Source organism: Dyella monticola (assembly GCF_003363155.1).
In the GTDB taxonomy this organism is placed as follows: domain Bacteria; phylum Pseudomonadota; class Gammaproteobacteria; order Xanthomonadales; family Rhodanobacteraceae; genus Dyella_B; species Dyella_B monticola.
Genome location: NZ_QRBE01000006.1, coordinates 57,672 through 115,011, shown reverse-complemented (window position 1 = coordinate 115,011; position 57,340 = coordinate 57,672). Strand labels below are relative to the sequence as shown.

Genomic DNA, 57,340 nt, shown 5'->3' with positions numbered 1-57,340 from the left:
TGAGCACAAACGGCGATTGATCGAGCGAATCGCGGTCGTCCGTCACTTCCATCTGTGTGGGCAGCGCATTGGGCACCACGGCTCCGCTGTTGTCGTAGCGCGCGCTGCCCGTACCAAGCTGCACCGCACTGGCGGCGAGCTCCATCGGTACGATGAGGGTGAACGTCGAGCCTTCGCCAGGGGTCGAGCGAACCTGAAGTTCGCCGCCCAGCAGCCGCGCGATTTCGCGGCTGATCGACAAGCCAAGACCGGTGCCGCCGTATTTGCGGCTGGTGGTGCCGTCGGCCTGCTGGAAGGCTTCGAAGATCAGCTTCTGCTTGTCCTTGGGAATGCCAATGCCGGTATCAGTAACGGCGATTTCGATGGCGCATTCCGCGTCGCGCAGCACGGGGTGATTGCTGCCCCAGCCGCTTTCGACGCGATTCACAGCCAAGGTGACGCCACCTTGTGATGTGAACTTGAACGCATTGGACAGCAAGTTGAGCACGATCTGCTGCAAACGCTTTTCATCGGTGCGAATCGATGTCGGCAGCAAGGCACCGAAGTCGACCTTGAAATCCAGATTCTTGTCCGCGGCAAGCTGACGGAACGTGCGCTCCATATGCTGCTTGAGGCTGTCCATGGACATCTCGCCGATTTCGATCGAAACCGTGCCCGATTCGATCTTGGACAGATCGAGAATGTCGTTGATCAAGTTGAGCAGGTCCGATCCCGCCGAATGGATGGTACGCGCGAATTCGGTCTGCTTGTCGTTGAGGTTGCCTTGCGGATTATCGGCCAGCAGTCGAGAGAGGATGAGCAGCGAATTGAGCGGCGTGCGCAACTCGTGGCTCATGTTGGCGAGGAATTCGGATTTGTATTTGGAGGTAAGCGCCAACTGCTCGGCTTTTTCTTCGACCGCGCGTCGGGCCAGATCGATCTCGAAATTCTTAGCTTCGACCTGCTTTTTCTCGTTTTCCAACAATTGCGCTTTTTCCTGCAGCTCCTCGTTGGTGGTATGCAACTCCTTCTGCTTGGTGGTGAGTTCGGTTTGGCGCGCCTGCAATTCCTGCGTGAGCAATTGCGATTGCTTGAGCAGGCCTTCCGTACGCATGGTGGCGGCAATCGTATTGAGCACGATGCCGACCGATTCCATGAGCTGATCGAGGAAGCTTTGGTGTGTTTCGTTGAACCGGCTGAACGAGGCCAGCTCGATCACCGCCTTCACATCGTTTTCGAACAAGGCGGGAAGCACGGCGATGGTGACGGGTGCCGCGTGGCCAAGGCCTGAGCCGATGCGTATGAATTCACCGGGCACATCCGAAAGCAGGATGGCGCGTTTATCGGCGGCACATTGCCCAACCAGGCCTTCGCGCGATTTGAACCTTGGCTTGAGCGTATCGCGATCTTCCGCGCCATAGCTGGCGACGAGATCGAGTACGGTTTCGCTTTCTTCGCGGCGTGTGACGTAGAACACGCCGTATTGTGCATTCACCAGCGGCGCGAGTTCGGACATGATGAGGTTGGACACGGTCGCCAGATCGCGTTCACCCTGCAGCATGCGCGAGAAGCGGGCGAGGTTGGTCTTCAACCAGTCCTGCTCTGCATTTTTCAGCGTCTGATCCTTGAGGTTGCGGATCATCTCGTTGATGTTGTCTTTCAACGAAGCCATTTCGCCGGAGGCTTCCACCGCGATCGAACGCGACAAGTCGCCTTTGGTCACGGCAGTGGCCACGTCGGCGATCGAACGCACCTGGTTGGTGAGGTTGGCCGCGAGCTGGTTCACGTTGTCGGTGAGGTCGCGCCACAGACCGGCGGCGCCGGGTACGCGCGCCTGTCCGCCCAGCTTGCCTTCGATACCGACCTCGCGCGCCATGTTGGTGACCTGGTCGGCGAAGGTGGCCAGGGTTTCGATCATGCCATTGATGGTATCGGCCAGTGCGGCGATTTCGCCCTTGGCATGCACCGTCAGTTTGCGCTTGAGATTGCCTTGCGCCACCGCAGTGACCACTTCGGCGATGCCGCGCACCTGATTGGTGAGGTTGGTCGCCATCAGGTTGACGTTGTCGGTGAGGTCTTTCCACGTGCCACCGACGCCAGGCACCTGCGCCTGGCCGCCGAGCTTGCCCTCGGTACCCACTTCGCGCGCCACGCGCGTTACTTCCGAGGCGAAGGAGTTGAGCTGGACCACCATCGTATTGATGGTGTTCTTCAACTCCAGGATTTCGCCCTTTACGTCCACCGTGATCTTCTTGGACAAGTCGCCGCGCGCCACGGCGGTGGTGACATCGGCGATGTTGCGCACCTGGCCGGTGAGATTGTCGGCCATCAGGTTGACGTTGTCGGTGAGGTCTTTCCAGGTGCCGGCGATGCCGCGCACTTGCGCCTGACCGCCGAGCTTGCCTTCGGTGCCCACTTCGCGCGCCACGCGGGTGACTTCCGAAGCGAAGGAGTTGAGCTGGTCCACCATCGTGTTGATGGTGTTTTTGAGCTCCAGGATTTCACCCTTCACGTCCACCGTGATCTTCTTGGAAAGATCGCCCAGCGCCACCGCTGTTGTTACGTCGGCGATGTTGCGCACCTGACCGGTCAAGTTGGCGGCCATGGCGTTGACGTTGTCGGTAAGATCCTTCCACGTGCCGCCGACACCGATCACCTGCGCCTGTCCACCGAGCTTGCCTTCGGAGCCCACCTCGCGCGCCACACGGCTTACTTCCGAGGCAAAGGAATTGAGCTGATCCACCATTGTGTTGATGGTGTTTTTCAGCTCCAGGATTTCGCCCTTTACGTCCACGGTGATCTTCTTGGACAGATCGCCGCGCGCCACCGCCGTCGTCACTTCCGCGATGTTGCGCACCTGGCCGGTGAGGTTGCCGGCCATCAGGTTGACGTTGTCGGTGAGATCCTTCCAGGTGCCGCCGACACCTTCCACGCGCGCCTGTCCACCCAGCTTGCCTTCGGAACCTACTTCGCGTGCTACGCGTGTCACTTCCGAGGCAAACGAATTGAGCTGGTCCACCATCGTGTTGATGGTGTTTTTCAGCTCCAGGATTTCGCCTTTCACGTCCACGGTGATCTTTTTGGAAAGATCGCCGCGCGCCACCGCGGTGGTGACCTCGGCGATGTTGCGCACCTGGCCGGTAAGGTTGTCGGCCATCAGATTGACGTTGTCGGTGAGGTCTTTCCAGGTGCCGGCCACGCCCGGTACTTGCGCCTGACCGCCGAGCTTGCCTTCGGTGCCCACTTCGCGCGCCACGCGCGTCACTTCGGAGGCGAAACCGTTGAGCTGATCCACCATCACGTTGATGGTGTTTTTCAGCTCCAGGATTTCGCCTTTGACGTCCACCGTGATCTTCTTGGACAAATCGCCCGAGGCCACGGCGGTGGTCACCTCGGCGATGTTGCGCACCTGGCCGGTGAGGTTGTCGGCCATCAGGTTGACGTTGTCGGTAAGGTCTTTCCAGGTGCCGGCGACGCCAGGCACCTGCGCCTGGCCACCGAGCTTGCCTTCGGTCCCTACTTCGCGCGCCACGCGCGTCACTTCCGACGCGAACGCGTTGAGCTGGTCCACCATCACGTTGATGGTGTTTTTCAGCTCCAGGATTTCGCCTTTGACGTCCACCGTGATCTTCTTGGACAAATCGCCCGAGGCCACGGCGGTGGTGACCTCGGCGATGTTACGCACCTGGCCGGTGAGGTTGTCGGCCATCAAATTGACGTTATCGGTGAGATCTTTCCAGGTGCCAGCAACGCCTTCCACGCGCGCTTGGCCACCGAGTTTGCCCTCGGTCCCCACTTCGCGCGCCACGCGCGTGACTTCCGAGGCGAACGAGTTGAGCTGATCCACCATCGTGTTGATGGTGTTTTTGAGTTCGAGGATTTCGCCTTTCACCTCTACGGTAATTTTCTTGGAAAGGTCGCCCGAGGCCACCGCCGTCGTCACTTCGGCAATGTTGCGCACCTGGCCGGTGAGGTTGGTGGCCATCGCATTGACGTTGTCGGTGAGGTCTTTCCAGGTGCCGGCGACGCCACGCACGGTGGCTTGGCCGCCCAGTTTGCCTTCGGTGCCCACTTCGCGCGCCACGCGCGTCACTTCCGAGGCGAACGAAGCCAGCTGTTCCACCATCGTGTTGACCACTTTGCCGATGCGCAGGAATTCGCCGCGCAGCGGGCGTCCGTCGATTTCCACCGTCATCGATTGCGACAGATCGCCTTTGGCCACCGCGCCGATGACGCGCGCCACTTCGGCGGTGGGCTGCACCATGTCCTCGATCAACTCGTTTACCGCGAGGATGGCGCTTTCCCAGTCGCCGGTCGCTGCGTGGATACGTCCGCGCTGATTGATTTTTCCTTCCTTGCCCACCACGCGCGAAAGGCGCTGGAGTTCCGCCGTCATCTGCTGGTTGAGATCCACGACTTCGTTGAACGTTTTCGCCAACTCGCCGTCGGAGCCCTCCATGTCTTCAGGCAAGCGCACAGTGAAATCGCCGCGGCGAAAACTACGCAGCGCGGCGATGACTTGACGGCGTTCAAGAACTTCCCAGGTGTCGGCGTTCATGCAAGCCTCGTAGTAGCTAGCTTGGTAAATGGAAACTGTTGGTTAGGACTGTCAGTGATGACAATCCCGGCTTTGCCGTTTATCCGAAAGGCGGCAATAGGACAGCGCGCAAGTCCATCATGCTAAGAGCTCTTGATGAGCGTTGCTATCGCCATTGGCCCCAAAAGCATTGGAAACCGCTTTTCCCCTTGTTACGCACGATCCCCCGGTCAGCCAGATTTCATGTCCGCACTGCGTCAGCGTGTAGAACACGTGAAGGCATCGCGCGACGGGCCTCTTAAATCGAAAACGAGGCGCTCAACTAAAAGCTGCGCCGGTAAACGACAAGGGCAGGTGAAGACGTTTCAGGGGAGCCGGTCGGGGCCGTGCTTATGCGCTACGGAAGACGAGTTGGGCTATGGATGAGTCACGTCGAACACGTCGCACGCATGCGAAGGGGATCGTGTTGCCGCCAGGAGATGCTTTGCTGCGCGCTTGGACGATCGGGTGTCATGAGCCTCCACTTTTCCTGCGCAAGCGGAGATTGAATGCATGTCCTGGATCGTGCGTGGGCGTCCATGCGCGCTGGAGAAAATGGCGCGCTTTAGCTGAAAGCTTCGCGCGATTTTTCTTTTTATTCCTGGAATTTTTCAGCCATGGATTTTTTCGGCTCCCCCTTATTTTCTGCCGTGACGGCGGCCGTGTAATGCGCCGTCCTGAAGCCCAAGCTCCGCTAAAAAAGGGAACGGGATGGGTCCAGATTGATGCTGCACTGCGGTTCGATAAATACTCGACCAACACTGTTGCCAGGTATCGTCATGATCGAACTGCTTTCCCATCAGGTACTTGTCCCGCAGCAGCTCGAGCATGCCGTGACCCTGCCAGCCCGTTTCTATACCGACGCGCGCATGCCGGCACTGGATGCCTCGACGATTTTTGCGCGTAGCTGGCAGCTGGTATGCCATCAATCACAACTGGCTGGGGTGGGTGATCACGTCGTGACGGACATCGCCGGACTACCGTTGCTGATCGTGCGCAGCGATGCGTCGCATATCCGCGCCTTCCACAATGTATGCAGGCATCGCGCCGGTCCCATCGCCAGTTGCAATGGGACCGGCGCGCAAAACCTGCGCTGCCGCTATCACGGCTGGACGTACGGCCTGGACGGGGTGCTGCGCGGTGCGCCGGAAATGGGCCGCACGCCGGATTTCAATCCGTCGGATATCCGTCTTCCCGAGGTGCGGGTGCATGTGTGGCAGGGCTTGGTTTTCGTCGCCGTCGAGGAGGCCCCGCCGTTTGAGGAATTCGTGGCCGGCATCGATGAGCGCCTGGGGCCGCAGCGCGCGCTGGATGGCTATGAATTTCATCATCGCGCCAGCTACGACGTGGCCTGCAACTGGAAGGTTTACGTGGACAACTACCTGGAAGGCTACCACGTGCCGTGTATCCACCCGGGCTTGAACAGTTTGCTCGATTACCGCAGTTACATCACGGAAACGGCCCAGTGGTATTCGTTCCAGTTCAGCCCGCTGGAAAGTGGCGATGATCTGTATGGTAGCGGCGAGGCGCTGTATTACTTCCTGTATCCCAATGCCATGCTCAATATTCTGCCTGGGCGCCTGCAAACCAATCGCGTGTTGCCGATGGGTGTGGATCGTTGCCGCGTGGAGTTCGATTTCTACTACGCGCCCGACAGCGATCCGCACGCACAGGCGAGGCGCGCAAAAGACATCGTCTTCAGCGATGAAGTGCAGGATGAAGATGTCACCATCTGCCAAGACGTGCAACGTGGGCTGGCATGCGGTTCTTACGATACGGGGCGTTTGAATCCATTGCGCGAAAATGCCGTGCATCACTTTCATGAGATGGTGCGCCGCGCGTATCGCGATGCATTGGCGCGCGCATGAGCACGGCTAAGCGGTCGCTTGGCTTGTGGATGCTGATTGCGCTGGTGATCGGCAACATCATCGGATCGGGTGTATTCGTTTTGCCGGCGGCGCTGGCGCCCTACGGTGCCGCGAGTCTGCTTGGGTGGGGCATCAGTCTGGGCGGTGCACTGATGCTGGCGTTGGTGTATGCATGGCTGGCGCAGATCGTTCCCAATTACGGTGGCGCGTATGCGTACGCGCGCCGCGCGTTCGGCGATAGGGTTGGTTTCATTGTGGCGTGGAGTTACTGGGTATGCGTGTGGTCGGCCAATGCCGCCATTGCCGTGGCGTTTGCCGGCAGCCTGGGCGCCGTGTGGCCAGCGGCCTCATCTACGCCCTGGCATGGCGCTTTGTGCGCGCTGGCTGCCTTGTGGTTCTGCACGTTCATCAGCCTTTCGGGCGTTCGTGAAGCCGGTTATGCAGCCATCATCACCACCTCGCTGAAACTGGTGCCCCTGGTGGTCTTTGGCGCCCTGGGGCTGGGGTGGGTCCATGCAAGCGCCTTCCATCCCTTCAATCCCAGCCATCTGCCGCTGGTGAATGTTGCCTCGGCGGTGGCGGCGCTGACGCTGTGGGCCTTTCTTGGATTGGAAACGGCCACTGTGCCGACTGGCGTCGTGCGCGATCCGCAACGCACCGTTCCGCGTGCCACGGTGATCGGCATGGCCATCGCAGGCGTGGCCACCATGCTGGCATGTACTGTGGTGGTCGGCATGCTGCCGGCAGATGTGCTGCATGCATCGGCCGCGCCGATGGCCGAGGCGGCACGACGCACATGGGGCGGCTGGGCGGGCATCGGTATCGGCGTGGTCGCCACCGTTTCGTGCTTTGGTGCGCTCAATGGATGGGTGCTGCTGCAAGCGCAGACAACGCTTGCGCCCGCGCTGGATGGATTGTTTCCCCGCGCCTTCGCGCGCTTGGACAAGCGCGGCACACCATGGTTTGGCCTGGTGCTGAGCAGCGTGCTGGCCAGCGCGTTGATCGTTTCCAATTACAGTCGCACGCTGGTGGCGCTGTTTACCTTCACCATTCTGCTATCCACCGCGGCCACGCTGGTGCCTTATCTGATAACGGTGCTGGCGTGGTGGCGTATCGATCTCACGGGTAGTCGATGGCGTCGGTCGGTGGCGCTGGGTGCGCTCGCCTTCTGTGTGTGGGCGCTGATTGGAACGGGTGCCGAGACGCTGATGTGGGGCGCGGTATTGTTGCTGGCCGGCGTGCCGATGTATCTGTGGCAGCGCCGCGCCCTCGTTGGCCGCACCCGCGTTGCGCGTGGTTGAATAAAAACGGCGCCGGTGTACCCGACGCCGTGATGCGCTGTGCGCGCTTAATTCACCGTAAATGTGTTGTTGCTGCGGTCGACATCCGGAATCGCGTGCTGCGGATCGATCGTGGCCGACTTAACGGCTTTATTGCCCGTCACGCGCACGGCGAAGCTCCGATGTTGCATCCAGGTTTCCACCGGCACCCGGACATCCTGCTTGCTGCCGTCGGTGTAGATCACCTCCAGCGTTGCTGGCATGACAAGGCGGTCGAGGTTTGACACCGTTACAAGCGCACCCTTGCGCCAGTCGCCATCCATCGGAGCGACCTTGTCGATGGCCAGGTCGAGTTTCCAGTTGTGCTCGTACCAGCCGCGCCAGAACCAACTCAAATCCTCGCCGGTTTCGCTTTCCATGAAGCGGAAGAAATCCGAGGGGCTGGGGTGCTTGTAGGCCCAGGTTTGAATGTACGCGCGGAAGGCGGGGTCGAAGCGTTCAGGCCCAAGGATCTGCTCGCGCAGCAGCACCAGGCCGAACGCCGATTTGAAGTAAGTCACCGGGTGGCGGTATTTCTCCTTGATCTGATCGGCACGCGTCAAGAGCGGCGGTGCGTCAGGATCGGTGAGCACCTTTACGATTTCGTCGGCAGGATTGCCATGTCCCGGCGCGTATTCCTCGTCGCGTTTGGGCGCGTATTCGCCGTGGTTGAAATGATCGGCTTCGTAAATATCGATGAAGGTATTGAAGCCTTCATCCATCCACGCATTACGGCGCTCGTCGGTGCCTACGATCATCGGGAACCAGGTGTGACCGATTTCGTGCGCGATCAGTGCGTGCAGGTCGCTACCTTTGGTGTCCTTGTCATCGAAGGTGATACTCGGATACTCCATGCCACCTGCGGTGCCTGCTTCGTTGATCGCCACCGGGTAGGGGTACGGATACCACTGCCTGGAGAAATATTCGGTGGCGGCTTTGACATATTCGGTGGCGCGGCCCCAGGCGTTGTTGCCGGCACTTTCGACGGGGTAGGCCGATTCAGCCAGCGCCGTCTTGCCATTGGGCAGGTTGATGCGCGCCGCGTCCCAGATGTACGCCTTAGAGGCGCCGAACACGGCATCGCGCGCATTGTCGATGCGGAAGTGCCAGGTCAGCGTGCCGCTTTGCGTGGGCCGGCTGCGCGGATCGTTTACCTCATCGGCCGAGCGGATCATGACGGTGCTGTCGCTATGACGCGCCTTGTCCAGGCGCTCCATTTCCGTCTTGGTGAGCACATCCTGTGGATTGAGCAATTCACCCGCACCCACCACGAGCATGTCCCACGGCACCGTGACCGAATAATCGTAATTGCCGTATTCGAGATAGAACTCGTTGTTGAGATACGGGTCGGTCGTCCATCCGCGCAGATCGTCGTACACGCACATGCGCGGATACCACTGCGCGATCTCGAAAATATCGCCGTTCTTGCTCGGGTTGACGTCGGTACGGCCGCCGAACTCGCCGGGCACGGTATAGCTGTAACGGACATGCAGTCGTACGACACCATCGTGCGCTTTCAGCGGCTGCGCAAGACGCACCTGCATACGCGTATCCGATATCACGAAATCGGCGTTTTGCAGCGCGCCGCCGACGCCTTCCACGGCAACGGCAGCGATGTGCTCGCCATCGGTAAATTCAGTCGGAAACGCGTCGTCGCCAAACGCGCCGCGCGCATCCTTGCGATAACGGTTCTGTTCCACCTGCAGCCACAGCACATCCAGGTCGTCCGGGCTGCGATTGGTATAGGTGATCACTTCCTCGCCAGTGAGTGTGCGAGTGGCCGGATCCAGCGCCGCCTTGATCTGGTAATCGGCGCGGTTCTGCCAGAACAAAGGGCCCGGGCGGCCGCTGGCAGTGCGAAACGCATTCGCCGGTTGCGGATAGGCAAACGGCGCAAACGTCTCCAGGGGGTTGTACCGTGTGGACGAAGCGCCCATGGCGGGTAGCGAGCACACCACGAGCGCCACACTGCAAACAAGTCGGAAGCTTTTCATGGAGAACCTTGCAAGCGGGGAAGGGCGCCTCGGCGGCGCGAACGGGCAACCATACTGCAAGGGGGCGATCGCACACTAGTGCGAGTGGACGGATAGACAGCCACATCCGTGTTGAAACATTTTCCAAGCGATGCCTGCTGCTTAAATAGTGTGCACGACTAAAACGGAGAGCCAGTGATGACTGTCGCCAGAAACGTTCGCAATGCCATCGCATGGGCCATCATTGCGCTGATGCCCGTGGTGTCCTGTGCTTCCGCAACGGGGACCGATGAAGCCAAGGTCGTGGACACGATGCGCGCACTGTTCGTCGCGGCGACGCATGACAACATGGACCAGTTCCATCGCATCGCGTGCCCGGATTTCTACGCATTCGACGTAGGCAAGCAATTTTCGGGCGATGAACTGATGAGCCTGATCAAGAAAGATCACGCTGCCGGGGATGTCTTCGTGTGGCAGGTGACCGAACCCAAGGTGCATGTCGATGGAAGCACGGCATGGATCACCTATATCAACCGAGGCTCATTTGCCAACGCATCGGGAAAGCGGGACGTGAGCTGGCTGGAGTCGGCCGTTCTCACTAAACACGCCGGCGGGTGGTGCATACGCTTTCTGCACAGCACGCCGATGCCGGCGCATTAGTCGTTCAAGACTGCGCGCGTCTGGGCAGCTTCCACTCCGGCCGAATGAAGTGGCAGCTGTAACCATTCGGATAGCGCTCCAGATAATCCTGATGCTCCGGCTCGGCTTCCCAAAAGGGGCCCGCCGGTGCGATTTCCGTAACGACTTTGCCAGGCCACAGGCCCGAGGCATCGGCATCGGCAACGGTGTCTTCGGCGATCTGCTTTTGTTCGGCATCACGATAAAAGATGGCAGAGCGATAGCTCGTGCCGCGATCGTTGCCCTGGCGATCCTTGGTGGTGGGGTCGTGGATCTGGAAGAAGAACTCCAGAATCTGCCGATAGCTGATCCGGCTGGGATCGAACACGATCTCGATGGCCTCGGCGTGCGTCCCATGGTTACGGTAGGTCGCATTGGCCACGTCGCCGCCGCTGTAGCCCACGCGCGTGCTCAGCACGCCCGGATAGCGTCGCAATAGATCCTGCATGCCCCAGAAACAGCCGCCAGCGAGGATGGCGGTTTGAGTGGTCGTTGTCATGGCGTTGTGCTTCCTGAAAGGAGTGCCATCGTAAAGGGCGGCGTGTATGCAGCGGAAACGATGGGAACCGAAAAACCCAGACAGTATGTGCGTCCAGCACGGCTGGACTGCAAGGCCTGTGTTCCTGACGGCGCAATGCCGAAAAAGCGGTAATTTTTGGTTATCGCTTGCGCAACAGCACGCTACGGAGCGGCGTGCGAGCCGGCCCGCACGCGCCGCCAACCGGTTTACTCAGTCCGCTTATCGAGTGCGACGATAGGTTCTCACATGTCCGGCATGCGACCGTCTTTCAGCAAGGATAAAAGCCATTGCGCACAGCATGGCGCCTACGCCCGCCGCAACGAGAGCGTGGGACGAAATGCCCCAGGCGCTGATCCACACAGCGCCTGTCGTCGTGGCGCCCAGCGCTGCGCCGCGCACAAAAGCGCCCTGCATTTCCTTCAGGCGAGCGCCGTAGACCACGGCTCCCTGACAGCCCATGCATGCGGGCGCCCCCGGGGAAAGCGGCGTTTTGCAAAGTCCACAGATGCGCTGTTTCATACGATTCCCCAAACCCCTGAGTTTTTTTAGGCATGCAGCAGGCTATCGGCATCTGGCATGGGGGCTTGAGGTCTCGGGCGAGTCGAAAACAGCGGCAGATGGCTATGCGTGCGGCGCGCAAGAACAGTCATCGAACACGGGCGCACTAACGATCTTGGTCGCGTCCGGGCACCTCTTGGTAAAAACTCCTGGCGTGAGGCTGGTAAGGCTGTTCGAGCGTTGCGCATTCATCATCGGACAACGTCACGGCCAGGGCGCCGACGGCATCCTCCAGATGCGCGAGTTTTCCCGCGCCAACGATCGGGCTGCTGACGCCAGGTCGGGAAAGCAGCCACGCCAACGCGACCTGCGCATACGAAACACCGCGATCCGCAGCGACCCGCCCGACAGCTTCGACCACGTGCTGGTCGGCATTGGCGCTCGCCGCGTACAACATCTCGGCCGTTCGGTCGTGACGTACGCGGTCGGAGCTCGATTCGGCTGACCAGGGCCGTGCCAACCGCCCGCGCGCAAGGGGGCTCCACGGCAACACGCCGATGCCTTCGGATCGGCACATCGGCAGCATTTCGCGTTCTTCTTCCCGATTGAGCAGGTTGTAGTGCGGCTGCACGGACACAAAGCGCGTCCAGCCTGCTTGTGCGGCAGTGTGCTGTGCCTTGCACAGTTGCCACGCGAACATGGACGACGCGCCGAGGTAGCGCACTTTGCCGGCCTTGACGATATCGTGCAGCGCTTCCATCGTCTCTTCGATGGGCGTTTCGTCATCCCAGCGATGGATCTGGTAGAGGTCGATGTAATCGGTCTGGAGTCGTCGCAGGCTTGCATCGACCGCGGCAAAGACGGCTTTGCGGGAAAGTCCGCGGCCGTTCGGATCGGGGCGAACGGGGTAAAAGAGTTTGCTGGCGATGACGACTTCGTCGCGTGGCACAACGTCGGCGATGACGCGGCCGAGCACGGTTTCGCTTTCGCCGTTTCCGTACATGTCGGCGGTGTCGAAGAAGTTGATGCCTAATTCCAATGCGCGACGAATCACCGGACGGCTTGCTTCTTCGTCAAGCCGCCATGCACGCGCCTGGACACCGAAGCTCATGCAGCCGAGCGCGATGCGCGACACCTTCAGGCCGCAACGACCTAGATTGACGTATTGCATAGTGTTTCCACCTCTGCATAGTTGAAAATCATTCTTCGTGGCCGTTCAAGTTCGCTGCGGCCGATGCACCGCAATCGCCACGACAATCAGCGCGATGGCAAATACTTCGATGGGTTTTGGAATCTGCCGCAAGACCAGAAAACCGATGATCGCCGCCGTCGCGGGCAGCAGCGCCAGCATCAACGCAAAACTTGCGCGCGGCAGTCGCGCCATCGCCAGTTGATCGGTAACGTAAGGAATCACCGACGAACAGATACCCACGCCTATGCCGGCCAGCAGCAGGGCAGGGCGATGCAAGGCGGGCAACGCATCGCGTAAGCCCAACGGCATGACGGTGACGAAGGCCATCAGCATGGATGCAGCAAGCCGGTCGATACCGCCGCCAGCGACCGACGCGACGCGATGCCCGAGCATCACATACAGCACAAACAACAGGCCGTTGGCGAACGCAAAGGCATAGCCGAGCGGTTCACCGGAAAGCCTGACTTCCGTCAAAAGGTAGACGCCCGTCACCACCAGGATCAGCGCGATTACATTGCGGCGGTTGCGCACACCGACGGCGGCCAAGGCAATGGGTCCGAGGAATTCGATTGCGCCGACGGTGGCTAGCGGAAGTCGTGCGATGGCTAGATAGAAACACACGTTCATCAGTGCCAGCGAAACGCCGAGGCCGGCCATAACCCAGCGATCCGTAGCGGTTGCGCTCAGCAAGCATCGCCATGGTTTACGCCAGCAGGCGAAAACTACGGCGGCTGTCGCGATGCGAAGCCAGGCGACGCCGAGCGGATCGACCAAACGAAATAGCAGCGCAGCACAAGCCGGCCCGAGATAGTGAAACGTTGCGCTCGCTACAAAGTAGGCCTGTGCAGGCACACGGTCCGCAAAGGGAGCGCGGGCTAACGTGGCGCGCGCTTGCGGATGAGGTGCGGGATAGCAACGATGCTTCATGCCTACCACGATACAAAGGCATTTGCCGATGGGGCCATGCTTTGTTAAAAGTGTTAAGCCATAAATTCCTTCAACATGGAGGAAAAGCAAGCCATGTCCCTGCAAAATATAAAACAGCTGCGAGATCCGACCGATGTCGAGATCGTTCGCCAGCTCATCGCCGAGCCGCGACTAACCATTTCGGAGTTGGCGCGACGCGTCGGCATGTCCGCGCCGGCGGTGCGTGAGCGCATTCAGCGGATGGAGGAAACCGGCATCATCACCGGCTATGAAACGCGCATCGATCCCAAGGCATTGGGCTACACCATCACCGTCTTCGTGAGAGTGCGGCCGATGCCAGGGCATTTGAAGCAAATCGCTCAACTGGCCAGCGACATCGAGAACGTCGTCGAATGTCACCGCGTCACGGGCGAGGATTGCTTTATCGTCAAAGCGCACCTTCGATCACTGGAGGAGCTTGATCCCTTGCTCGACAAATTTCTCGTGCACGGACAGACCACCACGTCGATTGCCCAATCATCGCCCGTGCCGCTGCGCCAGCTTCCTCTTCCTGATGTGTGATTGCCGACATCGCGTCAGGCGACAAGGAAGTGCAGGGCGCTCCGCCGGGAATTCTCTCAAACGCAAATAGGGATCGTAACGTTCATGCTCAACAGGAATTCCGCCGCCAGGGTAAACAGCTGCTGCCAGTGCACGTCATTCGCTTTGAGAGCGCTCGCCGTTATCGCAGGTCTGTTACTGACGGCTTCTGTTTCGGCATTCGATGGCCCCAAAACTGAAGCATCGACCTTACGTCTCCAGCGGGCATTGACACGGCTTGCAGCCGAGGCGCGCCCAGGCATGCTTGGCGTCACGGTGCTGGATCTGGATGCGGGCACGGCCGTACGCGTCAACGCCGATCGTGCCTACCCCATGATGAGTGTCTTCAAACCTTCCGTCGCAGCGACCGTCCTTGCGAAGATTGATGCCGAAAGCATCTCGCTCGACCAGACAGTGACCGTCGCTCGCAAAGACGTCGAGGACGGCGCGGCCGTACCATCCATCGGCGCGCACTTCACCGGCGAGCGGATGACGTTCACGGTGCGCCGGCTGCTTGCTGCCGCGATAAGCGAAAGCGACAACACAGCAGCGGATGCATTGGTCAGGCTCGTCGGCGGACCCCGGGTCGTGACTGCGTTTCTGCGTGCCCACGGTATCGACGGTATGCGCGTGGACCTGGATGAGGCAGGCGTCAGCCGGATCTTCCAGCAGACCGAGCACGGTGCATCCATTGCTCCGCACGAAACCGCGCAACAGGAATCGGCACGCTACCGGCGTGGCTACGCGGCTTATCTCAATGATCCACGCAACCGAACCACGCCCGACGCCGCCGCGGATTTTCTCAAGAAGCTCTGGCAGGGCCGGCTGCTCTCACCCGGTTCGACCAGGCGGCTGCTCGATCTCATGTATGGCCAAACCATTCCGGCTCGCTTGAGAAATGGCTTGCCGCCCGGTGTTCGTTTCGCGGACAAATGCGGGACGTCTTATTCGCTGGGCGATGAAACGGCGGCCTACAACGATATCGGCATTATCACGTGGCCCGATGGACATACCGTTATCGTGGCTGCGTTCCTGACGGCTTCCCACGCTGACAAAAAGCATCGAGACGCACTTTTTGCCCAAATCGCCAGAGAGGTTTCACAGCGCAGCAAGTGACTTACGCGACAGAGCTGCCGCAGCGATGCCGGCCTATGCCCTTAGTCATGGTTCCCCCGAACGGCCACCTATCTGACACTCGGGGAACGACACCCCGGGGAAACAACCATGCGCCACTCCCAACTGGCTTGCGCCTTCGCTGCTGCGTTGGCGTCCTTCGGACTATCGTTGCTGGCGGCCGGCCCGGCTGTCGCGCAGCAGAAGCCCGATCCCCAGGCGGAATTGATCGCCAAGCGCAACGTCATCGAGAAAGAGCTCGAGCAGGTGGCGGTCGTCGATCGCAAGGTGATGATCAAGATGCGCGACGGCAAGCTGATGGCGGCGGATATCTATCGTCCCAAGGGCGCCGACAAAGTACCGATCATCTTTGTGCGCACGCCTTATAACTTCAATTTCTGGGACGTGAAACTCGGTGCGCCGCGCGACATGAGTCGTGAACTCGAAGCGGTCAAGCGTGGTTATGCCTATGTCGAGGTCCAGGAACGCGGGCATTTCTTCTCACAGGGCAATTACGACATCCTCGGCATGCCATTGAGCGACGGCAGCGATGAGCTCAAGTGGATGTCCTCGCAACCCTGGTCCAATGGCAAGGTCGGTACCACCGGTTGCTCGTCGACGGCGGAATGGCAATTGGCCGTGGTGGCGCAGAACGATCCATCGCTGGCGGCCTTCAACGTGCAAGGCTTCGGTGCCGGTGTGGGGCATGTCGGCCCTTACTATGAGCAGGGCAACTGGTACCGCGGCGGCGCGTTGCAGATGCTGTTTATCTCGTGGATCTACGACTACGGCATCCAGAATCAAGTGCGGCCGATGTTTGCGTCCGACACCACACAGGCGGAATTGATCAGGGCCTCGCATTACTTCGACCTGGCGCCGCAGATGCCGCCTGTCGATTGGAACAAGGCGTTCTGGTATCTGCCTGAGAAGGACATCATCAAGGCCGTGGGTGGTCCGCCGGGCATCTATGAAACGCATATGCCGGTAGCGACTGGTGGCGACATGATCGCGCGCACGCCTAACGATCCTGCGTGGTACAAGGGTGGGCTATGGCACGAGAACATGAAGGTCAGCAAACCGGGCCTGTGGTTCATGAGCTGGTTCGATGTTTCCGTCTCGCCCAATTTGGCCGCCTATAACCAGGTGCGCAGCACCGCGCCGAAAGCGGTCGCCGATCAGCAATACGCGATCATCGCGCCGGTGTTGCATTGCGCTTATACGCGCGCCACCGAGAACACCATGATCGGTGACCTCGATGTAGGCGATGCGCGGTTCGATTACAACGACCTCGTCTACGGTTGGTTCGATCACTACCTCAAGGGCGAAGACAGCCCCACCCTGGATAAGCAACCGAAGGTCATGTATTACGTGATGGGCGCCAATCGCTGGAAAAACGCCGACACCTGGCCGCCGGCGGGCACCACCACGCAGGATCTCTACTTCACCAGCGAAGGGCAGGCGAACACGCTTTACGGCAATGGTAAGCTCGTCGCCACGCCGGCCGAGGCGGATCATCCGGACCAGTTCGTCTACGATCCGGCCAACCCGGTGCCGACCTTCGGCGGTGGCGGTTGTTGCCAGGGCAGCGCAGTGAAATTCGGCTCTTACGATCAGCGCCCGCAGGAAACGCGCAACGACATCCTGGTCTACGACACTGAACCCTTCAAGCAAGGGGTCGAGGTCAGCGGGCCGGTTACGGTGACGTTGTATGTTTCCTCCAGTGCGAAGGACACCGATTTCACCTTCAAGCTGATTGACGTATATCCCGACGGTCGCGCATTCAATGTCACTGAGAACATTCAGCGCATGCGTTATCGCAACGGCTACGACAAGCCATTGGCGTGGATGTCACCGGGCAAGGTGTACAAGGTCACCTTCCAGCCGATCGATACCGCTTACTACTTCCGGCCCGGCCACACGCTGCGGGTGGATGTTTCCAGCAGCAACTTCCCGCGCTTCGACCGCAACCTCAACACCGGTGGCAACAACTACGACGAAGACAAGGGCGTGATCGCTCACAACGCCGTTCATCACGACAGCCAGTATCCGTCCAAGATCACCATCACGGTGATGCCTAATGCTGAGCCCATGGCCGATGGAGAAATGGGCAAGCCCGATTAGGGCATTCTTGTGCATGCACGCGCTCCCTTGCTTGGCAAGGGAGCGGCACCGCAGGAAAAAAGCTTCCGAAGAGAGTTTTAATTTTTTAGCAAACCGCATGATGTTTTTTGCAAGCCACGCAACGGATGGTTTGATCGCGGCTATGCTGTCCTTCTTCGATAAACCTTCCTGCATCCGCCGTATCAAGGCCTGCGCATGTCGCGTCGCTTTAAGCTTTATGTCGTCTTCGCCCTCGCGATAGCGTTTCGGCCGGGCATTACTCTGGCGCTTGGCGAGCCTTCGTATATAAGCACGGCGCCTGTTCGGAACGGCTTCGCGCTGGTGCAGCACGGCGTCACAACACCGCTACTCGTAAGCGATGCAGACTGGCCCGGCGTAGTGCGCGCAGTGGGCGATTTGAGCCAGGATATTCAGCGTGTAACGGGACGCGCCGCGCCGATCCTGAAAAATGAAAGCGGGCAAGACGAAGTGGTGCTGATCGGCACGATCGGCAAAAGTCCGCTGATCGATGCATTGATAAAGCAGCACAAGCTGGATGTGCATGACATTGCAGGCCGGTGGGAATCGGCGGTCACCACCGTGGTTGAACAGCCGTTGCCGGGAATAAAGCGCGCACTGGTGATCGCCGGCGCGGACAAGCGTGGCACCATCTACGGCATCTACGACCTCTCCGAGCAGATCGGCGTATCGCCATGGTATTGGTGGGCCGACGTGCGTGTACCCCATCAGGATGCGCTCTATGTGTTAGCCGGTCGCTATGTGCAGCCTGTGCCGGCGGTGAAATATCGCGGCATCTTTTTCAACGACGAGGCGCCCGCGCTTTCCGGTTGGACGAAGGAAAAGTTCGGTGGCATGAACCATCAGTTCTACACCAAGGTGTTTGAGCTGCTGCTGCGCCTGAAAGCGAATTTTCTGTGGCCGGCCATGTGGAACAACGCGTTCGCGACCGATGACCCATTGAACGCCAAGTTGGCGGACGAATACGGCATCGTGATGGGCACCTCGCACGAAGAACCGATGATGCGCGCGGAAAAGGAATGGACGTCCGGGCATCATGGGCCGTGGGACTACACCACCAACGCCAAAGAGATCGACGATTTCTGGCGCAAGGGCATGGCGCGCGACAAGAACTACGAAGAAGTAGTGACGCTGGGGATGCGTGGCGAAGGTGACACGCCGATGTCCGCCTCGGCCAATACACAATTGCTGGAACGGATCGTTGCCGATCAGCGCGATATTCTCAAGCAAACAGTCAACCCGGATGTCAGCCGGATTCCCCAGGTGTGGGCGCTCTACAAAGAGGTGCAGGAGTATTACGAAAAAGGCATGCGCGTGCCAGACGATGTGACGCTGCTCTGGTCGGATGATAATTGGGGCAACCTGCGTCGCCTGCCGACGGCACAGGAGCGCAAGCGTTCAGGTGGTGCAGGCATCTATTACCACTTCGATTATGTCGGTGGCCCACGCTCATATAAATGGCTTAACACCAATCCGATCACCAAGGTGCAAGAACAGATGCATCTTGCGCTGGAATACGGTGCGGACCGGTTGTGGGTGGTCAATGTCGGGGATGGAAAACCGATGGAATTTCCCATCGAATTCTTCCTCGACTATGCGCGCATGCCGCAGCGTTGGAACAAAGATCACCTGGACGAATTCACCAAGCTTTGGGCGGCGCGCGATTTTGGTTCCGAACATGCCGACGAAATCGCCGAGGCCATGGAAACCTACAGCAAATATAACGGTCGACGGAAACCGGAGCTGATTGACCCAGGCACCTTCAGTCTGGCGAATTATCACGAAGCAGATCGTGTGGAAGGCGAGTGGAGGGCCCTTGCGCAACGCGTCGACGAACTGGCGATGGAGTTGCCGGAGAACGAGCGCGCCGCTTATTTCGAGCTGATTCAATACCCGGTGGACGCGTGCGCGAATCTGACGGGAATGTACATCACCGCCGCGCGAAATGCGGCGGACGCGCAAGCGGGCAATCCACGCGCAAATCGCGAAGCCGATGAGGTCCGCACGCTTTTTGCGAAAGACGCCGCACTGAGCGATGCATACAACACGCTGCTGGATGGCAAATGGAACCATATGATGGACCAGACGCACATCGGCTATACGTCGTGGCGCGATCCGCCCGTCAATGTCATGCCCGCAGTGAGTTGGATCCAGGTGCCCAAGGAAGGCTCGCTGGGCGTGCGTGCCGAAGACGCAACGCCGGTTGGGAAGTCGCAGGTCACCCTGGGAACGATCGACTCGGTATCCGACGCAACGCGCACGTTGACCTTGTTCGATCGCGGGCTGACGCCGGTGAGGTACAAGATCGTCACGGGTGCGAGTTGGCTCGCCCCTTCAGAAACGGAGGGCACCGTTGGCAGGGCCGAACAGCGCGTCGCGTTACACGTGGATTGGAGCAAGCTACCGGCCGGTGCGGATAGTGCCGACGGCGTCATCACAGTGACGTCGGATGAAGGCAAGCCGATGCAGTACACCCTGCATGCACAGCGATTGCCGATCACACGCGAGACCGCGAAGGGTTTTGTCGAAAGCGATGGGTACGTCGCCATGGAGGCTGCCGATACCTCGGCGCGCACCGCGGATGGCGCGAGCCTGGATGCGATGCATTGGACCGAATTGCCCGATTATGGCGAAACCAAATCGGCCATGACGGTGTTTCCCGTCACTGCGACAGGCAAGCCGGATTCGGCTGCATCCTTGCAGTACGACATGTACCTCTACGACACGGGGGATATGCAATTGCAGCTCACCGTGGCGCCGACGCAGAACTTTGTACCGGGACGTGGGCTGCGCTTTGCGGTATCGGTGGACGATGGTCCGCGCACCGTCGTGGATGCGTTGGAACACAACACCAAAGAAGACTGGGCCAAGGCCGTGACCGATGGTGTGCGACGCGTGACCGTGCCGCTTACGATTGCGGCACCGGGATACCACACACTAAAGATTTGGGCGGTCGATCCGGCGTTGGTGGTGGAGCGACTGGTGGTGAGCCACGGTGCATTACGGCCGAGTTATCTTGGGCCGCCTGAGAGTTTTCACCCGAAGAATGTTGGCGCCATAAAAGAGTAAAAGCACTCAACTTTCCCAGCTGTCATTCCGGCTTTCGCCGGACGGACAGCTGGGCGAGATCGCTTCTTCTGCGCAGAAAGCTGTTACCGCTTAAACAACGAAAGCGGAATCGCCTCACCCATCGCCCGATACCCAACTGGGGATGGATGCAAATGATCACCGCAATCATAGGCAGGCAACAGGCGATCCGGCTGATGTGGATCACGCACCACCGCATCGAAGTCGACCACGGCGTCGAAATGCCCTGGCGTGCGAATCCATGCGTTAATGGTCTGCCTGTCGGCTTCCGTCAAGGGACCGGGGTGATAGTAGTCGGAGCCCGCAAACGGCGTGATCGTGCCGCCGATAACGTCAATGCCGTGCGCATGGGCGCGGTCGATGATCTGCTGATAGGCCGCGATGATCCGATGCACCAGGTCATCGTGATCGGCTTTGGACACATCGCCGGCTCGCGCCATGCCGCCCAGGTCGTTGACACCTTCGAACACAATCAGCCAGCGCACGCCGGAGGGTGCGAGCGCGTCGCGATCGAAACGTGCCAGCGCATTCGGTCCCAGGCCGTCGGTCAGCAAATGGTTTCCGCCAATGCCCTTGTTGACGACACCGATCGTTCGGGTCGCCGGCGATTGCTGCAGACGCTTGGCCAGCACATCCGGCCAGCGATCGTTGCCGTTCGTCGTCGAGGCATGGCCGTCGGTGATCGAGTCGCCCAGCGCGACGATGGAGCCCGTCGCCGGCGATGCTTGCACGTCGACTTCCGTCACCTGATACCAGTGCTCCACTTTTTCGGGCGCCGTGAAACGCGCGGCACCGACGCTGTTTCCATGCACCACATACGTGGTGGCACGCGAACCCGGATGCCCGGTTTCCACGGATGGAGCGTCATCCAGATGGAACGTGACGGCGAGGTTGGACAAGGCGTCGACGGGATAATCGACCGGGTCTGAAAGGTATTCGGCCCCCGCTGGCACGGTGACATCGGGCGCTCCCGCGAAGCTCAGTGCGCGGTCGCTAGCCGGATCGATGGCAGGTGAATTCGCCGCCAACGGCCGTGCGATATGCACCGAGCTGAAATGCAATGCCGTAATGCCAAACGCATTGGAAACCTTCACCCGCAACTTCTTGCCGGCGACCGACAAATGGAAAATCTGACGCACGGTGGCGTCATGAAGATCGTTCGCTGGCAGGGCGTTCTGCGGTTCGGGAATTTGCTGCGCGGAGCCCCACGTCGCGATCCACGCTTGCGATGGAGCGGCAGCTTGAGCCTGGAAACACGCCGTTGCACAAACCAGCGATGCAATGAGAGCAATGTTCTTGAAATCCTTCCGGATAAATTTCATAGGCTACGGCCAATCTCTATCGGTAATGGGTTAACGCTAACAAGAGTACCAGTTCAACTCGCCGCGAGACCGTACGAAGTGGGAGAGTTTTGTCGCACGCTGCGAATTGGCTTTGCGTGTGCTTTTTGTCCGGAGGATCAGGCAGCGTTTTTCAGTAAGTGTGGGCCAAGTCGATGATCCGGGCGAAGGGAAGCGGCAGGTCTGCACGCCTCATCCGGGAGACGCCAAGACGCGTTGTTTGAGGCTCCCATCCAGTCGCAGAAGCCTCCGTTCTCCCAGGCATCCTGGCGATGCTTTTTTTTAACTTTCAGTGTCCTGGAGCAGTGGCCGGCAAGCCTTTGCACATACCCATGAGAGATACCCCTCCAGTTACTTGACAACCCCGATTTTCAGGGAGTAAACCAATCAGGCATTCCCTCCACACATCATTTGCAGGAGTAAGGACTATGAGCCGTGCAAATGTAGTTTTGCTGAGCGTTGCCGTATCGATGCTGCTCGGAGCGAATGCCGCCGCGAACGGAGTTACTTTGGGTAATCCTTCCAGCCCTCATCAGTCGGCCGATAGCGATATGGCCGTCCAAAGTCAGTCCGCTACGAGCATGAACGTGCCGTTGCTGGTGTACGTGGATGCCAGAGGGCAGGTTCGTGGTATCCAGCAGTCACAGCGGTTGCCTGGACCGGTGAATGATCTGCTTTGGAAAAGCGTCAAGCGCTGGACCAAAAGCTCGCCCATCATCAACGGTCGACACGAAGGGGCACAGGTTTTCATGAATGTGACGCTCCATGCCGAACCGCTGCCTGGCGGAAAGACAAACGTCTATTTCACCCTGGCTTCCGAAGGGCCCGTTTTGAGCGGCTATTGGAGAATGGTGGACAATCGCCTGTATGGTCGTTGCTCGCTCGCAACCTCGGATATGACTGGTGGCGTGGGTGGGAAACAGCGCTGGTGTTATTCCGAAGTCATTCCTGGGCCTGCGTCTACCGCGCTTGCGCCACCCGCTAAATGATGGGTGACATCGCCCACGCAATATTATTCTTTAATAGATGAGAGAGCGTTCTTGAATAACGCGCTCCGAATTTCTGTGCGGTTTTTCACCGGCCGTAAAACTATTGACGCCGCCACGTATGCTGCTTGCGGTATTCAGCGGGCGTAACACCGACGTGCTTTTTAAACGCCCGGCGCAGCGTGTCGGCGTTGGCAAAGCCGCATTTGGAAGCAACCAGTTTTGGTGTGTCGTGCCCATTTTCGAGCAGCGTTCGTGCCGCTGCGACACGAGTGGCTTCCACCCATGCCGCCGGTGTTATGCCCACCTCCGCGTGGAATAAACGCGCGAAGTGACGAGGACTCAATCCCGCGCGTTTTGCCATGCTGGCAATGCTGTGATCGACATCCGGCGTGGCGGCGACCCAGCGCTGTACTTCCTGGAGCACGGAACGTCCTGCGGGCCGGGTCTCGCCTTTCTGGCTGAACTGCATTTGTCCGCCCGCACGCTTGAAGTACATGACGAGTTGACTGGCCACACGTTTGGCTATGTCGCGGCCCACATCCTCCTCCACCAAAACCAGCGCAGGATCCAAACCTGCTGTAACACCGGCGGCAGTACGCAGCTTTCCATCGCGGACGTACAGCGCATCCGCGTCGACCTGAAGTCTGGGGAATGCGTGCGCCAACCGCTCGGCCGCCGCCCAATGGGTGGCGACATGACGTCCATCCATCAGTCCTGTTGCAGCGAGCACAAACGCGCCGGTGCAAATGGAACCGTAGCGCCGGCTGCGCATAGCTGTCGTTCGTAGCCACTTCATCAGATGTGGCGGCAGGGCGGCGCTGTCAGCGTTTGGGGCGCCGGCAACCAGCAAGGTATCGATGCACTCGCTCGCTTCTCCGGCAATGGCGTCCGGTAGTACACGCACTCCAGACGAGCTACGGATGGAGCCGCGCCGGCATCCTATGACTTTCAATGCGTAGAACTCCTTGCCCATTTCGATATTGGCCTGGGCAAACACGTCCAGCGGTCCGGAAACATCGAGTAACTGGACGCCGGGCAGAGCAAGAACGGCAACGGTCTTGGCCATTTGTGCGGAATCTCCCACGCGTCCGCATGACGCGCTAAATGGCAGGATATGACGTATAACGCCGGTTGAGGACAGGCGGCGACTCTACTGAAATGAACGGGTCAAATCCATGGAGATCCCCCATGTTCTTTAAAATCGATGACGTTGCCATTCCTGACAGTCAGCTCGCGCGTGAAATCACCGAGGTGGTCCGGGATACGGTTTCCCCGTTGCTTTTTCACCACTCAAGCCGCGTGTATTACTTCGGTGCGCTGGCGGGAAGGCACCGCGGGTTGAAGTTCGATCCGGAATTGCTCTATTGCGGTTGCATGTTCCACGACATGGGGCTCTCGCACCGGTATAGCAGCCCTAACGAGCGCTTCGAGGTGGACGGCGCCAATGCCGCGCGCGACTTCTTGAAGAGCCGCGGCATCAACCAGCAAGACATCGACACCGTATGGACCGCCATTGCCTTGCACACAACGCCTGCCATTCCAAAACACATGCATCCGGTGATTGCGCTGGTGACGGCTGGCGTGGAAATGGATGTGCTTGGCCTGGCCTATGATCAATATAGCAATGTCGAGCGCGATGCCGTCGTGCGCGCGCATCCACGCGGAAACCACTTCAAGGAAGACATCATCCAAACCTTCTATGACGGCATCAAGCACAAGCCCGACACGACCTTCGGCAACGTCAAGGCAGACGTACTCGCGGACAAGGACCCGCATTTTCACGCCGGAAATTTTTGTAGCGTCATTCGTTGTTCGGCTTGGCCCGCATGAGTTCGACGACAGATGGCGTTAACGGCGCTTCGTGTTTGCGGCTCCCTTCGCAAGGAGTATGCTCAGTGAAGGCGCGTTGAAAATAAGGGTTCCTGAGAACGGTCGGGCCGCCCGCGGACGTCGAGAAACGAAGCTATATATGGATGGATTGAATGCGAGCCCCATAGTCGCCTGACACTGTTAGCAGCATTTCGCAAATTGCCGTAGCAGGGAGGGGCGACATGTTGGAAGGTTCGATCCATCGCGCGCGTATCGAGTCCATCGATCTTTTGCGCGGCATCATTATCGTCATCATGGCGCTCGACCACTCGCATGATTTCTTCGGCAGCCTGACTTCGCAGCCGACTGATCTGGCGACCACCACGCCGGCTTTATTTTTTACGCGCTGGATCACGCATTTCTGCGCACCCGTATTCTTTCTGCTCACCGGCACGGGTGCGTCGCTCACATTAAAGCGCATGTCCAAATCCGCGTTGGCGCGATTTTTAGTCAGTCGCGGTCTTTGGCTTATTTTTCTCGATGTCGTGGTGATGCGGTTTGCGCTTCAGTTCAACCTCGATTATCACATCACCATACTTGTCGTGCTGTGGGCGCTCGGGTGGGCGATGATCGTGCTGGCGGCGCTGATCTGGCTGCCGATTTGGTTGATCGCGGCCTTCGGTGTGCTGTGCATTGCCGGCCACAATGCGCTTGATAACATCGATGCGGCACAATTCGGTGCATGGGCGCCGCTATGGAAGCTATTGCACGAGCTGGGCGTTGTCTTCAGCATCCACGGCCATACCGTGGTCGTCGCGTATGTGCTTATTCCGTGGGTCGCCGTTACGGCCATGGGCTATGTGTTAGGAACGGTCTATCAATGGCCGGCACACGTCCGGCGGCCTGTGCTCTTTTGGCTTGGCGTGGGCCTGATGCTTGGATTCGTGGTACTGCGCTATGTCGATATTTATGGCGACCCGGGTCCGTGGAGCGTGCAGAAAACGCCGCTGTTTACGCTCATGTCATTCATCAATTGCAATAAATATCCGCCTTCGTTGCTATTTTTGATGATGACGCTCGGGCCGGCATTATTGCTCTTGTGGGCATTCGATGCGGGTGTTCCACGATGGCTGCGTCCCGCCCACACCATTGGGCGTGTACCGCTGTTTTTCTACGTGGTGCACTTCTACTGGATCCATTTACTCGCCGTCGCTGCGTGCTGGATCTGCTATGGCACGGTCGCCAATATGTTCCAGTCGCCTGACCTGGCACATTTCCCATTTACCGCTCCGCCCGGCTGGAATTTCGGATTGCCGGTGGTCTACCTGGTCTGGGCGTTCGTGGTCATATCGCTCTATCCGCTCTGCGCATGGTATGCCGGTGTTCGCCGGCGCCATGACTGGTGGTGGTTGAGCTATCTCTGATCCATCGCACGTAACGTTTCCCCGCGCGCGCCTTTTAAACGCGAAAAATGGATGCGTCCAAGCAGGCACACAGCCTCTTGTTGCTGAGTTTGCCGATGCGTGTCTTTTTGATGCATGGATCACGCAATTCGAGCAACGCAAGTGCTCTGCGCAATTAGTGTGAGCAAAAGCATCATTTCACATTTGCGCCTTCACGCGGGTCTGACGGATCGTAGCCACGCTTTACACAAACACATAACAGGGGTCTACCTACGTGAACAGCAAGCAAGCGCTGAAAGGCGCTCAGGACAACGTTGTCTCTAAAACGGGCGTGGCCACGCCGCGCGTCTTTACATTCAACCGCAAGCTGCTGACGGCCATCGCCGCCACGCTGGCGCTTTCAGCCACCGCGCTGCCGGCCGCCGCCACCAACTGGTGGACGATGACACCGACCCTCACGATCGGCACCGCCTCCATCAACGTTCTCAACATGGGCGCCACGGGTAACGGCGTTACCGACGACACCGCGGCAATCCAGGCAGCCATCAATGCGCTGCCGGCCAGCGGCGGCACGGTGGTGATTCCCAACGGCACCTACATGATCAATGCGCTCACGGGTCTCAACCTGCGTTCGCACGTGCGTCTGTCGATGTGGGGTGGCGCCTATCTGAAGGCCATTCCCAACAACGCCACGCGCTACAACATCGTCAAGGCGTGGAACGTGAACAACGTTGAGATCGTCGGCGGTAACGTGGTCGGCGAGCGTACGCAGCACCAGGGCACGACGGGCGAATGGGGCTACGGCATCAATATCTCCGGCTCAAGCAATGTGTTCGTGCACGACATCGGCGTTTCCAATAGCTGGGGCGACGGCATTCTGGTCGGTGCCACTGGCTCGGGCAGCACGGCGGTGCTTTCCGCCAACGTCACGTTGCTGCGCGTTACCTCCACCAACAACCGCCGCCAAGGCCTGACTATTTGCCCCGCCACGCAGGTGTACGTGGTGAACAGCACCTTCAGCAACTCCAACGGTACGGCCCCGCAATCGGGTATCGACATTGAACCGCAGACGCAGGGCACCACGCAGCAGATTCGCCTGGAGAACATCACGCTCTCGGGCAACGTGGGCAACGGCCTGGAAATGCATGAGAACGTGTCGAACGTGACGCTGAACAAAGTGACGTCGGAAAACAACCAGGGCTTCGGCGTCTACGCCAATGGCCCGAACGGCCTGACCATTACCAATAGCGACCTGACCGAGAACTACCTGTTCGGCGTGGATATTGCCGGCAACACCACCAACGTGCAGCTCGCCGGCAACACCATCAACTGGAATGGCGATGCCTGGTTTTACGCGAACAATCAGTCGATCTTCACCCCGGGCTGGGTGCCGCGCGACATTACCATCGCCACCTCGGCGACCGATATCACGCAGTCCAACAACGTGGTTTCTCCGCTACGCACGAACTAAATCAGTCGCTTGACGCGGAACATCCAAGCCCCTTTTTCTTGCAGGAGAGGGGCTTTTTTGTAGCTCAGCGCATCATTGCCGCTCAATCCGCCGCAGCAAAATGTGCCATCTGGTCCGCGTATGCCTTCATAAAAGAAGGCCGGCCGGTGGCGCGCGCGACATAGTCGCGACAGGCCGGATGAGCCGTCAATCCGTCAAACCGGTCGACAAGGCGCAGCACGTCTGCCATGGCGATGTCGGCGACAGAAAAACGACCCGCCAACCATTCCCGAGCCGCCAGGATCGGTTCGAGATGCTGGAGGCGGCCCTTGAGGAACGTGTCAAAGCGCTTCCATCCAGGTGTTTCACCCGTGTGGCCGGCAAACACAAAGATCGACCAGGGGAGGCTGGCCATTTCGACGGAATTGAGCGCCGCGAATAGCCACTCCGTGACCTCGCTGCGCGCACGCGGATCAGCGGGCATCAGTGTGTCGCTACGATGACCCAGATGAAGCAGGATCGCGCCACTTTCGAAAATCGAGATGTCTCCATCGGTCAGCCAGGGCACTTGGCCGAACGGCTGCTGTGCAAAATGCTCGGCATTGCGAGCATTGAATGGCACGCTTCTGATGCGATACGGGAGTCCCGCCTCTTCCAGCGCCCAACGCACCCGGATATCGCGCACGTAGCCGTGCGCAACTTCGGGAACCCGATCGAAGGTGGTGAGAATCAACTCGTTCATCCGGCGTCTCCTCCGTTGTCGCCGACTATCGCAGCTTTCAGGCAACGCAGAAAGAGGGCCGGTTTATCGATGTGTTACACGGTTGCGCAGCCACGCTGCGCAACCGCTGACACTACTTTTTAGCGGCTTGCTTTTTTCGGAATTCCGGAACGGGCAGTCCACCCCACCCGAAATTCTCCAGTTCCACTTCGTCGATAACGACGAAGGTCGAATCGAGCGGCTTGTGCAGAACATCCAGCAACAGCTGACTGGCGCCCTTGATCAGGGCAGCCTTCTCTTCGGCCGTGACGGAGCTGCGCCCAGGGCCCGAACCCTCGCGGGTGATTTTGATAGTGATGATAGGCATGATCGTTTTTTCACTGTGGTGGGGCCGAGCATCGCGCTTGCCCATGGTTATCAGTGGCCCGCGCTCTGGCCGCCGTCGACGTGCAGGATCTCGCCCGTCACAAAGCCGGCGGATTCGAGATAGAGCGTGGCCTCGACGACATCGCTGATCTCGCCCATTCGGCCGACCGGATGCAACGCGGCGAGCGCAGCATGTGTTTCCGCCCCATGCATCGGTGTCTTGATCACGCCCGGTGCCACGGCATTCACGCGAATGCCGCGCTTGGCATATTCGATGGCCAGTGACTTGGTCGCCGAATTGAGGCCGCCCTTGGTCAAGGAAGCCAGCACGGAGGGAACACCGTCGATGGCGTACTCAGCGAGCGTGGTGGTGATGTTGACCACATGACCGCTGCCTTGCTTCTCCATCTGCGCGATGGCGAGCTGCGTGATGTGGAAGAAGCCGTTGAGATTGACCGACAGCACGTTGGCGTAATCTTCGGCCGTATAGGCCGTGAACGGCTTGGCGATAAAAATGCCCGCATTATTCACCAGCGTGTCGACGCGGCCGAAACGCGACATCGCTTCGTTGACCAGACGCTCGGCGACGGCGCGGTCGGCAATGTCGCCGGCAATGGCAACGACGTCCGGATCGCTGGAGGGTTTGATGGAACGCGAATTGGCGACGACGCGGTAATCGCGATCGCGATACGCCTTGACCAGGCTGGCGCCGATACCCTGTGAGGCACCGGTGATGATGGCAACTTTGCGTGGGCTGTTCATGATATGTGTCACTCGAAAAATGGAGACGGGTTCAGCGTGATGCTGATCGGGCCGCTGGCACCGATGGCTCTAATTTAGGAGTGCACTCAGGCGATGCGAATCCCTGCTATCCGGCAGACACTCTTCCGCGCCGCGGTGGAATCGGCGGCTCGGGCGGGGTTTTGGCGTCCCTGGCGAAACATGTGAATTGCGCGCGAAGGCGCGGCAGCGCGAAGTCCACGAATGCACGCACCTTGGGGACCGAAAGTCGCCCATAGGGCGACACGATATGCACCGGAAAGGGTGCGGGCTCCGCATTGGCAAGTACGACCTGCAGCAATCCCTGTTTGATTTCCGACGCCACATGATAGGAAAGCAGGCGCGTGATGCCGTGCCCCTCAACCACGGACGCAACCGCGGCGCGCACGTTGTTCACCACCAGGCGTGGCGTCAGGGATACGGAACGCGGTATGGACGAGCCGTTCAGCGGTGGAAACGTCCAGGCATCCTGTCCCATGTGTTGCATGGCAATGATGTGATGCTTGCCCAGGTCGGCCGGTTCGGTGATGCGAGGATGCGTCGCCAGATAGCGCGGCGACGCGACGATAACGCGTCGAACTTCGCCGATAGCGTGCGCGACCAGTGTCGAGTCCGCCAGGTGGGTAATGCGCAGCCCAAGATCCATGCCTTCTTCAATCAGGTTGACCGCGCGTTCCAGTAAATACATGCGAACATTGACGGTCGGATACTGCTCCATGAACGCATCCACGATGGGACGCAGCACCTCTGCACCGGCAAACACGGTTGCAGTAATCGTTAACGTGCCGCGCGGCACGGATCGTTCGCCGGCAGCCTGGCGGTCAGCTTCCTCCAGCTCCGCCAGCACCTTTCTGCACGCGGTTGCATAGCGTTCTCCCGCCTCGCTCAACTTGATGGAACGCGTGGTCCGGTGCAGCAGCGGTACGCCGACATGCGCCTCAAGAAACGCGATGGCTCTGCTTACCGCGGCAGGCGAACGCCCAGTCCTGCGGCTGGCTCCGGCCAAGCTCCCTTCGTCGAGCGCCGCGACGAAGACCTTCATGGCATCAATACGGTCCATAAGCGTTGCCTCGCATATGTGTTTCGGAAGTCACGGCACAGGCAAGTTTGCTATAAGTTTTCGTGGCGTGGATAGGTGCCATCGGCGCTTTTATAGGTATTTCCCGTCCATGGAAACGCTATTCAGTGTGGCGTTGAGGGCATCGGCAAGAGCCGCCGCATCATCATCACTTCGCATCAACACGTGCTGCTGATCAATGTCTCCGAGACTTGGGTCAGATCATTGGCATGCAATGGATGTATCGACATCGACCGTTTTGAAGCGACGTATTCGAGCGCAAGGCCTGGTTTACGTCAGCGACCGTGAACCGGGTATCCGGCGTTTGCGGTGCGGACAAGGCTTCGTGTATCGCCATCGCACGGGTCGCCCCGTTGTTGACCGGCGTATCTTGAATCGCATCCGACGCCTCGCGATACCGCCCGCTTACAAGGATGTGTGGATATGCGTCGACCCACATGGGCACCTTCAGGCCACCGGGCGTGACGATCGTGGTCGCAAGCAATACCGCTATCACCCGGATTGGCGGACATTTCGTGATGCGGGGAAATTCGCCAACCTGGTGGCATTCGGACGGGCGTTGCCGGCCATTCGACGAAAGGTGCGGCATGATCTGGCATTGCCCGGTCTGTCGCACGATAAAGTCATTGCGACCGTCGTTGCGCTACTGGACAAGACCTTGATTCGCGTTGGTAACGAAAGCTACGTGCAGGAGAACGGAAGTTATGGATTGACGACGTTGCGCTCCAGGCATCTCAAGCACGAGCGCGGTCGGCTGCGCTTTGTCTTCAAGGGCAAGAGTGGTGTCGAGCGGGATGTCGAGCTGGACGATAAGCGCCTCATCAAGATCATCCGCAGCATTCACAAGCTTCCGGGACAAAAGCTTTTCCAGTATCTGGACGACGATGGCGTTCGCCAGCCGGTGGACTCCAGCGCGGTCAATCACTACTTGCGTGAGGCGGCAGGTTCCACCGACGAGGAGTGTTTCAGTGCCAAGAATTTCCGCACGTGGGGTGCGACGCTGCTCGCTGCCAAGCTCCTTGGAAAACGTCCACTTCCGGAAAAAGGGGGCTTGCGTGCGCGCAAGCACGTCGTCACGCGGGCAGTCAAAGAGGTGGCGACGACGATGGGCAATACACCCGCCGTATGCCGGTCTTCTTACATCGACCCGTGTGTGATCGAGGATTGGTTGGATGACGGATTGAGCGGACAAGCCTTCACGACTTTGCGCGGCCGCCGCCTGGAAAAAGCGCTGGTAAGGTACCTGGAAAAGCGCCATCGCACGGGATAAGGCAAATCCCGATGGCGGCAATGTACGGCATGTACATCGGTGTCATGCCCATTATGGGCATGACACCAAAGTCCAAACCTTCAGCGTTGTAGACGTGCTTTGTTTTTCTCAGTGACCGGGGGCTGCCGAGCACTGGTCGTTATCGCAAGCGAAATCCACTTCGAATGCCTTGCCGGCATAAAGCGGAACGCCCTGCAGGCTGGCAAGCGTCTTGCCGTCCTTTTCCAGTGACACCAGGTAGGTTCCGGGCGGCAGCGAGGAGAGGTTATAGCGGCCCTTTCCGTTAGGCGTGCCATGACGCGTAAGGCCGGTCTCGCTGTGCACCGTGACGGTGCCGTCGGTAGGAGCCTTGCCCATAATGCTGGAACTGGTCGACTGCGCCTGGACGGCGCTAAATGCCATGGCGCCCAGCGCGCCCACGGCAATCACTGACATGAGCTTGGAAGCGAAGCGGAGTTCGTGTTTCTGGTAACGATTGACTTCGGATTTTTGAACAGTTTTCATGCTCGTGCTCGCGGGGTTTTGGGGAAATTTGGGTGCGTCAAACCGCTCTACCGCTTGCGCAGTGAGTGGTATGACGCCCTGTGTCAAAGCAGCATGACTGGGGTGGGGTGGCTGCTGACGTTCGTGCGTTCCTTGCTGACTGCGGCGTTTCTTCCAGTAGCGCCTGCATCGCCACGCCCAATCCAGATCGGGTACCACAGCCTCTTGGATGATAGGCAGCGGCGATAGGTTTAAATTAGCAGAAAGGAGTCGGGCGACTCATGTGAAGATCGTAATGTGTCTAACCAGAAAGCACGACGCGCAATGTTCTTATCGCTGTAATGCTGGCGACAGATTTCCCGTTCGCGTTAGCTGAAATTTCATCGGCCCAACGCATATCTAGGCCAGAAGTCATGGCGACAAGGTGGGCCCGCATTCACCGCTCATCACTCGATCCAAGGAGATCCCATGAGACGAGTTACCGGAATTGGTGGCGTGTTTTTCAAGGCGAAAGACCCCAAGGTGTTAGCCGATTGGTATCGCGTGCATCTGGGCATGAACGTCGAGGCGTGGGGCGGTGTCGCTTTTCGATGGGCCGACGACAATGCTCATGGTGCTGGTACCACCGCGTGGAATCCTTTCAAGGAAGACACCTCGTACTTTGCCCCGAGCACGGCCAGTTTCATGATCAACTATCGTGTTGAAGACTTGCATGCGCTCCTTGCAGCGTTACGAGCGGAAGGCTGCAAGGTCGAAGACAAGGTCGACGAATCCGAATACGGCAAGTTCGGCTGGGTGATCGACCCCGAAGGCAACAAGGTGGAGCTCTGGCAGCCGCCGTCGGGCAAATGAAATAACAGGATGTTCTCGACGGGTGGTGTGTAGCCCAGGGCCCGCGATTAAATCGAATACTCAGTGAGAGTGCGTTCCTCCTGGCGATGCCATCGCCAGGAGGAAACGCGCCATCCATCATTCACGCGAATACGCCCAGCGATCAGGGCGTCGCACTGCTGGGTCCACCGTATTCACTCTGCGCCAACGGATACAGCGTGGATGCCGCGCTGCCTTGATTCAACGAACCGCCGGCCTGCGATAAACCAGCATCCAGCCATGCCTGGGTGCTGGCAGCCCATGGGTAGCCACCCAGCGACCTGGCAAGCAACGACGCATCGGGCAGGTCACGCGATCGGTCTTTCGCGGTACCGCCCATGACATGTGTTTGGGCGGTAAGCAAGGTGCTCATTTCCGCCTAATTCTCGCTCTCCATACTGTCCTCAACGGCAAGCCAATTGCTCCCGTCTATGGCACTTTCAAAGGAGAAAACACCATGTCTATCTCGCGCTACATGCTTTTCGGCACCTTGCTGGCCGCAGCAACTTTTTCGATCGGAACCGCTTACGCAGCCGACGGCTGCGGCCCCTATGGCTGGCGCGGCCGGTGGGGCCACTGCCACTTTGTGCACGCCTACGTTTACGGTGCGCCCGTTGTCGTGGCGGGGCCGGCCCCTCAGGTGATCTATACCGGACCGGTCGCTACAGCGCCGGGATGCCCTCAAGGCTACTGGCTAGGGCCATGGGGTCACTGCCGTGATACGCCCTATCACGGCCGCCTGCCGAATGGTTTGTACCAATAAGTTCTGGGCGTAAAGCACGCCTTTATCGTTGGCCCGACAGTCAACATCACCGATTTCTATCGATATGCCTTTGAACATTTTCAGCGGCGCGCATAAAGCACGCCGCGAGGGTTCTCACGGTTTCGATCATTCGAGGAAAAGAACATGAAACGCACGTTGATTGCTTTGCTATGCACCGCATTGCTTCCGATCGGAGCGGCCTGGTCATCGCCCAGCCTTGCCATCGCCGATCTTCCGGCAGTGTCCGTCACGGCCTATGGATTGGAACGCCAGCAAGTCACGACGGAAACGACCATCCTGAATGTGGATCCGATTAAAAACACGATCACCATTACCGGGCCCGACCAACACGCGGAAACCGTCGAAGTGCGTGCCGATGCACGCAAGCTGGATCGCCTCAAACCTGGCGACCGCGTCGACACACATTATCTTCGCGCAGTAGCCTTGCAGGTGATGCCGGCCAACAGCGCCAAGCCGGGGGTTGAGTATTCGGGTGGTACGGAAGCCACGAACGAAGGGAACGGCTCGTTCATTCAGACCCATTACACGGAAAACGTGACTGCGACATTGTCCGCCATGGACATGGCCAACGGCACCGTGACGCTGACGGGCGATGATGGATACTCGCGGATCGTTGACGTGGGCAATCTGCATAAGCGCGAGGATGTTTCCAAGCTCAAGGTGGGCGATCTGGTGAGCGTCACGTATGTCGAGGAGCTGGCCATTTCACTCGATCCCAAGCAGGCGCGTTAAGGCATGGCCGAGGCGATGATTGACGGCTCTCATGAATCCACTAAGCTCACGCCATCCGCAGTGTGACCGGGGAGGTCACATCTGCGGCGGCGTTGCGTCGTGCGTGTGGCTTGGCAGGGCGCCGTGAGGCGCAAGAGAACGCTTGGTCTGTGATGTCACCGAATACGGGTTTGACAACATGCCGCTAACGATTCACTCCAAGCACTGGCGTTTCGCGCTGCTGGTTTTTTTGGCAGTATTGTCGGTCGCTGCGCATGCTGCGTCTGCGCGCGAAGAAAAAACGCTGTTATTCATTCCGTATCGTGGCGACGATCATTCTTTTAGCGAAGCGGCGTATCGCGGTTATGAGCGGTTGCGCAAGGACGGCTATGCGGTCGACGTCGTACAGAACGCCGATCAACTGGGTCAGTCGGCCATGCTGGCGATAATCGACCGACACTACGCAGCCGGTGTCCGCAGCTTCATTTTGGCTGGGGCGGAGATGAGTGCGGTTGCCACGACGGCGGCCCGGCGCCACCCGGATGCGTATTTCGCCACGTTGTCCGGTACCGCCCGCGGTACCAACGTCATCAATTATTGCCTGGATTGCCGGGAGCTCGGCGGTTTGCTTGCCGGGCAGCTTGCTGTGCGATTGTCCAAATCGGGTATTGTCGGTTTCGTCGGCGGCGTTATGTCCGTCGAGGCTGCGGAAGCCGAGCGATTCAAGGCGACCGTTCTGCATACAGCGCCTGGCGAGAAGGTGCTCGTCGACTGGACCGGCAACTGGTCAGATGTCGACAAAGCAGCGCAATTGACCGATCACCAGATAGGCGCGGGAGCCGACGTGATCGTGGCCGATGCCAACCATGCGGTGATCGCTGCCGCCGATCGGTATCCGCGCGTCAAAGTCATCGGCTGGATGACCGATACCTCGCGCCAAGACCGCAACGTGGCGGTCAGCGTGATCATCCATACGGACGTGGTTTTTCGTCGCTTCATCGGCGCGGCGGCGTCGGGCCGATTCAAAGGTGGCGATTATGCCGTCGACAGTGCGGATAAGGTTTGGGTGGTTGAGTGGCCAAAGCAGCCGTTTTGAGACTGTTTTGGCTATGGGCTCAGAACCAGCAGGTCCGATGACATGAAATCGTTGAAGACACGAATTATCGTTACGCTAACGATCCTGTGGGTGATCGGTGTCACTATCGATGCCTCTTCGTCGTACTGGCTTGCTCGCAGGCACATCAATGAGCTGCTCGATACGCACTTGCAAGGGGCAGCGGTGTGGTTGTCCGCGGGCAATGTCGGCGCCATCGGTTCGCATGGGCCGCCGCAGCATTCGCTCGACGGATTCGTGGGACAAATATGGAAACGCGGGCTCGTCGAACCGACCGACAACACCGACCCCGAGGTGCTCTTCGATCGCCACGCACCGGATGGCTATTCGGTGGAAAGCATCAACGGGCAGCCATACCGCCTCTACACCTTGCGAAAAAATGCCGGCGAGCTGGTTTATCAGGTTGGCCAACCGATTGCATTTCGTGAGGATACGGCCACGCAAGCGGGGCTCGAAAGCCTCGTTCCCACCTTGGTCCGCCTGGCGTTGATCTGGTTGTTGATTCCGCTGGTCGTGCGTGGTGCCTTCGCGTCGCTATCGCGCGCGGCGGTGCAAGCGGAGAGAGTGGGTGTCGGGCATCTGAAGCCGCTCGATACATCGGATGTCCCTCAGGAAGTGCGGCCATTCACCGACTCGATCAACCGCATGATTGCGCGGCTTCAGGTGGGTATTGAAGCCGAAAAACGCTTCATTGCAGATGCCGCACATGAGCTGCGGACACCGATCGCCGCATTGCAGTTACGCGTGGACAATATGGCCAATGCACCTGATATGGCCTCGCGCGTGGAACGGGAGCGAGAGTTGCGCGAAGCCATCTTACGAAGTGGCGCCATGATCCGGCAGCTGCTCGAACTTGCACGGGCCGATGCAGACCTCGAAGCAGGCGCGACCGAGCCGGTCGATGTTCGTCAACTTATCCAGAACCTGGTGGCGGATCTTTTGCCGGTTGCCGACTCGCGTTCGATTGATCTGGGCGTGAGGCAATTCGACCCCGCGTTCGTGCAGGCTCGTGAGGGGGAACTGCGCATGGCCGTGCGAAATCTGGTCGAAAACGCATTGCGCTACACGCCGGCTGGCGGCAGCGTGGACATCGATGTGTTCCGCCAGAAGAGCGATGTCGTGGTATCGATCACCGATAGCGGGCCGGGTATTCCGGAGGAATCGATCCAGCGCGTTTTTGATCGCTTTTATCGGCTGCAGGCCGATCATGTGGAGGGCAGCGGGCTGGGGCTTTCGATCGTGCGGGCGGTCATCGACAAATATCATGGAGCCGTTACCCTGGCGAACCGTACGGATGGTTTTAACGGGCTCACGGCCACTATCGTTTTGCCCGTCATCGACGCTGAGCAATGGAAAACACCCGCGGCGGCCAGTTAGGGAAAACATGCGCGCGCTCGCCAGGCTCCGCGCTGCATGGCGGGAGCCGCCAGGACAAATGTGGCGTATCCTTTCGATGGCGGCGCGCAGCCGCTGCAGGGCATCGGGTAGGGGAAGCGTGGCATTTGTCGGGAGACGGGACCATGCGGGTGCTATTGGTTGAAGACGACTTGCAGATTGGCCAAAGCCTGTTGCACGCACTGAAAGACGCCCATTACAGCGTGGACTGGGTCCGTGATGGTGCCGCAGGATGGCGCGCGATCTGCGCCGCCGAATATACGGTCGTGCTGCTGGATCTTGGGTTGCCCAAAATGGGCGGCTTCGAACTTCTCAGGCAGGCGCGTATGGCGGGTAATGAGGTACCTGTGCTGATTCTGACTGCGCGCGACGATCTCGATGCAAGGGTGCAGGGGCTCGATATCGGTGCCGACGATTATTTGCTCAAACCCTTCCAGGTCCCTGAACTGCTCGCGCGCATTCGTGCTGTGCTACGGCGCAAGGCAGGACACGCGGTGTCATGTCTGGGCACCGAAGCGGTTAACCTCGACCTGGACAAGCGAACACTGACGTGCAACGGCGTAACCGAGGTGCTGTCCGCGCGCGAATTTGCGCTTATGCATGCATTTCTCGAACGCCCCGGCACGATCCTTTCGCGTGAGCAACTGGAAGACAAACTGTATGGCTGGGGAAGGGAAGTGGAGAGCAATGCTGTCGATGTGCTCATCCATTCGGTGCGCAAGAAATTTGGTACATCGGTGATACGCAATGTGCGCGGCCTGGGCTGGACCGTAACGGCGAGTGAAACTGCGAAGGGGTAAGCCTGAAGCCAGGGTCTCTAAACCCCGTTTATTAGCCGAAAATTAGCGCGTGCCCAACGCGGCTTTCTAAGTGCTTTTTTGCTGAAAAAACCCGCCTTCGTGCAGTTTTAGTTGCAAGGCGCCGAACCGGAAAAAGTGCTCATTCTTCTCTAATTCGCATGCCCGATGATTTCTCCCGTCGCGCAGGTGCACCGCGAGTGCGCCGGCACATTTTCACCTTATCGGGAGGCTTCAAATGGTTAAGCACATTCTTGTCGGGGTCAGTCATGACGCCGATTGCGCGGCACTTCGCTTTGCGATCGGACAGGCGCGCGAACACAATGCTTATATTTCGGTGTTGCACGTGGTCGATTGGATGCCGCAGATGATCGTGGCCGAGTGCCAGGATTTTGGGCCTATGCTTGCCTGCCTGCAGGAGCATGGGCGCGAAATAGTAGGCAACGTCTCGCGCAAGCTTGAGGATTCAGGCTGTCGCGGCGAAGCGAAGATGATTACCTTATCCGTCAAGGATTTCACTGTGGGAAAAGCCATTGCCACCTTTGCCCGTGACATCGGCGCGGACCTGATTGTGTTGGGTAAAGCAAAGTCAGCCTGGTGGCGCTGGTTCGGCGGAAATGTCTATGCCGAAGTGCAGCGCCACTCGGATGCAAACCTGTTTTTCGCCTCAAGCGCCAAGACGCTTGCCCGCACGATCTCAAGGCCGCTTGCTCGCCTCGCCTTATCGCATTGATGCGTTGTCACTCAAGCCCGGCTAAAAGCCAAGCTCGCTCAGGCCGGGGTGATCGTCGGGTCGCCGGCCAAGCGGCCAGTGGTAACGCCGGTCAGCTTCGCGAATCGGCGCGTCATTGATGCAGGCAAGGCGTTTGCGCATGAGCCCGTGCCCATCGAATTCCCAATTCTCATTGCCATACGATCGAAACCAGTTGCCGCTATCGTCGTGCCACTCGTACGCGAAGCGCACGGCAATGCGGTTCTCGCCAAAGGCCCACACTTCCTTGATGAGCCGGTAGTCCAGTTCGCGCTGCCACTTTCGTGTCAGGAACTCAACGATCGCCGCGCGGCCATTCACGAATTCGGCGCGATTGCGCCATTGGCTGTCGACGGTATAAGCCAACGCCACTTTCTCGGGATTGCGGCTGTTCCAGCCATCTTCGGCAAGGCGCACTTTCTCGATGGCCGTTGCGAGCGTGAACGGTGGCAGAGGGGGTCTTGAGCTATCCATCATGGTTCTCCATGGTTTTCGAGCCGGGTGCGCAGCAGGGCATTTTCCGACTCCAACTGGGCAAGACGTTCACGCAGAGGGCGGATCGCCGCAGTGATCTCCTGCTCCGTGAAACGCGGGGTGATGTGCTGCTGGCAGTTCCAATCGAAGGCCTCAAGCCGAAAGCGGAAAATCCGCTCGAGTTTGGCCTTGTATGCCACCTCCGTGACTCGCTCGGTGAGAGCCGGATCGGCGTCGAGCGCCAACGTCTCCACGTGTGCGTAGATCTTCAATCGCGCACGTCGAGGGTAATCCATCAGAAAAAGGCATGCACGTTCGTTGCTCGAAAAATTGCCGGTACTGATGTATTGGCGGTTACCTCGATAGTCGGCGAATGCCAGCGTCTGCGCATCGATAACTTTGAGAAAGCCACGCGGACCGCCGCGATGCTGCACGTAGGGCCAGCCAGTCTCCGACACGGAAGCGATATAGAAGCTATCCCTTTCCGCGATAAATGCCGTCTCGTCGTCGGTGAACCGATCGAACGTCCGGTGCCCCTTGAAATTCGCCCACAGCTTGTCGGCGCCCATTTCGGCCTGCGCGGCCCGGACCCCCGGTGTCACAGCGATATCCAGAAACCCGTACGACATAATCGTCTCCAAGCTGCAAGGCGGGCGCAGGCTCTTGTGCCTGCGCCCGCCTTATTTCAAGCCGCGTCCTTGGCGAGCACGACGGGAAAGTCGATATCGGTCTTGGTGACTTCGTTGAGGTAGTTGGTGAACGTGTTTTCCGCAACCAGCGCGACGATCTCCACGATCTGCGCATCGCTGAAACCCGCGTCGCGCACCATGGCGATATCCGCGTCGTCAACGTGGCCGCGCTGGGCAGTCACCTTAGAGGCAAAGTTGACGGCCGCATTTGCCTTGGCATCGCCCGATGCGCCCTGGCGATTCAGGGCAATTTCTTCGGGACTGATCTTCGCCAGGTTCATGGCCAGATAGCTGTGCGCGGAAAGGCAGTAGTCGCAGCCATTCACTTGCGCGACCGCGAGCGCAATACGCTCACGCGTTTTTACGTCCAGTGCCTTGCCCAGCGCGCCCTGGAAAGCGGTGTACGCGTTCAGCGCAATGGGACTGGTGCCGATCAGCCGAAACAAGTTGGGCACCACGCCCACCTGCTTGCGCACCGTATCGAGGATCGGCTTGGAGGCTTCGGGAACGGCGTCGAGGGTCGGAATGGGAAGGCGGGACATGAGCGATTCCTCAGGTTGAAGGCCGCCGTGGCCTTGTTCGGAACAGATGCTGCGCTTTTCCATTTGATAAGATAATTGGGCAACGTTGGGAAACTTCTTCCCGAAAAATGGAATAATCCATGGACCGCCTCGAAGCCATGTCGATGCTGGTAGCCGTCGCTGATAAGGGCAGCTTTTCCGCGGCCGGACGGGCGTTGAAGATTCCCCTCGCGACGCTCAGTCGCAAGATTTCCGACCTTGAAGCGCATCTGGGAACGCGACTTCTTCTCCGCACGACACGCAAACTCACGTTGACCGAGGCGGGGGCCGCCTACATAGCGGCCGCGCGGCGCATTCTCGATGAGGTGGAGGGTGCCGAGCGCGAGGCAGCGGGCGAATTCATCACACCCAAAGGCGAGCTGGTCGTGACGGCGCCCACTTTTTTTGGCCGTCTATACGTGTTGCCGCTTGTCGCTGATTTTCTTGCGCTCTATCCGCAGATCAATCTTCGTTTGATGCTGATCGATCGCAATGTCGATCTCATCGGTGACCATGTGGATATGGCGGTGCGCATCGGCACGTTGCCCGACAGTGCCATGGTCGCCACGCAAGTGGGCCTGATGCGGACGGTAACGTGCGCAAGCCCTGCGCTGCTGGCGGGACGCGGTGTACCCAAGCAACCGGATGACTTGCTGAAGTACCCCTGCGTGTCGGTGATTGCGCCCACGCCCGTGCCGTCCTGGCGCTTTCGCATGCCAGCCTCACACGCGACGCACGATGTTCCCATCCTTGCGCGACTGGCGGTCACGACGCCGGAAGCAGCGGCCCAGGCAGCGATCCGAGGCGTAGGTATCACGCGCCTGCTGCACTATCAGGTCGCCGACGCGGTGCAAGACGGCGCGCTGCAAATCATCTTGCAACGCTACGAACCTGATCCGGTGCCGGTCCATCTTCTCCACGCTTCCCGCGGTCAAATGCCGCTCAAGCTGCGAAGCTTCATCGACTTCGCCGCGCCACGCTTGCGAAAGGCATTGGCCATTCTCCCGTAGAGAGCAAGCGCCTGGGCCTTTGCAGCCGGTGGCGTGCGTTTCGCATTCGAATTGTCCGCTACTGCCTTTAGACCTTTTATTTACGGCGCAAGGACGAAAATTACACGCGTGTTGCCCTGAACGCTGGCCGCCAGCCAGCTAATGAAAGGTGACTTGATGATTTCAAACGAAATAGCGCCTTTGGAAGACAGCCAGAGCGCAGGCGCATCACCCGCTGCGCAGCTCCGTAACGCCTTGGACGAACTTGGGCGGGCGAAGGGCGCGCTGCATGAAAACGAAGTCGATCTGCGCCTGAAAGATGCGTGCCTGGCTGCCCAGAAGGAAGCTTTTCAGTCGGAAATGAACGGCGCGACACTTGAGACGTCGCTGGGTATTCTGGTTAATGCAGCCGTCCGGTGGGCGAACGATGGCCGCCGATGTGCCTTCTATATTGCCAACCGAAAGGGAGACGCCCTGTCGCACGTCGTTGGGATGTCGCCATCCTATGCGAAGGCCGTGGAAGGTTTCCTGATTTCGCCCGAATCGATTTCATGTGGATTGGCTGTTGCCACGGGTCAACCAGCCGTCACTCCCGATGTGCTTGAGGACGCGCGCTGGCAACCGTGGCGATGGCTAGCCCGTGAACACGATTATCGAGGTTGCTGGTCATTCCCCGTCGAGACCTCTACGGGCAAGCGGGTGGGCTCGTTTGCCCTTTACTTCAGGGAACCCCACACGCCCGATTTACGTGATTACGAATTGGCGTCGGTGATCACCCAGGCCGCAGGCATCATCATTTCCCGCCATCAGGAAAATGAGGAGCGTGTTCGAATCGAGCAACGGCAGATGTTCTTGCTGCAACTGTCTGACGCATTACGTCCTTTATCGGATGCGCTACAGATTCAGACGGCGGCGACGCGGCAACTCGGCGCGTTCCTTGGGGCGGACCGAGTGTTCTATGCCGTGGTCGATCAGCAGGGAATGACTGCAATCGATACGGACTATTGCAGTGACAAGGCTCCCTCGATCATCGGGCGCTACCGTCTGGATGATTTCGGCAAGGCCTCTGGCGATGCGTTGCATGCGGGGCACGCACTCGTCATCGCGGATATCAACGCCGGCATCGAGCTTACGCGTCGAGCGGTGCAGGCCTATGACGCACTCGGTGTCGCAGCCCTGATCGAAGTTCCGCTGGTCAAACACGGCGGATTGGCCGCCTTTCTTGGCGTGCATCAGCGAAAAGCGCGTGATTGGCGCGAAAGCGAGGTGACACTGGTTACGGAGGTTGCCGAGCGCATCTGGGCGACCATCGAGCGCGCTCACGTCGAGATGGCGCTGTCGGCCGAACTGGCCGCGATGCAAGCCTTGCACGAGCTGAGCATCATTACTGCAGGATCTTCAAACATAACGAAACTGCTCAAAGCAGCGCTCGATGTAACGATGGCCCTGCATGGTGCCGACTTTGGCAACGTGCAGGTCTACGAACCGGAAACCCATACGCTTCGCATCGCTGTCCAGTGCGGTTTTGAACCGATGTTTCTTGATCACTTCGCACAAGTCGATGCAGGTGAGCCGTCGGCCTGTGGCTTGGCCCTGGCTGGGCGCAGGCGGAAAATCGTCTCGGACATCGAAACCGATCCGGACTGCATGCCTTGCAGGGATGTTGCACGTGCGGCCGGCTACCGCGCCGTGCAATCGACGCCGCTGTTTTCCGCCACCGGCGAGCCGCTGGGCATGTTGTCCACGCATTTTAGAGCCCCGCGCTGGTTCACGGAGTCGGAGCAACGGCAAACGGACCTCATCGCTCACGAACTCGCACGCGTCATTGAAAGTACACGCGCGCAGGCGGCACTGCGCGAGAGTGAAGAACGCTTGCGCAGTGCATCGGAAGTGGGACGGTTAGGGTTATGGGATTGGAACATCGCCACCGGCGAGGTGTATTGGTCGGACGAGCATTTCCGCATGGAAGGGTATGCCATCGGCGAGGTGAGCCCCAGCTACGAAGCCTGGGCGGCACGCATTCATCCGGATGACCGCGCTTCCGCGGAGGCTGCGGTTTACCGGGCCATGGAAGCAAAGCAGGAATATGTGCAGGAGTTCCGCGTCATCCATCCGGACGGGACGATTCATTGGCTGCAAGGACGTGGCCGATTTTCCTACGACGATGAAGGACGGCCGGTACGAATGATCGGCGCCAACGTCGATACGACCGAGCGGCGCGAATGGGAGGAGCGTCAGAAAGTGCTGATCGCCGAGCTTCAGCACCGTACGCGCAACCTCATGTGCGTGGTTCGCTCGATGGCTGACAAGACCGCGCGCGCCAGCGCCGATCTGTCCGATTTCCACCTTCGTTTCGGCGACCGGCTGGACGCGCTTTCGCGCGTACAGGACCTGCTCTCGCGCCTTAACGACATCAATCGCGTGACGTTCGATGACCTGATCCGGAACGAAATCCAGGCGATGGAGGGTGGTTCCGGGCGCGTGACGCTCAGCGGGCCAACAGGTGTGCGCCTGCGGTCTTCGACCGTGCAGACGCTGGCGATGGTGCTGCACGAATTGGCGACTAACGCAGTGAAATACGGTGCGCTGGGGCAGCCGCAGGGGCATCTGGCCATTACATGGGCGCTCGAGCCTGTGGGCCCGGGAAAACGGCCATGGCTCCACATCCACTGGCGCGAAACCGGTGTGACGATGCCGCCCGAAAATGCGGCGACGCGTCGTAAGGGGCAGGGGCGTGAATTGATCGAAAATGCCCTCGCGTATCAGTTCAACGCCAAGACATCCTATGTCTTTGGTGCCGATGGCGTGGCATGCAGCATTTCGATCCCTGTCTCAAATAGCACGCTTTTCAGCGAGGTGGGCACCGCATGATTTGCAACACTAGCGTCACCGCTCACTCCGGGGCGGTGGCATGCAAAACGGTTGGATTGGCTGGCGCGTGCGCGTACTTTGCGTAGGCATTCGCCAACGTGCCGAAGCACCGAGCCCCGACAGATTTCCCAATGCGCTTTATGCGAAGGTGCGGTAGTCGGGCGTGCCCATCCAGTTAGATGCTTGCGACACGCCCGACATGATGTGAAGTAAACGCGGATCGCCTGAGTAGACGCTCAAACGATCCGCTGGCCACCACCAACTAAAGGAGAGTTGATCATGGTTACGCTCGATCATACGGCACCCGCACGTCCTCGTGCTCCCGCAGCGGTGCATTTCCCTTACTTCACCACCGCGCTGGCGGCGCGGTGTCGAGCCGAAGTGGGCATTCGTCAAAATGGAAGCAGCTGATTCCTACAAAACGAGCAGGATTTTTCCTGTAGCCCTTCACGCCGCGCGCAACACGCGGCGTGACCTAAGCGTGTGGAGAACTTCCATGGAAGACATACCCGACACCCGCAGGGGGCCGCAACTGTATCTGTTGTCCGAAGAAAGCTATTTAGATCTCAAAGAGACCCAGCTGATGCTGAACTTGATGGCGCATATCGCCCGGGGCGACGCGGGTGGTGCAGACGGCACAACCACCGTAACGATAAGCCGAGCAGAGCTACATCGCGTTTTTATTCAGATCAGCGAACAGATTGGCGAGGCACTGGATCAAGTGGGAAACGAGAACTGGTTTGGTGATCGGCATCGGGCGTGGCAGTGATGGGGTGGGACGGATTCTTGCGAGCGCTGGGAGCCTTCGGCTGACTAGAAGAGGTTGGCGCACTGCTGTCGGGCGCCACCATTTATATTCTGAAAGGATCTTCTTTCGACCAAAGCAGACTTAAATGTGGAGGACGTCCGAAAGAATCGTATGAGTAGGCGCACATGAAAATCGATCGGCAAACCATGCAAGAAGCGATTGAGCGGATCGTAGTTCCGGAGATTCGTACGCTAGGCTTTAAGGGCAGCTCACCGCACTTCAGACGACGTGGTGACGGAGAGCATCAATTGTTGATGCTTTTCTACCATAAGCATGGTGGGAGATTTTATGTCGAAGCAGGGCGCGTGTCGGACCAGCGAGTTCGCGAACTGCAGCGGCTCTGGGAGGCAGCGGGCAATTCGCTGGCCGAATCGTCCTTGACCGTCGGTCACTGCAGTCGACGCGCGAGACTTGGTCCGGACGGCTTTTTAGCGGGTCAGGATCGTGGGTATGTATTTGGACCGGACAACACAGGCTCAAGTATCTATCCTCACCAGCCTGACTGCGTCTACAACGATATCGCCATGCAGGTGGCTTCAGGGATCAAACAGCATGCGGCTTCATTCTTTCGCGAGTTGCTCTAGGCAGGGCACTGCGCGACCTTAATTTGAAGTGCCCGCATTCGGCGGCAGTCGAAATCGGACATCTACTGCGATGCAGTTAAAATCCGACCCATTCGCGTAAACAGTCGTAGCGCGCGCTCAAGACGGAGAAGTCGGACCTTCACGGCTCAGATGCGAGTACGCCGCTACATTGCGTCGTCCGGCGCAGTTGGGTGTCGATCAGCATGGTGCGTCGGTAATCCGAGCCAGCGCCATGGCGATTGCCATGGCCAAGGAGAGCGTCATGCAATTTCTTGTGCGCGGTCGCGCTGTAGTGGCGCTTGTCTGTGTGTTCGCCGCGGCATTCGCGGCCTTGCCGTTGACCACTGTCGCGCAAACATCGCCAGGCACGGTTCTTTTCTCGCGTACTACTTATTCGCAAGGCAGCCAAACCAGCTCGTCGATCTTCAGCATCGGCGATGATGGTTCCAATCTGAGGCAGCTCACGCCATACGTGGATAACGAGTACGACATTCCGAGCGTTTCAGCCACTTACAACATGTGGCTGACGAACGCTTTCAATCCGAAGGGAACTTACAGCGTGTTCCTTCGTGCGTCGTATACCTTCCAACGTGGTTACTACGCCGGTAAATATTTCATCGTGAGTGCATACGGTGTACGCACTCCGCAGATGTTTGGGGGTGCCAATGACCTGCAGGACCCCAGCGTAGGCCCGGGCTACGGTTCCGTGAGCTGGGGGCCGACCGGCGATCAAATCGCCTATGCAAACGTCGCGGATCTCCACACCACAGGCGCACACCCATCCTGCGTGCGATTGATGCAGTCGACCGGTGCCAACAATCATGCGCTCTGGTGCGCAGACCGCTGGAACTACTGGGGAATCGAAGGCATCCGGTGGTCGGGCAATGGCGGCAGCCTGATGGTCTATGCGGTGCGTACAAGCAATGCGTTGATGGCGGATCTTTACGTGATCAATGTCGGCACCGGCACCGCAACCCTGGTCGCGACGAATCTCAATTCACCCCACAATGGTGGCGGAGCTGGCGATATCTCATACGACGGTCACGAGGTTATTTATCAGACGACGCGCGACACGAATGATCCCGTCTGCAATCCGTCGGCCGGCTCCATGTGGTGCGCCAAGAACCTCCAGACAGGCCAGCGTGTTGCGCTTGTCGACTCCAGCAATATCGTCAGCTTCAACCCGTACGGAATAGGGCTGATCTCGCCGGACGGTTCCCAGGCTTTCCTGATGGGATCCAACTCTACGGTCGGGCTCTGGGATCAAGAGTTATACGCCGTGAAAACCGACGGATCGACGTTTAGCAAGATAACCTCGCCGTGCGTCGCCGTGGATCCTGCGAAGGACCCGAACGCCTTGTTGTTCTGGCGCCCGGTACGGGTGTCGCCGGATGGCGGGCGGATTCTGGCCAATTGCGATTATTCGGACAACGGGCCGCCTGAGGTACAGATATGGGTTCTCAACCTGACCGGCGGCAGCTCGCACTTCGTGACCAACGGTGTGGCTTACGACTGGCATACGCAGTGATTGCATGAAGGTTGCCTTGTCTTGAACGGCCCCGAAATTTCGGCGGAATTTTTCGGGGCCGATGAGCAGGCCGATTCGATGCGGGTATTCGGATAGGTGAAAAGCTTGAGAAAGACATGATAGCGTTGCCCGTCGGGCCGGATCTCCGCATGGCAGTCGTTGCGTCGCCCGCGTACCTGGCGAAATACGGCACACCCCAAGCGCCTCAAGATCTCAGCACATCGCTGCGTGAATTACCGCATGATGGGAAGTGGTCAAATCTATGCGTGGGAGTTCGAAAAGAACCAACGCCGATTCGATATTCAAGTCACCGGACCTCTTACGTTCAATGAGCCTGAGCTCATGCTTGAAGCGGCGCTTGATGGGCTGGGTATTGCATAGCTTATGCAAGATCACGCACGGGCTTATTTAGCAGACGGCCGCCTGATTCGTTTACTTGAAGCGTGGACGCCGCCGTTTCCGGGATATTTCCTCAACCACCCGTCTCGGCGACAAGTGCCTCCTGTCTTGGCTGCCTTGATTGCTGTGTTACGGGAGCGCCATTAAACAGGTTTCGATTAGTATGAGGCTCGGACGCAACCGAAGGTGCAGGCGGCCCCAACTGCGGACCTTTGGAGATACGAAACCAGTGACTGCTACGCGACAAGGGAAATGCTATGACCCCAGAGGGCTTCATCTCAAAACTCCACGCTGTCGTCGTTGAGGAGAACAACGCGATCTATCGCAACCTTCTCTTGAATACTGACCCAGGCGAAGCATCCGATCCGTACTGGAGGCGTGTTCTAACGGTTTTTAGTGGTCTGAACGCAGATCAGCGGGAAGTTCTCCTGGAGCTGACGCGCCAGGTTACGATCGATGCGACGGCCAATGTGCTTGGCATCATTGATGGAACGTGCGCGTTGGAGGGAATGGACCACGAATTCCGCTTGACCTATGGCGCGCGCAATCTTGCCGGCGAGTTGCAGAGCTTATTTTTAGAGCAGGCTGAGCAACACGCGCCATGACGTCTGCTTTCGACGGCGGCTTCAATAAATAAATTGAACTCTTGAGCATCCTGGAAAAATGTATGGACATAAGCCCACATGAAACGAGTTCAAGCCGGATGCTCTCGGGGGAGTGTTTGTGTGGCGAGGTTCGTTACCGCGTGGAGGACAGCTTCCTCTACGCGCTGAACTGCCACTGCTCTCGATGCCGAAAGGCGACCGGTTCCGCCTTCAAGCCTTTTGCAGGTATCGAGCGAAGCAAATTAAGCGTCATCGGGAGCGACGAGGCGCTTTTGATTTTTGGCGATGAAAATGGGCATGACGCGCGCTGTAAACGGTGCGGAGCGATGCTTTATTCGGTGGTTCGCGATGGACAATACGTGCACGTCACCTTGGGCACGCTGGTCGATACGCCATCGATACAGCCGACCGCGCACATTTTTGTCGACTCAAAGGCGCCGTGGTACACGATCAACGACAACCTTCCACAGCATCAGGAGCTCCCCTGAGGAGCTCTCTAATGAGCGCTGCCCGGCTGAATCCGCCACCTAAAGCTGACGTTACTAACGCTCAAGAACCGAAACGGCTGGAGAATCTACATGACAGTGACCCTGCGACCGTCGCTTTTAGCCTTCTTGCTGACGTTTGTCGTTTGTGGAACTCAGGCGCAGGGGGTGAAACTGCCTCCCTCGCAGGGCCTGCTCATCTCGTCGATCGACTTGTCGCAGTCTTTCGGCGCTAAATCGGGCTGGCGCTTCATGGCTTTGCAAGGCCCCGATACTCCCGAGCTGGAGATGATGGATCCTACACCCGGAAAAATCCTGCTCTGTGTTACTCGTGATGGCGGGGCATCCTGTTTTCCCGATCTCGATCATGTGCTCCGTTTCTCCTCGGGAGACGACGAGTATTCCGATCCGCATTATTTGATCGGCGTTCGGATCGAGCATCCTCGTGCTGGCCGGCCGCTTCTCTTCATGCAGGTCGCCAGTAAGCACTCCCTCGACGGCGACCAGCGTCTAGCAACCGTAGTGCTGGCCTATGACCATGTGCAGGAAAGCTTCACTGTCGTATATGAAAAGCAGACCAACAAGAACAACGACCAGGAAGTCCGCTATATCGCTAATGGCCCGCTGATGGGCGCCATCATCTCTGCTGAACCAACCGGCGACGCCCCCTTCGGTTTCTGGATCACCGTCGACAGGCTTGGGCCCACCGGCGCATACAAGCAGGTTCTGCGCTATCGCAGTGCGACCCGATATGGGGATGGCAACTCTCTACCCGTTATCGATTCCGACATGCCGGGAATCCTGAAGAGGCTGAGCCTGTGGCGTCCCGGCGGGAAGTTGCCCTTGCCTCCTGGGAAATGCGCGAAGCCACGCCTAGTCGGCCAGGAATTGTGGTGCTAACGCTTTATATGAAGTGCCTCTCGGGCCGGTGCCGGTGCCGCGTGCATCGTCATTGGAGGCCGTGCTGGCACCATCTCAGAGGTTTGTCTCGCGTGGCTGCATCATCGACCACTATTACCTCTCGAAGGATGTGGAGGTTGGTCTGATGCACTGCTTCAGAATCCGCCAGGCGAGCGACAAAATTCACCGATCTTGCCCTGGAGCTCCTTGGATGCTCTTGAGAGCCAGCTCAACAAGCTGGGATTGCTCAAGTTCGAGCGTCATTAAATTCACGCATTTAGTGTCTGCTTTCAATGGCGACTTCAGGCAGGCTTAGGTTTTTCAAGCGCATTAACTCCATCTCGTTTTCGAGCTCCCGCGAATCATTTGCGAAGTGCATCGCTTTCGCTGACAATGCCCGGCCCGCGAATTTCCTTGCGGTCGCAAAAGTTTGCGCTGGGGGATCGGTGCAAACGTCAAAGTGGTCGGATCGTTGCATTCATTTGTCGACAGCAACCCACTCTTTTATCAGGGGCTCCAATGAAAATAGGGATTTCAAAGATCGCCATTGGCGTGGCCGTGGCGATTGCGTCCACGTCGGCCATGGCAGCAGTGGATGGCCAGTTCTTCGTTAATGGCGAAGCGGCCGGTCAAGATACTGCCTTCAACAATCTGCGAGACAGGGACCCCACCAGCTGGGCCGGCGCGGTGCGTCTGGGCTATCTGTGGACCCACGACTCGATTACCTGGGGCGTGGAAACCGGCTATGTGGATTTGGGTAGTCGCCGGGACCAACTACAGCCTGGTGCCCAGCATAGGTGGTCCTTATGACCCCGTCCGTATAAGCGCCAGAACCAATGGTGAAATCCTGGGCGGCACGTTCAAGGAACATTTTGGCGACTACGGCTGGTTCTTTTCGTCGCGCGCAGGTTGGTTCCATTCGCAGACCAACGAACATTTTCACGATACGCTCGGTGCGCTATCGGGTACGGCAAGTGCCACGGGGAACGGCTTTTATGTGGGCGCAGGCGTGGGTTATGACTTCAACCAACACCTGGGCATAAGCCTGAATTACGACAACTACCAATCGGAAGCCCCCGGCATCTGGAAGGGCCATTTCGGCACCAGCATCTACGGCGGCACTCTCGAATACCGTTTCTGAGTTCTACGCAACGACCACCATGCAACGCGGCCGCCATCGTGCGGCCGCGATTGTTTGCGCCACGTGTGAGGCATTTCTTTGCCGGGGCGAGGCCGAGACCCGGTGAGGCTCCAACGATCAAGACGGTATGTGTCAAGAGTGCGCATCGTTTTCTCTCGTATCGTCGAGGAAACGTACCTCAGGCTCAGGCGATGAGTTCGCGCAATACCTGTTCCAGCGGCACGCTACCGTATGCGCGCTGCTGAGACTCAAACTCGAAATCGATCCAGCCTTCGTTGAATCCGTCGATCATAAACATGCGAGGCTCTGGATACTGCATGCCCTGCGCACGGCACAGCGATTCCCATGTATCGCGAGGCACCGGCTCTGCACGCACCGCATGGCCAAGGGCAGCGGCGAAGCCGGTGGCGATATCGTTCGCGCTGTAGCGGCGCGGCCCTTCCAGCTCGACCACGCGTGTGTCGTCCCACGATTCCTGCAGCATGGTGGCGAGAACCCGGGCGATGTCGGCCGTTGCAACCATCGGGATGGGGTGATCCAGCGGCTGTAGAAAACTGGGCATGACCCCGCCTTTCGCCGACTCGGTGTCCCAACGGGCGTTCTCCATGAACCACGCAGCGCGCAGAAAACCTACTGGCACACCCAGCGTGCGCAATGCGTGCTCCATCATGCGCGAGTTGTTGAGCAGGGAAAGGCGCTCGACGTGGGCTCCCACGGTCGAGAGGAATACCAACTTACCCGGCTTTGCCGCGCGCACCGCTGCGCGGACGTTTTCGATGATCGTCTGAATCTTGGGGAACCCCGGTGCCGGGTCGTAGTCGGGGGGAATCATCAGAAAGACGCCCTCTGTGCCGGCAAAGGCTTTTGCCAAACCCGCGCGATCCTCGATTGAGGCGACCGTCACATCACAACCCCTTGCCAGCCATTCGGTGGCCTTGGCAGCCTCACGCACCACCACCCTTACCGGTTTGTTCGCGCGCAACAGGTTATGCGCTACCTGGCTGCCCACCTGTCCGGTTACACCCATAACGGTAAACATTGTCTAGCTCCAGGCTGCAGCGATCCAGCATTGCACCGGACGGTATCTTGGTCGTCCTGAGGTTATTTCGCGATAACATAGATGTCATAACATTCATGACGAAATGGCATCTTTATGGCTTTCGACGAACGTCTACTGAACGGTATGAGCGTCCTGGCCGCTATTGTGGACAGCGGCAGCTTCGTCGGTGCCGGTGAAGCGCTAAGCATGTCGCAGCCCGGCGTCAGCCGGGCCATTGCGAGACTGGAAGCGCGACTGGGCATCCGCCTGTTCGACCGTACCACCCGCTCCGTCAGCCTGACTGATGAAGGGCAGCGCTTTTATGCGGACGTAATGCCACTGCTAAGTGGTTTGGAAGAAGCTGCCGCTACCGCCGCGCAGGGCCGCACCGCGGTACGCGGCCGTTTGCGCGTGAACGTGGATCCGTTCTTTTCGCGCGTGGCGCTCGGTCCACCTCTGGGCACGTTTCTGAAGAAACACCCTGATTTGCAATTGGAGCTGGTCACCCACGACAAAATGGGTGACATGGTGGCCGAGGGTTTTGACCTGGCCGTCCGCTTTGGCGAACCCAGACCTTCCAGCCTGATCGCCCGCAAATTGCTGGACACACGCATTCTGACCGTGGCTTCCCCTGCTTATCTAAAACGTCACGGGCGCCCGATTACCCCTACGGACTTGAGCAAGGACGACCATGCGTGCATTCAATACCGCGATCCGGAGACGGGCCGCCCCTTCGAATGGGAGTTCCAACGCGGACGCAAGAAACTCTCCGTCCCCACCCGCGGATCGTTAACCGTCAACGACGTCGGCACCATGCACAGCGTTTGCGCCGCCGGCTATGGCATTGCTCAGGTGATGGCCTTCGGCGTGGAGTCGCTACTCGCTAGCGGCAAACTGGTGGAACTGTTTCCGGATTGGCCCGATGAGCGTTTTCCGCTCTATGCACTGTATCCGTCGCGACTGTACGTGCCCGCCAAGACACGGGCCTTTTTGGATTTTGTGGTTTCGTTGCAGTGCTGATTTTTTTAAAGGCGCCGCCGATGTGGTCCGATACTGGCGATGCCTGTGGTATGGAGACCGTAATCAATTAAGCGGTCGCGTAATTTCGTCAATCAGATCCTCGCCATGGGTGCGTACCAGGTGTGCATATCTCAAACCGCCGTGATAATTGAGTTGTACGGTGCTGAATGCATCGTTGTTCTTGACTAAGAACACCATCGCCGTCGCAGTGAGATGTGCGTCTCTAATGGCATCCAAAAGAACATTGCGGTCAAAGTTTTTTCCATTAACGGCAACAATGCTAAGCCCGGGAACCAAGCCCGCTTTCGCGGCAGCGCTATCCCATTGCACATCACGGATAACTCCGTTATCGGATACGGTGATGCCTAGCGAGTTGGAAAGATTGATGCCCGGGTGGATTTTTTCGATGCTCTTTTCAATGACGTTGGGTACATCGTCATAGACAACATTCCAGCCACCAGCCTGGATGCCATGCTCGGGGAGGTCATTGCCCGTGTAATCAAGCCGTTGACGCAGGAAGGTGTTCCAGTCGTAACGCTGAATGCTGTTCAGCGCGCTTATCAGCTCATCGTAGGTGTACGTTTTCGTGACATAGCTGCCGTTGTCCATGCCAAAAAAGAGTTTGGCGAAATCATCCAGGGAGCGTTTTCCGTGTGACAGGCTCCTTATCTTGGTATCTACGTCGAGCCATAGAAGTTGGCCTTCTGGATAAAAATCCGTCGCGCGCCGGTAGTTGATCCACTCACTTGGACTACTGTAGAGAAGCTGGGCGGAGTCGGCCGTATCTTGCAGCGAGCGCCATGTTCGGCCCGTGCGGTTCGCCATGATGGATGCGACGCTAGCAAGCGACTGGCGATACTCCGTCGGGGTCCAAATGCCTGCGCGAGTGGTCAGAACACCACACCAATACTCGGTTAGCCCCTCATAAACCCACAGAAGATCGTCTTGCATGGGTTCCATAAACGTTGGCGTCCAAAGATCTTCGGGACGCCTGAATTTTCCGTTCCAGGAATGCACGAACTCGTGCGGCATCAGGTCTTCGTCCAGTAAATACCCATCCGGGTCCTTGAAGAAATCTGCCGGCAACCGGTTATCGCTGGACTGGTGATGTTCCAGGCCAAAATGGTGGGCCTGATCAGTGAGGGTTGCCAAAAAGTCGTAGTGTTCGTAGTGGTGAGCATCAAAGAGTCTATTTGCTTGCGTAACGACATTGCGCAATCCAGCAATCTCCTTGGGCGTTATAGCCACATCACTTTGCGAATCGCCTACGATATCGAGCATCACAGGCGTACTCGCCCCGGGAGCAAGGTCAATGCGATTGAAGTATTGGCCAGCGATTACGGGAGAGTCGACTAAATTATTGAAACTCACCGATTCAAACGAAACCGTGTTACCTGTCTGACTTGCAACCTTTAGCGCCGTGGCAAATTTCCAGCCCGAAGGAAATGTCACGCTAGGGGCGACGCGGATATCGCGCGCGAAGAATCCCGCGGGATAAAACGCAACGCCATTGAATTCGAGTACGGCCAATGCGCTTGTAGCGGCCATCTCGATACCGGTCGCTGGCGATAAGAATTGAAAGGATAATTTAAGCGTCTCGACGCCGGGCGGCACAGTCAGATGAATCGCATACATCTCCTTGAGGTCGCGACGCCAGGGAATCGACTTACCATTACCCGTGATGACAAGTCCCGCGATGTCTCGGAGGGGCCCGGATGGCGAGTGATCACCCGGTATCCATTTGGGATAATAGAGGTCTATGGGACCGCTACGAACAGGAATGTCTTCGTCGATCTGGAAGATACGCAACGGAGCATGCGTCATATCGACGCTTAACTTGAGCTCGCCTGGATAGGGTTTGTCCAGCGCTTGCGGCAAATCCTGAGCGACGGTGACCTGGTTGGCAGCGAGTGTGCAGACGCACAGAAAGCTGGTCAAACAATGGGGATAAGTCGGACGCATCATTGGTTCCTCGCTTTCCGGCACGCGCACCCTTCATTCAAGGGCAGTAAACGTGCTAGGAATTGCAATCAATCGCCGATATTTGAGCGTCGAGTACGCAATAAAGACAATAGTGCTTTTGCCATGGGTGACTGGATGGGGCGTTGCCAATAGTGGGCATGACTTCCATTTGCACGGATATGGCATTTGGTTATTCCCCCGACGTCGTGTCCCAGTACACATCCAACCATTGATTGAAGGTGTGGGTCTGCGGACATTCGCGCCGCGCCTCTTCAATGTCGAAGTGAAAGCCTTTCTCTTCGAACCAGTGGTACATCACCGTCAATTCCCGTCCCGCGTTCTTCTCGAACTGGCTCCAGGGAACCTGAGCGTACTTCACATCTTGCGCAGTCACACGGCTAAATGCGTCAGCGATCTGCTGCATCGATAGTTCATCGCCCGCCAGTGAAAATGTCCTGTTCTTCCACGTGTCGGGATGCTCAAACGCAAGTGCCGCGAACGCGCCAATATCATCTACGGCCACCATCTGCAAGTGAGTCGTCGGACTTAACGGTTGCTGGAGCTGCCCGTTCCGAATCGACTCGCCGAACAGGTTCTTCTGCCAATTCTCCATAAAGAATACCGGCCGCACGATCGTATACGGCAAGCCGCTCGACCGCAGATGCGCTTCCACTTCGATTTTGCTTTCGAAGTGAGGAATACCGGTCTCTTCGTCAGCTGAGCCGACGGAACTGTAAACGAAATGACTGACGCCCTGCCGCTTCGCCGCATCGATCACCGCCGCGCCTTGCTCGATCTCACGGGCCGTGTAGGGCTGCGCGGAGAACACGCCGTACACGCCGTCCATCGCGCGCATCAGGCTGTCAGAATCATCGAAACTTCCCTGAACTACTGCCTGCCCGTTCCCCATCAGCTGACGTGCTTGGTCGCTCTCGGGATCCCGCACCAGTGCGCGCAATGTGAAGCCTTTCTTCTGCAGGTGCCGGTAGACCGCGCCTCCCTGCCTACCAGTAGCGCCTGTTATTAAAATGGTTCGTCCGCTGTTCTTCGACACGGGAGATGCTCCCCTCTCAAGGATATGATTGCTCTCCCTGCGTCAAGGTCTAACCGTGTCCATTTGGTTTGTGCCGGCGTATTCTCAGCCTGATGGTTTCGTATTGACAAGTACCTACCTTTTGGTAAGTGATGGGAGAAAGCGCAGTGAAAAAAAAGAGGGCTTATAGTTGTGGTCTAGAGGCTTCGCTTGCCATTATCGGCGGCAAGTGGAAGTGCCTCATCCTGTGGGGAATTGGCCAAGATGCCCGACGCTTTGGCGAGTTGAAGCGAGTCGTTGCCGGCATCAGCGAGAAAATGCTGATACAGGAACTTAAGGAAATGGAGCTGGACGGTATCGTGAAGCGGAAGGATTTCCACGAGATTCCACCGCGCGTGGAATATTCCTTAACGCCTTTCGGTACGGAACTTCGAGAAGTACTGCAACCCCTGTGCGAATGGGGAACAAAACATATGAAGCGGATTGGCAACTTACCCACGCAAAAGGATGTCGCCTAGATAATCCTGAACAGAGGGTATCAACTGTCCAGGACGCGGGGTTGGCTTAGGCAGTAACTTCAACTGGCTTTAGAAGGATCGGCCGGTGCTACGCGAAGGTTTTAGATCAGCCCGGTTTCCATGGGCCGCCCAAGGCCTTTATCAGAAGAATGTCGGAATCCAGACGCCGTTGTGACAACTGGCTGAGATACTGCGTCTGTTCGAGATTGGTGCTTTGCGCAGAAACGACCTCAAGGTAGTCGATGGCACCGGCCTGATAGCGATTCATGGCAAGACGAAGTGCTTCGGTCGATGCGTCGACCGCGCGTCGCTGCACGAGTGCCTCGTTGCGCAATACGTTGAGCGATGCCAGGTTGTCTTCCACTTCCTGGAAGGCGCTGAGCACGGTCTGCCGATAGACAGCAGTCGCCGCATCCTGTTTGGCTTCGGCGGCCTTCAAGGCCTGCTTGCGGCGTCCCCCGTCGAACAGTGTGCCGACAAGCGCCGGACCGATGCTCCAGAAATGACTCGGAAGACTTGCCCATTGCGCCAGGGTAGACGACTCCACGCCGCCCGAAGCCGAAAGCATCAAGTCGGGAAAGAAGGCTGAAGTGGCCTCCCCGACGTCGGCATTTGCGGCGGCAACGCGGCGTTCGGCGGCGGCGATATCTGGGCGCCTTTCCAATAAGTCGGATGGAACGCCGGTGGGGATGGATGGCAACGTCATGGTCTCTTCCCTCGGCGGCATGCTGAAACTTGAGGCAGGTACACCAATCAACATGGCGATGGCGTCTTCGTAACGTGCCCGGCTCGCGCCGAGGTCAATCAACTGCGCTTGAGTGGCTTGAACCTGGCTTTCCGCCTCGGCCACGTCAGAAGCAGGCGCGATGCCCGCATCGAAGCGGTGTTTGACGATATCGCGCGCCTGCGCATAAACGGTCACGCTGCGGTTGAGCAAATCTGCTTCGATGTCCAGTTCGCGCAGATCGATGTAATCCATCGCCAGCTGCGCATGCATGCTCAGCGTGACGGACTCGAGATCGGCCTGACTCGCCTGCGCGCGTGCATGGGCTGCATCTACTTCGTGTCCGATGCGGTCGAAAAGATCGGGTTCCCATTCGACATCTGCCCCAGCCGCGTAATCGGAAACCGTCTTGCCGGCGAGCGATCGGCCAACGACGTTTTTCGATGTGTGAT

General features: G+C 58.6%; 51 protein-coding genes (2 of these 51 only partly in view). 31 read left to right on the top strand and 20 right to left on the bottom strand.

Annotated elements, in window-relative coordinates; all coding sequences use genetic code 11:
* Positions 1-4,537: the 5' portion of a HAMP domain-containing protein gene (locus tag DWU98_RS11575; RefSeq protein WP_115495720.1), read on the bottom strand. Its footprint begins 869 nt before the window's first position; only the first 4,537 of its 5,406 coding nucleotides appear in the window; its start codon is at positions 4,535-4,537; its stop codon lies off the left edge, out of view.
* 797 nt (positions 4,538-5,334) lie between these two features.
* Here DWU98_RS11575 and DWU98_RS11570 point away from each other — a divergent pair.
* Complete coding sequence (locus tag DWU98_RS11570) at positions 5,335-6,423, top strand: aromatic ring-hydroxylating oxygenase subunit alpha (protein WP_115495719.1); 1,089 nt, start codon at positions 5,335-5,337, stop codon at positions 6,421-6,423.
* Entirely contained in the window at positions 6,420-7,724 is a 1,305-nt protein-coding gene (locus DWU98_RS11565) for an amino acid permease (RefSeq protein ID WP_115495718.1), read from the top strand. The genes DWU98_RS11570 and DWU98_RS11565 overlap by 4 nt, the downstream gene beginning before the upstream one ends.
* Positions 7,725-7,771: 47 nt before the next feature.
* On the opposite strand, the gene DWU98_RS11560 is transcribed toward DWU98_RS11565, so the two are convergent.
* On the bottom strand, positions 7,772-9,736 hold the full coding sequence (locus DWU98_RS11560; protein ID WP_115495717.1) for a M1 family metallopeptidase: 1,965 nt from the start codon (positions 9,734-9,736) through the stop codon (positions 7,772-7,774).
* A gap of 177 nt (positions 9,737-9,913) precedes the next feature.
* Here DWU98_RS11560 and DWU98_RS11555 point away from each other — a divergent pair, with 177 nt between their 5' ends.
* Entirely contained in the window at positions 9,914-10,375 is a 462-nt protein-coding gene (locus DWU98_RS11555) for a nuclear transport factor 2 family protein (RefSeq protein WP_115495716.1), read from the top strand.
* A 4-nt stretch (positions 10,376-10,379) separates the two neighbouring features.
* On the opposite strand, the gene msrA is transcribed toward DWU98_RS11555, so the two are convergent.
* The 3 genes from msrA to DWU98_RS11535 all read right to left on the bottom strand — a co-directional run bounded on the left by msrA (position 10,380) and on the right by DWU98_RS11535 (position 13,530).
* Complete coding sequence (msrA, locus tag DWU98_RS11550; RefSeq protein ID WP_115495715.1) at positions 10,380-10,892, bottom strand: peptide-methionine (S)-S-oxide reductase MsrA; 513 nt, start codon at positions 10,890-10,892, stop codon at positions 10,380-10,382.
* 685 nt (positions 10,893-11,577) lie between these two features.
* A complete protein-coding gene (locus DWU98_RS11540; RefSeq protein ID WP_115495713.1) occupies positions 11,578-12,582 on the bottom strand; it encodes an aldo/keto reductase in 1,005 nt (334 codons plus the stop codon).
* Between the two features lie 45 nt (positions 12,583-12,627).
* The gene (locus tag DWU98_RS11535; RefSeq protein WP_115495712.1) at positions 12,628-13,530 is read right to left on the bottom strand and encodes an EamA family transporter; all 903 of its coding nucleotides are present in this window, start codon (positions 13,528-13,530) and stop codon (positions 12,628-12,630) included.
* A 93-nt stretch (positions 13,531-13,623) separates the two neighbouring features.
* Here DWU98_RS11535 and DWU98_RS11530 point away from each other — a divergent pair, with 93 nt between their 5' ends.
* The 4 genes from DWU98_RS11530 (at position 13,624) to DWU98_RS11515 (ending at position 20,430) form a co-directional block, all read left to right on the top strand.
* Positions 13,624-14,091, top strand: coding sequence for an Lrp/AsnC family transcriptional regulator (locus DWU98_RS11530; RefSeq protein WP_115495853.1), 468 nt, complete (start codon positions 13,624-13,626; stop codon positions 14,089-14,091).
* Complete coding sequence (gene bla, locus DWU98_RS11525; protein WP_147293306.1) at positions 14,092-15,225, top strand: class A beta-lactamase; 1,134 nt, start codon at positions 14,092-14,094, stop codon at positions 15,223-15,225.
* 108 nt (positions 15,226-15,333) lie between these two features.
* Complete coding sequence (locus DWU98_RS11520; RefSeq protein WP_115495710.1) at positions 15,334-17,343, top strand: CocE/NonD family hydrolase; 2,010 nt, start codon at positions 15,334-15,336, stop codon at positions 17,341-17,343.
* A gap of 195 nt (positions 17,344-17,538) precedes the next feature.
* The gene (locus tag DWU98_RS11515) at positions 17,539-20,430 is read left to right on the top strand and encodes a glycosyl hydrolase 115 family protein (RefSeq protein ID WP_115495709.1); all 2,892 of its coding nucleotides are present in this window, start codon (positions 17,539-17,541) and stop codon (positions 20,428-20,430) included.
* 83 nt (positions 20,431-20,513) lie between these two features.
* Here DWU98_RS11515 and DWU98_RS11510 read toward each other — a convergent pair whose 3' ends face one another.
* Positions 20,514-21,770 (bottom strand): SGNH/GDSL hydrolase family protein, encoded by a 1,257-nt coding sequence (locus DWU98_RS11510; RefSeq protein ID WP_115495708.1) that lies wholly within the window; start codon positions 21,768-21,770, stop codon positions 20,514-20,516.
* A 446-nt stretch (positions 21,771-22,216) separates the two neighbouring features.
* Between DWU98_RS11510 and DWU98_RS11505 the strand changes: the two genes are divergently transcribed.
* Positions 22,217-22,777, top strand: coding sequence for a hypothetical protein (locus DWU98_RS11505; RefSeq protein WP_115495707.1), 561 nt, complete (start codon positions 22,217-22,219; stop codon positions 22,775-22,777).
* A gap of 100 nt (positions 22,778-22,877) precedes the next feature.
* Here DWU98_RS11505 and DWU98_RS11500 read toward each other — a convergent pair whose 3' ends face one another.
* Entirely contained in the window at positions 22,878-23,843 is a 966-nt protein-coding gene (locus tag DWU98_RS11500; protein WP_115495706.1) for a GlxA family transcriptional regulator, read from the bottom strand.
* 122 nt (positions 23,844-23,965) lie between these two features.
* On the opposite strand from DWU98_RS11500, the gene DWU98_RS11495 reads away from it, so the two are divergent.
* From DWU98_RS11495 to DWU98_RS11485, 3 genes are all read left to right on the top strand, one after another.
* Positions 23,966-24,607 carry an HD domain-containing protein gene (locus DWU98_RS11495; RefSeq protein WP_115495705.1) on the top strand — a complete coding sequence of 214 codons (642 nt, stop codon included), beginning with the start codon at positions 23,966-23,968 and terminating at the stop codon, positions 24,605-24,607.
* 221 nt (positions 24,608-24,828) lie between these two features.
* Positions 24,829-26,010: an acetyltransferase domain-containing protein gene (locus DWU98_RS11490; RefSeq protein ID WP_115495704.1), complete on the top strand. Its 1,182-nt coding sequence runs from the start codon at positions 24,829-24,831 to the stop codon at positions 26,008-26,010.
* Between the two features lie 253 nt (positions 26,011-26,263).
* Positions 26,264-27,460 (top strand): right-handed parallel beta-helix repeat-containing protein, encoded by a 1,197-nt coding sequence (locus DWU98_RS11485; protein ID WP_115495703.1) that lies wholly within the window; start codon positions 26,264-26,266, stop codon positions 27,458-27,460.
* A gap of 82 nt (positions 27,461-27,542) precedes the next feature.
* Here DWU98_RS11485 and DWU98_RS11480 read toward each other — a convergent pair whose 3' ends face one another.
* From DWU98_RS11480 to DWU98_RS11465, 4 genes are all read right to left on the bottom strand, one after another.
* Entirely contained in the window at positions 27,543-28,181 is a 639-nt protein-coding gene (locus DWU98_RS11480; protein ID WP_115495702.1) for a glutathione S-transferase family protein, read from the bottom strand.
* A gap of 112 nt (positions 28,182-28,293) precedes the next feature.
* A complete protein-coding gene (locus tag DWU98_RS11475) occupies positions 28,294-28,572 on the bottom strand; it encodes a tautomerase family protein (protein ID WP_115495701.1) in 279 nt (92 codons plus the stop codon).
* 5 nt (positions 28,573-28,577) lie between these two features.
* Positions 28,578-29,288: an SDR family NAD(P)-dependent oxidoreductase gene (locus tag DWU98_RS11470; protein WP_115495700.1), complete on the bottom strand. Its 711-nt coding sequence runs from the start codon at positions 29,286-29,288 to the stop codon at positions 28,578-28,580.
* 106 nt (positions 29,289-29,394) lie between these two features.
* Positions 29,395-30,366 carry a LysR family transcriptional regulator gene (locus DWU98_RS11465; protein ID WP_115495699.1) on the bottom strand — a complete coding sequence of 324 codons (972 nt, stop codon included), beginning with the start codon at positions 30,364-30,366 and terminating at the stop codon, positions 29,395-29,397.
* Between the two features lie 196 nt (positions 30,367-30,562).
* On the opposite strand from DWU98_RS11465, the gene DWU98_RS11460 reads away from it, so the two are divergent.
* On the top strand, positions 30,563-31,654 hold the full coding sequence (locus DWU98_RS11460; protein ID WP_329955402.1) for a DNA topoisomerase IB: 1,092 nt from the start codon (positions 30,563-30,565) through the stop codon (positions 31,652-31,654).
* Between the two features lie 108 nt (positions 31,655-31,762).
* Here DWU98_RS11460 and DWU98_RS11455 read toward each other — a convergent pair whose 3' ends face one another.
* Positions 31,763-32,158 carry a carboxypeptidase-like regulatory domain-containing protein gene (locus DWU98_RS11455; RefSeq protein ID WP_115495697.1) on the bottom strand — a complete coding sequence of 132 codons (396 nt, stop codon included), beginning with the start codon at positions 32,156-32,158 and terminating at the stop codon, positions 31,763-31,765.
* A gap of 447 nt (positions 32,159-32,605) precedes the next feature.
* On the opposite strand from DWU98_RS11455, the gene DWU98_RS11450 reads away from it, so the two are divergent.
* On the top strand, positions 32,606-32,989 hold the full coding sequence (locus DWU98_RS11450; RefSeq protein ID WP_115495696.1) for a VOC family protein: 384 nt from the start codon (positions 32,606-32,608) through the stop codon (positions 32,987-32,989).
* Positions 32,990-33,131: 142 nt separating this feature from the next.
* Here DWU98_RS11450 and DWU98_RS11445 read toward each other — a convergent pair whose 3' ends face one another.
* Positions 33,132-33,380, bottom strand: a complete 249-nt coding sequence (locus DWU98_RS11445; RefSeq protein ID WP_147293305.1) for a hypothetical protein — start codon at positions 33,378-33,380, stop codon at positions 33,132-33,134.
* A gap of 84 nt (positions 33,381-33,464) precedes the next feature.
* On the opposite strand from DWU98_RS11445, the gene DWU98_RS11440 reads away from it, so the two are divergent.
* The 6 genes from DWU98_RS11440 (at position 33,465) to DWU98_RS11415 (ending at position 38,541) form a co-directional block, all read left to right on the top strand.
* The gene (locus DWU98_RS11440; RefSeq protein WP_196239503.1) at positions 33,465-33,770 is read left to right on the top strand and encodes a GCG_CRPN prefix-to-repeats domain-containing protein; all 306 of its coding nucleotides are present in this window, start codon (positions 33,465-33,467) and stop codon (positions 33,768-33,770) included.
* Positions 33,771-33,914: 144 nt separating this feature from the next.
* Positions 33,915-34,523 carry a hypothetical protein gene (locus DWU98_RS11435; RefSeq protein ID WP_115495694.1) on the top strand — a complete coding sequence of 203 codons (609 nt, stop codon included), beginning with the start codon at positions 33,915-33,917 and terminating at the stop codon, positions 34,521-34,523.
* 178 nt (positions 34,524-34,701) lie between these two features.
* Positions 34,702-35,598: a BMP family ABC transporter substrate-binding protein gene (locus DWU98_RS11430; RefSeq protein ID WP_115495693.1), complete on the top strand. Its 897-nt coding sequence runs from the start codon at positions 34,702-34,704 to the stop codon at positions 35,596-35,598.
* 42 nt (positions 35,599-35,640) lie between these two features.
* Positions 35,641-36,993 (top strand): sensor histidine kinase, encoded by a 1,353-nt coding sequence (locus DWU98_RS11425; protein WP_115495692.1) that lies wholly within the window; start codon positions 35,641-35,643, stop codon positions 36,991-36,993.
* Positions 36,994-37,136: 143 nt separating this feature from the next.
* The gene (locus DWU98_RS11420) at positions 37,137-37,811 is read left to right on the top strand and encodes a response regulator transcription factor (protein WP_115495691.1); all 675 of its coding nucleotides are present in this window, start codon (positions 37,137-37,139) and stop codon (positions 37,809-37,811) included.
* 235 nt (positions 37,812-38,046) lie between these two features.
* The gene (locus DWU98_RS11415; protein WP_115495690.1) at positions 38,047-38,541 is read left to right on the top strand and encodes a universal stress protein; all 495 of its coding nucleotides are present in this window, start codon (positions 38,047-38,049) and stop codon (positions 38,539-38,541) included.
* 21 nt (positions 38,542-38,562) lie between these two features.
* Here the strand turns inward: DWU98_RS11415 and DWU98_RS11410 are convergent, their stop codons facing one another.
* From DWU98_RS11410 to DWU98_RS11400, 3 genes are read right to left on the bottom strand one after another with little or no spacing between them, the layout of a single operon-like run.
* Complete coding sequence (locus tag DWU98_RS11410; RefSeq protein WP_196239502.1) at positions 38,563-39,033, bottom strand: nuclear transport factor 2 family protein; 471 nt, start codon at positions 39,031-39,033, stop codon at positions 38,563-38,565.
* Positions 39,033-39,662: a pyridoxamine 5'-phosphate oxidase family protein gene (locus DWU98_RS11405; RefSeq protein ID WP_115495688.1), complete on the bottom strand. Its 630-nt coding sequence runs from the start codon at positions 39,660-39,662 to the stop codon at positions 39,033-39,035. The genes DWU98_RS11410 and DWU98_RS11405 overlap by 1 nt, the downstream gene beginning before the upstream one ends.
* A 56-nt stretch (positions 39,663-39,718) precedes the next feature.
* A complete protein-coding gene (locus DWU98_RS11400) occupies positions 39,719-40,264 on the bottom strand; it encodes a carboxymuconolactone decarboxylase family protein (RefSeq protein WP_115495851.1) in 546 nt (181 codons plus the stop codon).
* A 119-nt stretch (positions 40,265-40,383) separates the two neighbouring features.
* On the opposite strand from DWU98_RS11400, the gene DWU98_RS11395 reads away from it, so the two are divergent.
* From DWU98_RS11395 to DWU98_RS11325, 10 genes are all read left to right on the top strand, one after another.
* Entirely contained in the window at positions 40,384-41,292 is a 909-nt protein-coding gene (locus tag DWU98_RS11395) for a LysR family transcriptional regulator (RefSeq protein ID WP_115495687.1), read from the top strand.
* 156 nt (positions 41,293-41,448) lie between these two features.
* Positions 41,449-44,142: a GAF domain-containing protein gene (locus tag DWU98_RS22265; RefSeq protein ID WP_230474813.1), complete on the top strand. Its 2,694-nt coding sequence runs from the start codon at positions 41,449-41,451 to the stop codon at positions 44,140-44,142.
* A gap of 496 nt (positions 44,143-44,638) precedes the next feature.
* Positions 44,639-44,911 (top strand): XAC0095 family protein, encoded by a 273-nt coding sequence (locus DWU98_RS11375; protein WP_147293304.1) that lies wholly within the window; start codon positions 44,639-44,641, stop codon positions 44,909-44,911.
* A 164-nt stretch (positions 44,912-45,075) separates the two neighbouring features.
* Positions 45,076-45,534: a DUF4304 domain-containing protein gene (locus tag DWU98_RS11370; RefSeq protein ID WP_115495685.1), complete on the top strand. Its 459-nt coding sequence runs from the start codon at positions 45,076-45,078 to the stop codon at positions 45,532-45,534.
* 262 nt (positions 45,535-45,796) lie between these two features.
* Positions 45,797-47,062, top strand: coding sequence for a TolB-like translocation protein (locus DWU98_RS11365; protein WP_147293303.1), 1,266 nt, complete (start codon positions 45,797-45,799; stop codon positions 47,060-47,062).
* 656 nt (positions 47,063-47,718) lie between these two features.
* Complete coding sequence (locus DWU98_RS11350) at positions 47,719-48,066, top strand: hypothetical protein (RefSeq protein WP_115495681.1); 348 nt, start codon at positions 47,719-47,721, stop codon at positions 48,064-48,066.
* A gap of 62 nt (positions 48,067-48,128) precedes the next feature.
* Positions 48,129-48,554, top strand: a complete 426-nt coding sequence (locus DWU98_RS11345) for a GFA family protein (RefSeq protein ID WP_115495680.1) — start codon at positions 48,129-48,131, stop codon at positions 48,552-48,554.
* Between the two features lie 90 nt (positions 48,555-48,644).
* Complete coding sequence (locus DWU98_RS11340; RefSeq protein ID WP_196239501.1) at positions 48,645-49,451, top strand: hypothetical protein; 807 nt, start codon at positions 48,645-48,647, stop codon at positions 49,449-49,451.
* Positions 49,452-49,970: 519 nt separating this feature from the next.
* The gene (locus DWU98_RS21965) at positions 49,971-50,261 is read left to right on the top strand and encodes a hypothetical protein (RefSeq protein ID WP_115495679.1); all 291 of its coding nucleotides are present in this window, start codon (positions 49,971-49,973) and stop codon (positions 50,259-50,261) included.
* Complete coding sequence (locus tag DWU98_RS11325) at positions 50,197-50,592, top strand: hypothetical protein (RefSeq protein WP_147293302.1); 396 nt, start codon at positions 50,197-50,199, stop codon at positions 50,590-50,592. Before DWU98_RS21965 ends, DWU98_RS11325 begins: the two co-directional genes overlap by 65 nt.
* Positions 50,593-50,776: 184 nt before the next feature.
* On the opposite strand, the gene DWU98_RS11320 is transcribed toward DWU98_RS11325, so the two are convergent.
* Positions 50,777-51,631, bottom strand: a complete 855-nt coding sequence (locus tag DWU98_RS11320) for an NmrA family NAD(P)-binding protein (RefSeq protein WP_115495677.1) — start codon at positions 51,629-51,631, stop codon at positions 50,777-50,779.
* Between the two features lie 114 nt (positions 51,632-51,745).
* Between DWU98_RS11320 and DWU98_RS11315 the strand changes: the two genes are divergently transcribed.
* Complete coding sequence (locus tag DWU98_RS11315) at positions 51,746-52,651, top strand: LysR family transcriptional regulator (RefSeq protein ID WP_115495676.1); 906 nt, start codon at positions 51,746-51,748, stop codon at positions 52,649-52,651.
* Between the two features lie 63 nt (positions 52,652-52,714).
* Here the strand turns inward: DWU98_RS11315 and DWU98_RS11310 are convergent, their stop codons facing one another.
* Positions 52,715-54,613: a M61 family metallopeptidase gene (locus DWU98_RS11310; protein WP_115495849.1), complete on the bottom strand. Its 1,899-nt coding sequence runs from the start codon at positions 54,611-54,613 to the stop codon at positions 52,715-52,717.
* A 190-nt stretch (positions 54,614-54,803) separates the two neighbouring features.
* Complete coding sequence (locus DWU98_RS11305; protein ID WP_115495675.1) at positions 54,804-55,667, bottom strand: NmrA/HSCARG family protein; 864 nt, start codon at positions 55,665-55,667, stop codon at positions 54,804-54,806.
* Positions 55,668-55,813: 146 nt separating this feature from the next.
* Here DWU98_RS11305 and DWU98_RS11300 point away from each other — a divergent pair, with 146 nt between their 5' ends.
* Entirely contained in the window at positions 55,814-56,164 is a 351-nt protein-coding gene (locus DWU98_RS11300; RefSeq protein WP_230474812.1) for a winged helix-turn-helix transcriptional regulator, read from the top strand.
* Between the two features lie 106 nt (positions 56,165-56,270).
* On the opposite strand, the gene DWU98_RS11295 is transcribed toward DWU98_RS11300, so the two are convergent.
* Positions 56,271-57,340: the 3' portion of an efflux transporter outer membrane subunit gene (locus tag DWU98_RS11295; protein ID WP_230474811.1), read on the bottom strand. It continues 367 nt past the right edge of the window; only the last 1,070 of its 1,437 coding nucleotides appear in the window; the start codon falls outside the window, past its right edge; its stop codon occupies positions 56,271-56,273.

Excerpts from the sequence above, each read along its gene's own strand:
- DWU98_RS11570 (WP_115495719.1), top strand. The coding sequence starts at position 5,335 with ATGATCGAACTGCTTTCCCATCAGGTACTTGTCCCGCAGCAGCTCGAG.
- DWU98_RS11565 (WP_115495718.1), top strand. The coding sequence starts at position 6,420 with ATGAGCACGGCTAAGCGGTCGCTTGGCTTGTGGATGCTGATTGCGCTG.
- DWU98_RS11560 (WP_115495717.1), bottom strand. The coding sequence starts at position 9,736 with ATGAAAAGCTTCCGACTTGTTTGCAGTGTGGCGCTCGTGGTGTGCTCG.
- DWU98_RS11555 (WP_115495716.1), top strand. The coding sequence starts at position 9,914 with ATGACTGTCGCCAGAAACGTTCGCAATGCCATCGCATGGGCCATCATT.
- msrA (WP_115495715.1), bottom strand. The coding sequence starts at position 10,892 with ATGACAACGACCACTCAAACCGCCATCCTCGCTGGCGGCTGTTTCTGG.
- DWU98_RS11540 (WP_115495713.1), bottom strand. The coding sequence starts at position 12,582 with ATGCAATACGTCAATCTAGGTCGTTGCGGCCTGAAGGTGTCGCGCATC.
- DWU98_RS11535 (WP_115495712.1), bottom strand. The coding sequence starts at position 13,530 with ATGAAGCATCGTTGCTATCCCGCACCTCATCCGCAAGCGCGCGCCACG.
- DWU98_RS11530 (WP_115495853.1), top strand. The coding sequence starts at position 13,624 with ATGTCCCTGCAAAATATAAAACAGCTGCGAGATCCGACCGATGTCGAG.
- DWU98_RS11520 (WP_115495710.1), top strand. The coding sequence starts at position 15,334 with ATGCGCCACTCCCAACTGGCTTGCGCCTTCGCTGCTGCGTTGGCGTCC.
- DWU98_RS11515 (WP_115495709.1), top strand. The coding sequence starts at position 17,539 with ATGTCGCGTCGCTTTAAGCTTTATGTCGTCTTCGCCCTCGCGATAGCG.
- DWU98_RS11510 (WP_115495708.1), bottom strand. The coding sequence starts at position 21,770 with ATGAAATTTATCCGGAAGGATTTCAAGAACATTGCTCTCATTGCATCG.
- DWU98_RS11505 (WP_115495707.1), top strand. The coding sequence starts at position 22,217 with ATGAGCCGTGCAAATGTAGTTTTGCTGAGCGTTGCCGTATCGATGCTG.
- DWU98_RS11500 (WP_115495706.1), bottom strand. The coding sequence starts at position 23,843 with ATGGCCAAGACCGTTGCCGTTCTTGCTCTGCCCGGCGTCCAGTTACTC.
- DWU98_RS11495 (WP_115495705.1), top strand. The coding sequence starts at position 23,966 with ATGTTCTTTAAAATCGATGACGTTGCCATTCCTGACAGTCAGCTCGCG.
- DWU98_RS11490 (WP_115495704.1), top strand. The coding sequence starts at position 24,829 with ATGTTGGAAGGTTCGATCCATCGCGCGCGTATCGAGTCCATCGATCTT.
- DWU98_RS11480 (WP_115495702.1), bottom strand. The coding sequence starts at position 28,181 with ATGAACGAGTTGATTCTCACCACCTTCGATCGGGTTCCCGAAGTTGCG.
- DWU98_RS11475 (WP_115495701.1), bottom strand. The coding sequence starts at position 28,572 with ATGGGCAAGCGCGATGCTCGGCCCCACCACAGTGAAAAAACGATCATG.
- DWU98_RS11470 (WP_115495700.1), bottom strand. The coding sequence starts at position 29,288 with ATGAACAGCCCACGCAAAGTTGCCATCATCACCGGTGCCTCACAGGGT.
- DWU98_RS11465 (WP_115495699.1), bottom strand. The coding sequence starts at position 30,366 with ATGGACCGTATTGATGCCATGAAGGTCTTCGTCGCGGCGCTCGACGAA.
- DWU98_RS11460 (WP_329955402.1), top strand. The coding sequence starts at position 30,563 with ATGTCTCCGAGACTTGGGTCAGATCATTGGCATGCAATGGATGTATCG.
- DWU98_RS11455 (WP_115495697.1), bottom strand. The coding sequence starts at position 32,158 with ATGAAAACTGTTCAAAAATCCGAAGTCAATCGTTACCAGAAACACGAA.
- DWU98_RS11450 (WP_115495696.1), top strand. The coding sequence starts at position 32,606 with ATGAGACGAGTTACCGGAATTGGTGGCGTGTTTTTCAAGGCGAAAGAC.
- DWU98_RS11445 (WP_147293305.1), bottom strand. The coding sequence starts at position 33,380 with ATGAGCACCTTGCTTACCGCCCAAACACATGTCATGGGCGGTACCGCG.
- DWU98_RS11440 (WP_196239503.1), top strand. The coding sequence starts at position 33,465 with ATGTCTATCTCGCGCTACATGCTTTTCGGCACCTTGCTGGCCGCAGCA.
- DWU98_RS11435 (WP_115495694.1), top strand. The coding sequence starts at position 33,915 with ATGAAACGCACGTTGATTGCTTTGCTATGCACCGCATTGCTTCCGATC.
- DWU98_RS11430 (WP_115495693.1), top strand. The coding sequence starts at position 34,702 with ATGCCGCTAACGATTCACTCCAAGCACTGGCGTTTCGCGCTGCTGGTT.
- DWU98_RS11425 (WP_115495692.1), top strand. The coding sequence starts at position 35,641 with ATGAAATCGTTGAAGACACGAATTATCGTTACGCTAACGATCCTGTGG.
- DWU98_RS11420 (WP_115495691.1), top strand. The coding sequence starts at position 37,137 with ATGCGGGTGCTATTGGTTGAAGACGACTTGCAGATTGGCCAAAGCCTG.
- DWU98_RS11415 (WP_115495690.1), top strand. The coding sequence starts at position 38,047 with ATGGTTAAGCACATTCTTGTCGGGGTCAGTCATGACGCCGATTGCGCG.
- DWU98_RS11410 (WP_196239502.1), bottom strand. The coding sequence starts at position 39,033 with ATGGATAGCTCAAGACCCCCTCTGCCACCGTTCACGCTCGCAACGGCC.
- DWU98_RS11405 (WP_115495688.1), bottom strand. The coding sequence starts at position 39,662 with ATGTCGTACGGGTTTCTGGATATCGCTGTGACACCGGGGGTCCGGGCC.
- DWU98_RS11400 (WP_115495851.1), bottom strand. The coding sequence starts at position 40,264 with ATGTCCCGCCTTCCCATTCCGACCCTCGACGCCGTTCCCGAAGCCTCC.
- DWU98_RS11395 (WP_115495687.1), top strand. The coding sequence starts at position 40,384 with ATGGACCGCCTCGAAGCCATGTCGATGCTGGTAGCCGTCGCTGATAAG.
- DWU98_RS22265 (WP_230474813.1), top strand. The coding sequence starts at position 41,449 with ATGATTTCAAACGAAATAGCGCCTTTGGAAGACAGCCAGAGCGCAGGC.
- DWU98_RS11375 (WP_147293304.1), top strand. The coding sequence starts at position 44,639 with ATGGAAGACATACCCGACACCCGCAGGGGGCCGCAACTGTATCTGTTG.
- DWU98_RS11370 (WP_115495685.1), top strand. The coding sequence starts at position 45,076 with ATGAAAATCGATCGGCAAACCATGCAAGAAGCGATTGAGCGGATCGTA.
- DWU98_RS11365 (WP_147293303.1), top strand. The coding sequence starts at position 45,797 with ATGCAATTTCTTGTGCGCGGTCGCGCTGTAGTGGCGCTTGTCTGTGTG.
- DWU98_RS11350 (WP_115495681.1), top strand. The coding sequence starts at position 47,719 with ATGACCCCAGAGGGCTTCATCTCAAAACTCCACGCTGTCGTCGTTGAG.
- DWU98_RS11345 (WP_115495680.1), top strand. The coding sequence starts at position 48,129 with ATGGACATAAGCCCACATGAAACGAGTTCAAGCCGGATGCTCTCGGGG.
- DWU98_RS11340 (WP_196239501.1), top strand. The coding sequence starts at position 48,645 with ATGACAGTGACCCTGCGACCGTCGCTTTTAGCCTTCTTGCTGACGTTT.
- DWU98_RS21965 (WP_115495679.1), top strand. The coding sequence starts at position 49,971 with ATGAAAATAGGGATTTCAAAGATCGCCATTGGCGTGGCCGTGGCGATT.
- DWU98_RS11325 (WP_147293302.1), top strand. The coding sequence starts at position 50,197 with ATGTGGATTTGGGTAGTCGCCGGGACCAACTACAGCCTGGTGCCCAGC.
- DWU98_RS11320 (WP_115495677.1), bottom strand. The coding sequence starts at position 51,631 with ATGTTTACCGTTATGGGTGTAACCGGACAGGTGGGCAGCCAGGTAGCG.
- DWU98_RS11315 (WP_115495676.1), top strand. The coding sequence starts at position 51,746 with ATGGCTTTCGACGAACGTCTACTGAACGGTATGAGCGTCCTGGCCGCT.
- DWU98_RS11310 (WP_115495849.1), bottom strand. The coding sequence starts at position 54,613 with ATGCGTCCGACTTATCCCCATTGTTTGACCAGCTTTCTGTGCGTCTGC.